This window comes from Streptomyces sp. NBRC 110035, assembly GCF_000829695.1.
Lineage (GTDB): Bacteria > Actinomycetota > Actinomycetes > Streptomycetales > Streptomycetaceae > Streptomyces.
In genome coordinates, this window is record NZ_BBNN01000015.1 from 114164 (window position 1) to 171834 (window position 57671).

The window sequence follows — 57671 nt, forward strand, 5'->3', positions numbered from 1 at the left end:
GAGTACTCGCACCGGGCCGGCATCGTCCACCGCGACATCAAGCCCGCGAACGTCATGCTGACGCGCAACGGCCAGGTCAAGGTCATGGACTTCGGCATCGCCCGCGCCATGGGCGACTCCGGCATGACGATGACACAGACCTCGGCGGTCATCGGCACCGCGCAGTACCTCTCGCCGGAGCAGGCCAAGGGCGAACAGGTCGACGCCCGCTCCGACCTGTACTCCACCGGCTGTCTGCTGTACGAACTCCTCACCGTCCGACCGCCGTTCGTCGGCGACTCCCCGGTCGCGGTCGCCTACCAGCACGTCCGGGAGGAACCGCAGGCACCGAGCGTCTTCGACCCCGAGGTCACGCCCGAGATAGACGCGATCACGCTGAAGGCGCTCGTCAAGGACCCCGACTACCGCTACCAGTCGGCCGACGAGATGCGCGCCGACATCGAGGCCTACCTCGACGGCCAGCCCGTCGCCGCCGCCGCCACGATGGGCGCGGCCGGCTACGGCGGCTACCCCGACGACCAGGCGACGACGGCCCTGCGCTCGGACTCCGGCGCCGCCACGTCGATGCTGCCCCCCATGAACCCGGACGACGGCGGCTACGGCTACGACGACCGCCCCGGCCGGCGCCGCCAGCAGAAGAAGAACAACAACAACACCTCGACGATCCTGCTGGTCGCGGCGGGCGCCCTGGTCCTGATCGGCGCCATCCTCATCGGCCGCTGGGCCTTCTCCGGCAACGGAGGCGTGGGCAACGACAACGTCGCGGTCCCGAACTTCGTCGGCACGACCAAGGCAGCCGCGGAGAAAAAGGCCACCAACACGGACCTGGTCCTGGCGTTCACCTCGAAGCCCTGCGAGGACCAGGCCAAGGGCAACATCTGCGAGCAGGACATCGATCCGGGCACCGACGTCAAGAAGGAGTCCACCGTCAACCTCGTGGTGTCCACCGGGGCGCCCAAGGTGGCGGTGCCGAGCGTCGTCGGCGACAACGTCGACGACGCCACGGCCGAGCTGGAGGGCGACAAGTACGCCTTCGTCGTCGAGACGAAGGAGAAGGAGTCCACGGAGACAGCCGGCACCGTCCTCGAGCAGGACCCGGCTCTCGGCGAGGAGGTCGAGAAGGGCACCACCGTCACCCTCACCGTCGCCAAGGCGGTGGCCAGGTCGACGGTCCCGGACGTCTTCAACAAGACGTGCGACGAGGCCAAGGCGCAGATGACCGCCAACGACCTGGTCGGCAACTGCACCGAGCAGGAGGTCGACGACGCGAACCAGGTCGGCAAGGTCATCTCGACCACGCCGGGTCCCAACCAGCAGGTCGACAAGAACTCCCAGGTGCAGATCGTCGTCGGCAAGGCCAAGGCGAACGAGAAGGTCGCCGTCCCGAACGTCAACGGCCAGACGCTGAAGGACGCCCAGAAGATGCTCCAGGAGGCCGGGCTGGCGGTCGGCGAGATCAAGGGTTCGCAGGACCCCAACTCCCGCGTCATCGGGGCCGACCCGGGCCAGGGCAACCAGGTCGACAAGGGCACGGCGGTCAGCCTCTTCACCCTGGACCAGGGCGGCAACAACGGGGGCGACGGCGGCGGCGGCTTCTTCGGCGGCCTCACCGGCGGCAACGAGGACGACTGACCCACCTCCGGCACCCAGGACACGACGGAGCCCCGGCGCCCTCTTCGGAGGAAGCCGGGGCTTCTTCATGGACCCGGCCCGAACGCGCGCCCTCATTTCGCTCGGGCCTTCGTCTGCCGCCGCTGGTCGAACGAACGGGTGGGGCGGGGCATCCGGGTTCTGCTCCGGCCGACGCTCGGGGCGATGCCCCGGCAGGTGTTCGCACAGCATGTCGCCGACCTGCTGCGGCGCGACGGCTGCACCGGCGTCGTCGTACGGCAGGCCCGCAGCGAGAGGAACACCGGCATCACCGGCCGCACTGCGGCCGGGCGGACCGTGAACCGGCGGACCGCGGCCGTCCCGTGCAGGAACCGGTCCGACCGCTGGACGGTGCCCGGTGCCGACCCGCAGAAGTTCGCCGGCGCGGCGCGGGCCGTCAACCGCGTGGACCTCGCGCTCTCCGTCGCCACCTGCGACTTCAGCCACGAATCGCAGGCGATCGCCGCCCTGACCGGAGGCGTCACGGTCAATCGGGGAGAAGTCGGGGCCTGGACCGCCGGGGTGCGTCTCAAGGCGCTGCGACAGGGGATGGTCCGCGAAGGCCCGAAGCCGCAAGAGAAAGGTGCGGCTTCGGGCCTTCGCCCTGTGGGGCGACAGAGACACTCGAAGTAACGCTCTCGCCTCAGCGTCGCCTCAGCGCAGTTCCTCCGGCGGCGTCCGGTCCTCGTCCACCTTCTCCGTGCGGACCAGTTCGCCCCAGACGACGTAGCGGTACCTGCTGGTGTACACCGGTGTGCAGGTCGTCAGGGTGATGTAGTGGCCGGCCTTCTTGCGGCCGGACTCCTCGGGCACCTCGGAGAGGACGTCCACGTTGTACTTCGAGGTCTCGGGAAGGATCGCGTAGGTCTTGTAGACGTACCAGGTGTCCTTCGTCTCGAAGACGATCGGGTCGCCGTCCTTGATCTTGTGGATGTCGTGGAACGTGGCCCCGTGGCCGTCCCGGTGCGCGGCCAGCGAGAAGTTGCCCTTCTTGCCGGACGTCGGCAGGGTCGCCTTCACGGGGTCGGTGTAGTAGCCGGCGACGCCGTCGTTGAGCACCTTCATCGTGGTGCCCTTCTCGATCAGGATGTCGTCGCCGCCCATCGCGGGCACGTGCAGGAAGCCGATGCCGTTCTTGCTGTCGTAGGAGGCGGGCCCGCCACCGGCGCCGTCGCCGCCGGGCCCCCGGGCCCAGTTGTCGCGCACCTTGTCGGCCTGCTTGCCCGCCTCGCGGTCGGCGAGCACGTTCGTCCACCACAGCGAGTAGACGACGAACAGACCGAGCACCAGACCCGCGGTGATGAGGAGTTCCCCGAGGGCGCTGACCAGTATCGCGCCCGGTCCCATACGGCGGCGGGCCGGGGACGGCGGTGACGCGGGCCTGGCGCTGTGCTCTTCGGTGTCGTCGGCGGTCGCTGCCACGTTTCCTCTGCCCTTAACTGACGAGCGCATCCGGCTTGCCCTTGCTGCGCGGCCGTTCCTCGTCCATCTTGCCCCAGACGATCATGCGGTACTTGCTGGTGAACTCCGGCGTGCAGGTGGTCAGCGTGATGTAGCGGCCCGGCTCGGTGAAGCCCGACTCCTTCGGCACCGGTTCGAGGACGCTCACGTTGCTCGGCGGCGTCACCGGCAGGATCGACGCCATCTTGTAGACGAAGTACGTGTCCTGCGTCTCCACGACGATCGGGTCGCCCGGCTCCAGCCGGTTGATGTACCGGAACGGTTCCCCGTGCGTGTTGCGGTGCCCCGCGACCCCGAAGTTGCCCTCCTTGTCGTCGGGCATCGCCGTCTTCAGGACGCCCTCCGCGTAGTGGCCCACCATGCCCCGGTCGAGCACCTTCTTGCTGTCGATGCCCTCGGCGATCGGCACCACCACGTCCAGCCGCGGGATGTGCAGCAACGCGAAACCCTGCCCCGGCTCGAACGCGCCCGGCTTGCGCTCACCGTTGGCCCAGTCGCTCTGGAGGTCACTGGCCTCCTGGCCGGCCTGTGCCTGTGCGCGCACGTTCGTCCACCACAACTGGTAGGTGACGAACAGCAGCATCAGCACACCGCAGGTGATGAACACCTCGCCGATCCCCCGACTCGCGATGACGGCGGGACTGGCCTTCCGCTCCCGGGCCCGCCGCCGCGCCTCCACCCGCGAGAGCGGCACCTGGGGCCCGCTGCGGCCCTGCGGGGCATCGCGGGCCTCGGCAGGAGTGTTCGTCCCACCACGGCGGCCTTGACGCCTCCTGGCGGCCTTCCTGCGCTCCGCCCGGCCCCCGGCACCCGCCGGGGACTCCCTGTGCTGCGGCGGCGGATCAGGGATCCGCAGCGCCATCGTCTCCTCGTCCACGGGCGGCAGGTACGCACCCTCGTCGACGGGCGGCAGATACGCGGTGCTGTCCTCGGACCCGGCCGCACCACCGCCGACCGAACCCGGACCGGCCGAACCCGCGCCGCCGTAGGAGTAGGCGCCCTGCTGGGTGGTGTCGTACCAGTCGCCGCCCCCGAGCGTGCCGGGTGCCCCGTACGGCTGCTGTTGCCCGTACGAGGTCCCCTGCCCGCCGCCGGTGCCGTACGCGGAGCCCTCCGTGAAGGACTCCCCGTTCCCGGCACCGGACTCGCGCTCGGGGCGCAGCGCGGTCACGCCGACGACCTGCCCACCACCGGGGCGAGCCCCGCCGATCTCGCCACCGCTCCTTCGTCCCCGCACTCCACCAGCCAGTTGGCCAGCATCCGGTGCCCGTGTTCGGTGAGCACCGACTCGGGGTGGAACTGCACCCCCTCGACACGCAGTGCACGGTGGCGCAGACCCATCACGATGCCGTCCGGCGTCCGGGCCGTCACTTCCAGCTCCTCCGGCACGGTGTCCGGCTCGGCGGCCAACGAGTGGTAGCGCGTCGCCGTGAACGGGGACGGAAGACCCGCGAACACGCCCTTGCCCCCGTGCTCGACCCGCGAGGTCTTCCCATGCAGCAACTCGGGCGCACGGTCCACGACACCGCCGTAGGCCACCTGCATGGACTGCATGCCGAGGCAGACACCGAAAACGGGCACCCCGGTCGACGCGCAGTGCCGCACCATGTCCACGCAGACCCCCGCCTGCTCGGGAGTGCCGGGCCCCGGGGACAGCAGCACACCGTCGAAACCGTCCTGCGCATGCGCCGTCGACACCTCGTCGTTGCGCAGCACCTCACACTCGGCACCCAGTTGGTACAGGTACTGGACCAGGTTGAAGACGAAGCTGTCGTAGTTGTCGACCACGAGAATGCGCGCGCTCACTGGTTGTCCACCGTCACATCGTTGAAGGGCAGCAGCGGCTCGGCCCAGGGGAAGACGTACTGGAAGAGGACATAGACCACAGCGATGATCAGCACGAGTGAGATGAGTGCCCGCACCCATCCGTTCCCCGGCAGATGCCGCCAGATCCAGCTGTACATGCCGTCCCTTCCGTCGCACCACGGCACCAGACCCACGCCGTACGTCACCAGACTAACGGCGCAACGCCTCCGGTTTCCCGGCCTCCGCAGGCTGCGTGGAGTCCGGATACGCCCGGACGATCAGCCGGTGACCACGCCCCGTTCCGGTGCGCGCGTCGTCGGCGTCAGACCGCGGCCAGGACGCGTGTACCCGGAAGTACGTGGCACAGGGCCGATCACCTCGATGTCCGTCGGCACCGTTTCGCACGGCCCCCGGTCGACCCGGTACGTGAACCAGGTCGTCCCCTCGGTCAGCACCACCGCCGTCACCCCGCCCGAACCGGGAAAGCCCTTGAACGGGTCGCCATGGGTGCGTCGGTGGCCGACGACGGCGAAGTCGCCCTCCCGGCCCAGCCGCGCGGTGTTCACGTGGTGCCCGAGCCCTTTCCTCAGGGGCCCGGTCTCCATGCCTTCGAGCACGGGCTTGTTCCACGTGAAACCACGACGCGGGGGCACATGATCGCGCAAGGCTTTCCCGCGACGTACGGCTTCGGCCCCGGATCCGGAGGGCCCGCAGGTGCAGCGCCGACACCGGGACCCCCGGCGGGTACGGACAAGGACGTGGCGGCCGGCGCGGCAAGGGCGACAGCAGGGTGCTCCCGCTCGCCCGCCGGTCCTCGAGGAGAGCGATCCGGCCGGCCACGACCTGGTCGGCCCCGGCCCAGAACCCGCCCCGCGGGCTCTACTCCACGGGCTTCGCGTAGTGCAGGTCCACTGTGCCCGAGTATCCGGGCAGAGTCACCGGCCCGTCGTCCTCGACCTTCCAGCCGAGCCCGTAGACGTTGACGTACACCATGTAGTTCTGGATCGACGGAGAGGCCGCGAGCGCGTTCTTCAGCTTCTCCGGGTCACCGACCGCCGTGATCTTGTACGGCGGCGAGTAGACACGGCCCTGGAGGATCAGGGTGTTGCCCACACAGCGCACCGCGCTGGTGGAGATCAGCCGCTGGTCCATGACCTTGATGCCCTCGGCACCGCCCTGCCACATCGCGTTCACCACGGCCTGGAGGTCCTGCTGGTGGATGACCAGGTAGTCGGGCTCCGGCTCGGGGTACCCGGGAAGCCTGGCGGTGGCGTCCGGCGGAGCGTCGTCGAGCGTGACCGTGACGGCCTCGCCCTCGAGTTCCTGCGTCCCCGCGCGGCGCTCCAGGCCGGCGAGTTCGTCGTCCTCCGCCGCGCTCCTTCCCGCGTCGCGCTCGGCGAGGGACTCGACGTCCCCGCGCAGAACCCCGTTGGACTCCTCCAGCTCACCGTTCTTGTGGCTGCGCTCGTGAATGAGGTCGGACAGCTTCAGCAGCGAATCGTCCGTGCGGATGTTGGTCCCCTTCGCCGTGTTGAAGCTGGTGAAGAAGAGCAGACCCGCGAGGGCGAAGACACCCGCGGTGAGGATCCGGACAGGCCGGAAGCGCCGTCGGAGGGCAGGGCTGGATTCCCTCCCGGGGAAGTCGGCAGAATTGCTCAACGTACCCTTATCTCCTTCGGCGCCGCGGAAGCACTACGCTAACGGACGCCCGGGGGAGCGCTCGGAGTCCCCTTCCAACCGCCCCGAGCCCGACCAAGTTCCCTGCGCGGCCACGCAGCGCATCGACAGGAGAGACCCTCGTGCCGAAGTCACGTATCCGCAAGAAGGCCGACTACACGCCGCCGGCGGCGGCGAAGCAGACAACCGCTCTCAAGTTGACCAGCCGTGCCTGGGTCGCGCCGGTGATGCTGACCCTGTTCCTGATCGGCCTGGCCTGGATCGTCGTTTTCTACGTCACCGACGGCAAGCTGCCCATCGATGCCCTGGGCAACTGGAACATCGTGGTGGGCTTCGGCTTCATCGCCGCCGGATTCGGCGTCTCCACGCAGTGGAAGTAACGCCCGGCAGCGCTCGTCGCCCACGGGACCAGCAGGCCCTGCTCCGAGCTGCCCGACAGCTCGGAGCAGGGCCGTCGCCAGCTCCGGGCAGGGCTGTCCACCGGGTTATCCACAGGCGTTTCCACAGCGTGGGGAAAAGAAACCCCGATCTGTGGATAACCCCTCGAACGTTGACGCCGGTACGACAGAAGCACCGGTAACCGAATGCTCGTTCGCGCGCCTCTGACCTGGGGAAACAAAGGTCAGTGACATCGGGCACAGATGTTCCCACACGGTGTGCACAAGATCCGCCACATGCTGTGGACAACCCTCACTCAGGCGAGCTGGGCCGTCCTCACCAGAGTCACCAGCGCGACCGCGGCGAGAACCAGTGCACAGGTCCCGTACTGGATCAGCGCCCGCCGCTCGCGCGGAGCATGGACCATGGCGTACCCGATCACGACACCGGCGACGAGCCCTCCGATATGAGCCTGCCAGGCGATGTTGCTCCAGCCGAAGGTGAAGATCAAGTTGATCACCAGCAGTGCGATGATCGGCCGCATGTCGTAGTTGAGCCGGCGCACCAGGACCGCGGTTGCGCCGAACAGCCCGAAGATGGCGCCGGAGGCACCGAGCGAGGCCGTGGACCCCGAGGCCAGCAGGTAGGTCAGCGCACTGCCCGCCAGACCCGAGATCAGGTAGAGCACGAGATAGCGGGCTCGGCCCAGGGCCTGCTCGAGCGGGCCGCCGAGCCACCACAGACTGAGCATGTTGAAGGCGATGTGCCAGATCGCCTCGTGGGTGAACATCGAGGTGACCAGGCGGTACCACTCGCCCTCGGCGACGCCCTCGGCGGGAGGGAACGGCGTCGGGGGCCAGACCCCGATCAGCACGAGATGGCCGAGCAGCGACGACCAGACGTGCACCGCGACGAACACCGCGGCATTGATCCCGAGAAGGATCTTGGTGACCAGCCGGGGGTCCGCGGCGATGGCGCCTCCGGCGATCGTGCGGGGCATGGAGGCCGTGGGCGCGTGGCCGGTCCCCGAGCCGCCGCGGACACATTCGGGGCACTGGAACCCGACCGAGGCGCTGATCATGCACTCGGGGCAGATCGGGCGCTCGCAGCGGGTGCAGCGGATGCCGGTCTCACGGTCCGGGTGGCGATAGCAGGCGAGGACGCCGTGGGCGTCCTGCGGGCTGCCGGCAGCCTGGTCGTCCATGGGATCCCCTAGATCGTGTGGAAAAAAGCCCCGCCCCGCCCATCCTTACGGATGAGCGGGGCGTTTGGTTCCCTCTGGGAGGCTTGCGCACTCCTCGGGGACAGGGCCGTCCTCAGCCCTCGCGGATCTCGACCGACTCGATGACGACGTCATTGAGCGGACGGTCGGTGCGCGGGTTGGTCTGCGCGGCCGCGATGGTGTCGATCACCTTCTGGCTCGCGGCGTCGGTGACCTCGCCGAAGATGGTGTGCTTGCGGTTCAGCCACGCCGTCGGAGAGACGGTGATGAAGAACTGCGAGCCGTTGGTGCCCGGGCCCGCGTTGGCCATCGCCAGCAGGTAGGGCTTGTCGAAGCGCAGGTCCGGGTGGAACTCGTCCTCGAACTGGTAGCCGGGACCGCCGGTGCCGTTGCCCAGCGGGTCCCCGCCCTGAATCATGAAGCCACTGATCACCCGGTGGAAGACCGTGCCGTCGTAGAGCTTGGCCGTGGACTTCGCCCCGGTCTCCGGGTGCGTCCACTCCCGCTCGCCCTTGGCGAGCTCGACGAAGTTCCTGACGGTGATCGGCGCCTGGTTCGCGAAGAGCCGGACCTCGATGTCGCCGTTGTTGGTCTTCAGGGTGGCGTAGAGCTGGTCAGCCACGGTGTGCCTTCCGTTGTCTTTCCGTAACGCCCTGATCCTCGCATGGACGGGGCGCGCAGTCGCCCGACGTCCGTTCACAGGAGGGACAACAGAGCCGAACGGCTTGCGGAAAACGGGTGAGTGCCGCCGCGACGGGGGCACTCGGCAACGATCCGTGGCATGGTCGACGACCGGCCGGAGTTCCCCGTCTTCATCCGCTACTGCACTCGGTCAACGCCAGCGGAACCCGTATGCCCGCCCGCACATGCCCAGTGGCGAAGCGGGAGGCATGATCCGTAAAAGGGTGGACAGTCGAAAAACGTACGCCACCGAGGAGGAGGAACCGTGACCCGCATCGAAAGCGTGCGCGCTGCGACTGATTCGGCGAAGGACAGCGTGCTGCACGCCGCGGACGTGGTGGCGCCCTACGCCGACACGGCCAAGGTGAAGGCCGCGCAGTACGCGCAGGAGGCACGCGTACGGCTGGCCCCCAAGGTGTCGCAGGCCGCAGGGCATGCCCTCGTCCAGTACGGCGCCCATGTCCAGCCGTATGTGGAGCAGGCCCGTACTCATGTGCCGCCGAAGGTCGACCTGGCCGCCCATGAGGCCGCCGCCCGGACCCGCAAGGCCGCCCAGCAGGCGGCGGAGTACTCCCGGCCGAGGCTCGAGCAGGCCAGGGCCGCCGCCGGTCCGGCGAAGGACGAGGCGGCGGCGCGCAGCGCGGCGGTGCTGGCCGCCCTGCGCGGTCAGGTCTCGGCCCAGCAGATCCAGAAGCTGGTCCGTAAGCAGCAGCGGCGCGCGAAGGCCGGCCGTGCCGCGAAGGTGGTCTTTGTTCTGGGCGCCGTCGCAGGTGGCGCCTTCGCCGCCTGGAAGTGGTGGGACAAGCAGGCCAACCCGGACTGGCTGGTGGAGCCGCCGCCCGCGACCGATGTCCAGGAGTCCGGCACGCTGACGTCGGTGGACGGCAGCCGCGGGTCCACACTCGACCCCGAGGTCCGGGCGAAGGAGGCCGAGGAGGCCGCCAAGCGCGACGAGCACCCCTAGGCCTGTCTGCGCGGCGGCACCATCGGTCTGCGGTATCGACAACCTGCGGCGTCAGCAGCCCGGTGGGGCAGAAGACTTCAGCCTCTTCTGCCCCACCGGGCTGTTTCACGTGAAACAGCCCGGGGCGGGACCGGAGAACGGGAGCCGGACACGAGCGTCGGAAGGCGGATGCCGGACGGTGGGTGCCGGACGGTGGGTGCCGGTAAGCAAAAACCCCTCCCTCCGCGTTTCCGCAGGTGGGAGGGGTTTCCTTGTGGAGCCTAGGGGAGTCGAACCCCTGACATCTGCCATGCAAAGACAGCGCTCTACCAACTGAGCTAAGGCCCCGCGAACAAAGCGTCCACCAGGAAGAGGGACCTCCGGGCGGGCGTCGGACACCAGAGTACCGGGTCACCCGGGGGGTTCCGCAAAAAGGATTGGGGTCCCCGTGACCGACCACTCTCCGTAAGATGCTCGGCGTGGTTCGCTGGAGCGAAGCACGGTTCTTGGGGAAGCGATGGGGAGACGCAATGGACGCCGCACAGCAGGAAGCCACCGCAAGAGCGCGGGAACTGCAGCGGAACTGGTACGGGGAGCCACTGGGGACGCTCTTCCGTAAGCTCATCGACGATCTTGGCCTCAACCAGGCTCGTCTCGCGGGGGTGCTGGGACTGTCCGCTCCGATGCTGTCGCAGCTGATGAGCGGTCAGCGGGCAAAGATCGGCAACCCCGCGGTGGTCCAGCGGGTGCAGCTGCTGCAGGACTTGGCGGGACAGGTCGCGGACGGAAGCGTCAGCGCGGCCGAGGCCGCCGAACGCATGGAGGAGATCAAGAAGTCGCAGGGCGGCTCGGTACTCAGCAACACCACGCAGACGACGAGCGGTTCGGGGGCGCCCACGGTCAAGCGGGTGGTACGCGAGATCCAGTCGCTGCTGCGGTCGGTGGCGGCCGCCGGTGACATCATCGACGCCGCCGACACCCTCGCCCCGACCCACCCCGAGCTGGCAGAGTTCCTCCGGGTCTACGGCGCGGGCCGGACCTCCGACGCGGTCACGCACTACCAGGCCCACCAGAGCTGATGTCCTCGGCCGCCGGAGGGGGTCCGGCGGCCGAGGGCACGGGAGCGCCGGGGGAGTCGAACCGCTCATCACGGGGGAGGCAGTCGGGGGAGAGATCGGTGTGAGGCAGAAGGGGTAGGACAGGACCGGGCACGGCACCGCTGGGGGAGGAGCGACGCACAGCCATGGGTGAGGTCTTTGCCGGCCGGTACGAACTGGTCGACCCGATCGGGCGCGGAGGTGTCGGTGCCGTCTGGCGTGCCTGGGACCACCGTCGTCGTCGCTACGCGGCCGCCAAGGTCCTGCTGCAGAGCGACGCCCACTCCCTGCTCCGTTTCGTGCGCGAGCAGGCTCTGCGGATCGACCACCCCCATGTGCTCGCCCCGACCAGCTGGGCCGCCGACGACGACCAGGTCCTGTTCACCATGGACCTGGTCGCCGGCGGTTCGCTGGTCCACCTCATCGGCGACTACGGTCCCCTGCCGCCGGTGTTCGTCAGCACCCTGCTCGACCAGCTCCTGGCGGGACTCACCGCGGTGCACACGGAAGGCGTCGTGCACCGTGACATCAAGCCCGCCAACATCCTCCTGGAGGCGACCGGTACGGGCACGCCACGGCTGCGGCTGTCCGACTTCGGCATCGCCATGCGGCTCGGAGAGCCCCGCCTGACCGAGACCGACCTGGTGGTGGGCACGCCCGGCTATCTGGCGCCGGAGCAGATCATGGGCTCCGAACCGGACTTCCCTGCGGACCTGTTCGCCGTGGGTCTGGTCGCGCTGTACCTGCTGGAGGGCGCCAAACCGGACGCCAAGGCCCTCATCCAGCACTTCGCCGAACACGGGACGCCCGGGGCGCCCCAGAACATCCCCGAGCCGCTGTGGCAGGTCGTGGCCACACTGCTGCAGCCGGACCCGCAGGCGCGGTTCCGTACGGCCACCGGGGCGCGGAAGGCCCTGGCGGCGGCCAGGGAACTGCTCGCGGAACCCGGGCCCGACGACGAAGTGATCGAGATCTTCGACCAACTCGGTCCCCTTCCCTCGGGTTTCGGCCCCGCCGGGCCGCTGAAGGCGGCGTCGGGCGTGCGCTCGGGCCGGGGCCGTCCCGGAGCGGAGGGGCACCCTCCACAGGACGAGGAAACGGGCCGACCGGGGGACGCCGGAGCAGCCGGGACCGGACCGGCAGACGTCGGGTCGGCGGACGCCGGACAGGCAGGTTCGATGCTCCGGCCCTTCGGCGGAGACGACAGCCTCCCGGCGTCACCGGATTCGTCCTCCATGGACAGCGGCGCCGCCCCCACCGATCCACGCCAGGGTGCTTCCCCGGCACCACGTTCCACCCCCCGCACCCCCCACGCACCCCGGACGCCTGCCTCCGGCTCCAGCGCCGTCTCCCCTCCGGAACCGTCCGCCCCGCCGCAGTCACCCTCCCTGTCGGACACCGGCAGTTTCCACCTCCCACCGCCGCAGGCCACGGTCACGCCGACCCCCGCCCCCGCTCCGTCCCACCACGCACACACGCCACGACCACCGGTGCCACCGCCACCGGCGCAGGCACCGTTACCGGCGCAGTCTCAGGCGCCCGGGCAGCTCCAGCCGCCGTACCACGCGCAGCCCCAGGTCGCCCACGTCGGCCGGCTCGGCCCCATGTCCCACGCCTCCCCTCACGACCCCACTCGCCCGCTGCGTTCCCTCCGACCCCAGCCGTCGGCGCGCCCCCGCCCCGCGTCGCACCGGGCCGATCCCTCCACGGCCGAATGCACCGCCGGAGTCACCGAGGCTCCGTCTCCGGGCAGGGCAGGCCCACGGCACGGAGCGGGCAGCCGACGCCGGCGCCGTCCCGGCCCGCCCGCACGGGTAGCCGTCCCTCTCCTGTTCCTGGCCCTGGCCTGCTACGTCGTGGGGTTCTGGGCGCTCACCAGAATCTGATCCCTCACGGCCGCCCCCGGAAACCGCCCTGCCAGGAACTGCCTTTCCCATGCGGGGAGACCGCCCTCCGCCGAGCCACCACCGTCCACACACCGAGGCCCACCAGTAGTGCGCTGCCGGTGCCGATACCGCCCACCGCGAGCGCCGTCATCGCGGTGCCGTCCCCCGGTCCCGGGCCCGCCGCCTGCCCGTCCGCCGCTGCCTCGCGGTCCTCCTCGCCCACCGCGAAAACGTCCGCCGGCACGGGCTCCCCCGCGTACCCGGGCCCGTCCTGTGCCGCACCGCTCACGCGTACCCGCAGCGTCAGCGGGACGGGCGCGTCGCCGAAGTCGTCCGCGACCTTCTCCGCGAAGTGCGCGACGAGGTAGTACGAGCCGGCGAAGCGCATCGCCGCGACCTGGCCGGTGGGGGCATGGCGATTGGCGTACGCGACGGGGGGCAGCGGGGCAAGGCTGTCCGACTTCTGCCTGCCGTCGTATCCGACGCCCATGTCCGCGACATGCCCGCGTACGGGGTTGTAGAGGTCCAGGTCCAGGGCCGCGGGAACGAATCCGGTACCGTCCGAACTCGAACTGCCCAGTTCGGCGGTGGCGTTGAACTGCCGGCCCCAGCCGACCGGAACCTTGTAAAAAAGCGTTTGTCCGGGCCGGATGTCGTCCCGCCAGACTCCTTCTCCGAGTGGGGTGGCCTCGGCGAAACCGGCGCCGCCGGCGCGCCGTCGGGCCTCTCCGGCGACGGGCTCGGGCGAGGCGGAGTTCCACGCGTCCGGCGGGGCCGTCGCCCCGGCCTGCGCCGACCGCGGTTCCGACACGGTGGTGAGCTCCAACGCCCAGGCGTCGGGGGAGGCGCCCTTCCCGTCCGGATCCGCGCGTTCGACGGCCACGTAGTACGTGCCGGCGTCCTTGCAGAGGGACCGCCTGGGGGAGATCTCGCGCGCGGCCCACGCGGCGACCGGGTGCGGACTGGCCGCGGCGCCGAAGGTCGCCGTGTCCACATCACAGGAGCGGCCGTCACCGTCCTGTACGGACACTTCGACTCCGTCGACGACGGCGGCGGTGCCGCCCCCCGGCGGGACGGCGGTGGCGGAGACGTAGACGCTCGAGGTGTCGTCGAGTTCCAGACGGTAGTGGACCGGACCGCTCGCCGGGAGGGTGCTCCGGTAGGTGCGGCCTGCCTCCAGTTGTACGGCGTCCGCGGTGCTCAGGGCTCCTTCGACCCGCGGCGCGCCCTCGTCGAAGGCATACGTTCCAGGAGTCCCGGCGGCGACCGCCTCCTGCCCTGCGGGCAGGCCCGGCATCCCCGTCAGCAGCACCACCGCGAGCGTCGCCACTCCGGCGCGTCCGGCGGTCGAGGCCCGGCTGCTTCGTGCCGCCCGTGCACGCCGCCCCCACGCAGTACACCGCCGTGCCCTCACGCGCCACTCCTCGTCGTCGCCGGATGTCGCACCGTGACCATCCTGCCCCGCGGGCAAGGGGCGTCGGCAAGGCCCCCAGCGCACAAAACCCCGACCGCGAGCGCGGCCGGGGTCTGTTCAGCGTCGTATGTCGGTACTCACGAACCCGTGGGCACGGAGTCAGTCGCCTCCGTCCACAGATCCTGCTCGGCGCGATCCGCCTGGATCTGGCGGTACACGAGGAGCCCGCCGATGGCGGCCAGTGCGACCAGGAGAAGCTTCTTCACCGCGCGACCTCGTCTTTCTTGACGTAGGGGACCTCTGGCGCCCGACTATACACACCGGCCGAGACCGATCGGTGACCTGCTTCGGCCCGCCAACTGCCCTTCCTTACTGCGCAGTAGAAGCGGGGAAGACCGGCCGGGCCGGAGGGTGACCGCCTCCGCACGGTCGGTGATTTTCGCCGCCTCCCTCCGCGATCTTCCGCTTTTCGCCCCTCTTGCGCCTATCCGGGTGGTGTTCATCTGAACATCGACGCGCCACGGGCACAGGTCCACCACTTCGGGCTCTGCATACACATCATGAGGAAAGTACGCAAATCGCCCGACCCGAAAGTGAGAGGCCAATGGCCCGGAACAAGGTCATGAAGCTGTGGACCGCCCTCGTCACCGCCTTCCTCGCGCTGTGCACGGCGCTCGGACTCGTCACCACGACCGCCTCGGCGGCCGTACCCCGGAGCGAGACGACGCGCAACAGCGAGAACGCCCCGGACGTGACGGCGCCGACGGCGTCCACCCGGCCCTGGTCCCATGCTGCGGCCCTGCCTCCCACGATGAAACAGCGCATCCGCGCGGAGGCCCACGGCGCGTCCCCCGGCTGCCGCAGCCGCCGTCTCACGAACCCGGCCCCGGCCCTTGACCCGACCGCCCCCACGAACTGCTCCGACGACGACACCACGTCCCCCGCAGAACCCCCCAGGGGCCATCTCCCGCTCCAGCGCTGAGCCCTGGAGCCTGGAGCCCCACCACACTCCTCCCGTGCCGTTCCGGCTCCCCGAAGTACCGGCGAACTCGCGTACAAACCCCGACGGCACGCGAAGGACCGCCCGGCCGCTCGAACCCGAGCAGCCGGGCCCTCCTCATGCCCTCACACTCACACCCACCGGATTCATCAGGGCCGAAAGTCCCAGCACACTCCCCAGCACACTCCCTGGCTCACGGCTCACGGCTCACGGCTCACGGCTCACGGCTCACGGCTCACGGCTCACGGCTCACGGCTCACGGCTCACGGCTCACGGCTCACGGCTCACGGCAACGTACGGCAGGAAGCAAGGCGTCCAAGCCGCGCCCCAGGGCAGAACAGGCCGGTGGAAACGAACCCGGGCGGAACAGAACCACCGCGACGCCCTCACGGCCGCACCACCGGCCGAGGCCGGCCCCGCATGCCCACACCCACTGCTGAACACACCCCTCCAGCCGCACCGCACACGGCACCGGACACCGCAGCCCCGGACACAGCACCCCTCGGGGACGCAGAAGACCCCCGGCCGTATCGACCGGGGGTCTCGCAATAATGTGTGGGGCTAACAGGATTTGAACCTGTGGCCTCATCCTTATCAGGGATGCGCTCTAACCAACTGAGCTATAGCCCCGCCGCGCTCTGCGGTGTATGTCCCGCGCGCTGACTCCTGAAGATTAGCGCACGACCGGGGCAGTCCCAAAATCGATTACCGGGAGGGCGTCGGAGCAGGCCGGGAAGGCGCCGGGCGCCGCTCTCACTCGTCCTCGGCCAGCGTCAGTTCGACGCCGCCGACGAAACCCGCGGAGAGGTTGTAGATGAACGCGCCGAGGGTCGCCAGGGCCGTCGCCAGGACGACGTCGATGACCGCGATGACCGTCGTGAACAGCAGCACGTTGGGCAGCGACAGGAACGACTGGAGGTCGAAGCCGTTCGACTCGTTGGAGCCGGTCGCCTCGGAGATGGTGCCGCCGACGGTGGAGAAGACGCCCATCGCGTCCATGACCATCCACAGCACCGCGGACGCGACGATCGTGCAGATGCCCAGGGCGATGGAGAGCAGGAAGCTGACCTTCATCACCGACCAGGGGTCGGCCTTGGCCACCCGCAGGCGCGCCTTGCGCACGCGCGGTGTGGTGCGCGCCCCGGTGCGCGGGCGGCGTACCGCGCCGGTCTGGCCCTCTGCCGTGCCCGCCTGCGCCGGGTAGGCCTGCGGCGGGTGGTACGGCTCCGCCTGCTGCTGCCGCCGTTCCCCCGGCAGCAGCGGTGAGGCCGCCTGAGCAGCGGCGCCCTGTCCGGGCGTGCTCTGCTGCCGGCCTCGGGTGTCCGTCACAGTCCCCCCCTGGGATCCATGTCTGTCGGACGAAGGCGAGTCCTTGCCGGGCGACTTGATCGCTTTCAGGTTGGTCGTGTGCGGATCCGTCGCCCGCGCTGCAGAGCCACGGTCACCGCCGTCCGTGCCCGTACTGGTACCGGTCGGTCCGGCGCCCGTGGCTCCGCTCACGCTGACTCACTCCTCGTGCTACTCGGCCGAGGGCGCCTCACCCTCGACCGTGCCGGTGGTCACGGCACCTTCATCGGTCTCGTCCACGGCCACGTCGCCGTCGACTTCCTCCGCCTCGCGTCCCGCCTCGGCGTTACGGGCGATGCCGACCACGGCATCGCGCTTGCCCAGATTGATCAGTTGGACGCCCATGGTGTCACGGCCCGTCTCCCTGACCCCGCTGACTCGCGTACGGATCACACCGCCCGACAGCGTGATGGCGAGGATCTCGTCGGTCTCCTCGACCACCAGCGCACCGACGAGAGTTCCACGATCCTCGACGATCTTGGCGGCCTTGATGCCGAGGCCGCCGCGACCCTGGACGCGGTACTCGTCGACAGCGGTCCGCTTCGCGTACCCGCCGTCTGTGGCAGTGAACACGAACGTACCGGGTCGAACAACATTCATCGAGAGCAGTTCGTCCCCTTCGCGGAAACTCATGCCCTTTACACCCGAAGTCGCACGGCCCATGGGCCGCAAAGTTTCGTCGGTCGCGGTGAAGCGGATCGACTGCGCCTTCTTGCTGATCAGTAGTAGATCATCATCCGACGAGACAAGTTCGGCCCCGATCAGTTCATCGTCGGAACCGTCCTCCTGCTCCCGCAGGTTGATCGCGATCACACCGCCCGAGCGCGGCGAATCATAGTCCTTCAGCGGCGTCTTCTTCACCAGGCCCGCCTTCGTGGCAAGGACCAGGTAGGGCACCGCCTCGTAGTCGCGGATCGCGAGGATCTGGGCGATCGCCTCGTCCGGCTGGAAGGCCAGCAGGTTCGCCACGTGCTGACCGCGCGCGTCCCGGCCGGCGTCGGGCAGTTCGTACGCCTTCGCCCGGTAGACCCGGCCCTTGTTGGTGAAGAACAGCAGCCAGTGGTGCGTGGTGGACACGAAGAAGTGGTTGACGATGTCGTCTTCCTTGAGCTTCGCGCCCCGTACGCCCTTGCCGCCCCGCTTCTGGGCCCGGTAGTCGTCGGTCTTGGTGCGCTTGATGTAGCCACCGCGCGTGACCGTGACGACGATGTCCTCCTCGGCGATCAGGTCCTCGATGGACATGTCGCCTTCATAGGGGATCAGCTTCGTCTTGCGGTCGTCACCGTACTTCTCGACCAGTGCGGCCAGTTCCGCGCTGACGATCCCGCGCTGGCGGGCCGGGGAGGCGAGGATCTGGTTGTACTCGTTGATCTTCGCCTGGAGTTCGTCGTGCTCCTGGACGATCTTCTGGCGTTCCAGTGCCGCCAGTCGGCGGAGCTGCATCTCCAGGATCGCGTTGGCCTGGATCTCGTCGATCTGCAGGAGGCCCATCAGGCCCCCGCGCGCGATCTCGGCGGTGTCACTGCGCCGGATCAGCGCGATGACCTCGTCGATGGCGTCCAGGGCCTTCAGCAGGCCCCGCAGGATGTGCGCGCGCTCCTCGGCCTTGCGCAGCCTGAAGCGCGTACGGCGGACGACGACCTCGATCTGGTGGTTCACCCAGTGGCGGATGAACGCGTCCAGGGAGAGCGTGCGGGGCACGCCGTCGACCAGGGCCAGCATGTTGGCGCCGAAGTTCGTCTGCAGGTCGGTGTGCTTGTAGAGGTTGTTCAGGACGACCTTGGCGACCGCGTCCCGCTTGAGCACGATGACCAGGCGCTGGCCGGTGCGGGACGACGTCTCGTCGCGGACGTCCGCGATGCCGCCGACCTTGCCGTCCTTCACCAGGTCGGCGATCTTCTGCGCGAGGTTGTCGGGGTTGGTCTGGTACGGCAGCTCGGTGACCACCAGGCACTGGCGGTTCTGGATCTCCTCGACCGCGACCACCGCGCGCATGGTGATCGAGCCGCGGCCCGTCCGGTACGCCTCTTCGATGCCCTTGCGGCCCACCACCAGGGCGCCGGTCGGGAAGTCGGGGCCCTTGATCCGCTCGATGAGCGCGTCGAGCAGCTCCTCGTTCGACGCCTCGTGGTGCTCCAGGTACCACTGGGCGCCGGCCGCGACCTCACGCAGGTTGTGCGGCGGAATGTTGGTCGCCATACCGACCGCGATGCCGGCCGACCCGTTGATCAGCAGGTTCGGGAAGCGGGCCGGCAGGACGGTCGGCTCCTGGGAGCGGCCGTCGTAGTTGTCCGTGAAGTCGACGGTCTCCTCGTCGATGTCGCGGACCATCTCCATCGACAGCGGCGCCATCTTGCACTCGGTGTACCGCATGGCCGCGGCGGGGTCGTTGCCCGGGGAGCCGAAGTTGCCGTTGGAGTCGACCAGAGGCATCCGCATCGACCACGGCTGCGCGAGGCGGACCAGCGCGTCGTAGATCGAGGAGTCGCCGTGCGGGTGGTAGTTGCCCATGACGTCGCCGACGACGCGCGCGCACTTGTAGAAGCCGCGCTCGGGCCGGTATCCGCCGTCGTACATGGCGTACAGCACACGGCGGTGGACGGGCTTGAGGCCGTCACGGACGTCCGGCAGCGCGCGCGAGACGATGACGGACATCGCGTAGTCGAGGTACGAACGCTGCATCTCCGTCTCGAGCCCGACGGGCTCGACGCGCAGGGCGAGGCCGTCCTCTTCGGGCGTGACGGGAGTGTTCTCGTCGGTCATTGCTGGTGAAGATCCTTCCTGGTGCGGTCAGCTGAGACCGACTCAGATGTCGAGGAAGCGGACGTCCTTGGCGTTGCGCTGGATGAACTGGCGGCGGGCCTCCACGTCCTCGCCCATGAGGACGGAGAACAGGTCGTCGGCCTGCGCGGCGTCGTCCAGGGTGACCTGGCCGAGGACGCGGTGCTCCTGGTCCATCGTGGTGATGCGCAGTTCCTCGGCGTTCATCTCGCCGAGACCCTTGAAGCGCTGGACGGAGTCCTCACGGATACGCTTGCCGGTCTGGCGGCCCAGCTCGATCAGCGCGTCACGCTCGCGGTCGGAGTACGCGTACTCGAAGTCGTCCCGGCCCCACTTGATCTTGTAGAGCGGGGGGCGGGAGAGGAACACGTGCCCGGCCTCGACCAGCGGCCGCATGAAGCGGAACAGGAACGTCAGCAACAGGGTGTTGATGTGCTGGCCGTCGACGTCGGCGTCCGCCATCAAGATGATCTTGTGATAGCGGAGCTTCTCGATGTCGAAGTCCTCGTGCACACCGGTGCCGAACGCGGAGATCATCGCCTGGATCTCCTGGTTCTGCAGGATCCGGTCGATGCGTGCCTTCTCGACGTTGAGGATCTTGCCCCGGATCGGGAGGATCGCCTGGTACTGCGGATTCCGGCCGGACTTGGCCGAACCGCCGGCGGAGTCGCCCTCGACGATGAAGATCTCGCACTTGATGGGGTCGTTCGACTGGCAGTCCGAGAGCTTGCCCGGCAGGGACGCCGACTCCAGCAGGCCCTTGCGACGGGTGAGGTCGCGGGCCTTGCGGGCCGCCACACGCGCGGTGGCCGCCGCGATGCCCTTGCGGATGATGTCCGCGGCCTCGTTGGGGTTGCGGTCCAGCCAGTCCGCCAGGTGCTCGTAGACGACCTTCTGGACGAAGGTCTTCACCTCGGTGTTGCCGAGCTTGGTCTTGGTCTGGCCCTCGAACTGGGGCTCGCTCAGCTTGACCGAGATGATCGCGGTCAGACCCTCGCGGATGTCGTCGCCCGTGAGGTTGTCGTCCTTCTCGCGCAGCAGCCTCTTGTCGCGCGCGTACTTGTTGATGAGCGAGGTGAGCGCCGCACGGAAGCCCTCTTCGTGCGTACCGCCCTCATGGGTGTGGATGATGTTGGCGAAGGAGTAGACGCCCTCGGTGTAGCCGCTGTTCCACTGCATGGCGACCTCGAGGGACAGGAGCTTCTCCTTGTCCTCGGCCTCGAGGTCGATCACGGTGGGGTGCACCACGTCGCCCTTGCGCGAGTTGAGGTACTTCACGAAGTCGACGATGCCGCCCTCGTAGTGGTACGAGACGGTCTTGACCTCGTACTTCTCGTCCTCGCCCGCCTCGTCCGCCCCGGCGGTCGCCTTCGCCGACTCGCGCTCGTCGGTGAGGTTGATCCGCAGACCCTTGTTGAGGAACGCCATCTCCTGGAAACGCCGCGACAGCGTCTCGAAGGAGTACTCGGTGGTCTCGAAGATGTCCGGGTCGGCCCAGAAGGTGACCGTGGTCCCGGTCTCGTCCGTGGCCTCCTGCTGGACCAGCGGGGCCGTGGGGACGCCCATCTTGTAGTCCTGCGTCCAGCGGTGGCCGTCGCGTTTGATCTCCACGGAGACCCTGCTCGACAGGGCGTTCACCACGGAGACACCGACGCCGTGCAGACCGCCGGAGACCGCGTATCCGCCGCCGCCGAACTTGCCGCCCGCGTGCAGCACGGTCAGCACGACCTCGACGGCCGGCTTGTTCTCCGAGGGGACGATGTCCACCGGGATGCCGCGGCCGTTGTCGACGACCCGGACACCGCCGTCGGCCAGGACCGTCACATCGATCGTGTCCGCGTGCCCGGCCAGCGCCTCGTCGACGGAGTTGTCGACAACCTCCTGCACCAAGTGGTGCAGCCCTCGTTCACCGGTCGAGCCGATGTACATGCCGGGTCGCTTGCGGACCGCGTCCAGACCCTCGAGGACGGTGATGGCGCTGGCGTCGTACGAAGCGGTGATCTCGCCGTTGAGGGCGGTCGCCTCGTTCTGCGCGCCGGTGTCGGTGGACGGGATGTTCTCGTTGGGGTTGCCGGAATCGGCCACGAAGCGCCCTTTCTGGCACACCACGAGCCAGGCTCGGCGGCGGGTTGCCGGAGCGGCTGCGGCATGTTGCGTTGATAAGCCTTGATCAGCGTTGCTCAGCTTTTCCCGGGCGGTCCCCACGATCGGGGCGGGATTGCTTCCAGTCTACCGGTAGCGCGGACATCGATGGGGGTTTGCCGGTACCTGAGTCCGCATGTGCCGCCCTCAACCGGTCTCGTCCGACTCCCGATATGCGGATGGGGGCTCCAAGAGGCTCACGAGGGCACCCAGCGCTTCCGACCGTCCACCCTTGGCTACTTACGAGTCAGGTGGCGATCCGGCCCCCCGCCCGGGACGCGACGAAAGAGGTCCCCCGGGGCCGGGCACGCCCCCGGAACCCCTCGGTGTGACGTCGGTCACCATGGCGTGGGAGGCCTGGAAAACAGCCCTGAACGGGCCCCGGTCACCCGTACGTGTCACCCGGGCCGGTGCTCCCGGGGGCGCGCAGCGGGCCGTAACGGCGAGCCGGACCACCCGGTCCGTTGACCTTGATCAGCCTCACCGTGCCGTGGCCCAGGTCCTCGTTCAGCCGGGCGACCAGGGTCGGGGCGAGCAGCCGCAGATTCGTCGCCCACGCGGTGGAGTCGCAGCGCACGACCAGGACCCGCTCGTCCTCGTCGTAACGCTCCGGCTCGCAGTGCTTGGCCACGTCCTCACCGACGATCTCCGGCCAGCGCCCCATCACACCGCCCACCGCAGCCGGGGCCTCCCATCCGCGCTCGGTGAGCAGCCGGTTGATCGCCGCGCCGAGCGCCATGGGATCGCGCCGGTCCCCGCGCGCACCCGAGCGCAGGCCACCGCGCCGTGCCAGCTTCTTCTGCTGCGCCACGTCTCCCCGCGCGCGTGCCGCCTCCTTCGCCGCACGCAACGCCACACGCGCCAGGTCGACACCCGAGGGCTCGGGAGTCGCCTCCTGAGCTCCCGCGGGGGTGCCCTCGGGCCCGTCGGGCTCGCTCATACCCGCTGCACCGCCCCCTCGGCCACCGCGAACCGCGTCCCCGACAGCACATGGGGGACGTCGTCGTCGACGGCCGCGGTCACCAGCACCTGCTCACCGGGCGCGACCAGCTCGGCGAGACGCTCACGACGGCGGGTGTCCAGCTCGGCGAAGACGTCGTCGAGGACCAGCACCGGCTCGTTGCCCTCGGCGCGCAGCAGGTCGTAGGAGGCCAGGCGCAGGGCCAGCGCGTAGGACCAGGACTCGCCGTGGGAGGCATAGCCCTTGGCCGGCAGCCGGCCCAGATTGAGCAGCAGATCGTCGCGGTGCGGGCCGACCAGGGTGACACCCCGTTCGACCTCCTGCTTGCGCGCCTCGGCGAGCGCGGCCGACATCTGCTCGAACAGGTCCTCGCGCGTGTGCGCCTCCCCGGGGGCCGACGGCTTGTACTCCAGCGCGAGGGGACCGCCGCCCGGCGCGAGCTGTTCGTACGCCTTGTCGGCGAGTGGCTGGATCGCGGCGATCAGATCCAGCCGCTGGGCCAGCAGTTCGGCACCCACACGCGCGAGATGCTGGTCCCAGACGTCGAGGGTGGACAGATCCATGGTGCGCCCGCCGTGGCGGCGGGCCAGCGCGGCCGACTTCAGCAGCGTGTTCCGCTGTTTGAGGACACGGTCGTAGTCGGAACGGACACCGGCCATGCGCGGGGAGCGGGCGGTGATCAGCTCGTCCAGGAACCGACGCCGCTCACCGGGATCGCCCTTGACCAGGGCCAGGTCCTCGGGCGCGAACAGGACCGTGCGGACGATCCCCAGCACGTCCCGGGGCCTGACCTGGGAGGACCTGTTGATCCGGGCGCGGTTGGCGCGGCCCGGGTTCAGCTCCAGCTCGACGAGCTGCTGCCGCTCGCCCTGCCGGACCTGGGCCCGGATGATTGCGCGCTCGGCACCCATGCGGACCAGCGGGGCGTCGGAGGAGACACGGTGGCTGCCGAGGGTGGCGAGATAGCCGACCGCCTCGACGAGGTTCGTCTTGCCCTGCCCATTGGGGCCGACGAAGGCCGTGACCCCCGGGTCGAGCGGGACCTCGACCCGGGGATAGGACCGGAAATCGGCCAGCGACAGATGCGTGACATGCATGATCGTTCGCCGACCTCCCCCGGCGTTGTGGACCGTCGTGCGGTCCTGTGGGCCCTCTGGACGGCAGCCCCGGAACGGCCCTGACCGATCAGCCCGTGGCTGCCCCGGCTGCTCCGTGGACTGCTGCTCCGCGGGTTACTTCTTCTCGACCGTGTGGCCGCCGAACTGGTTGCGCAGCGCCGCGATCATCTTCATCTGCGGCGAGTCCTCCTGGCGGGAGGAGAACCGCGCGAACAGTGACGCGGTGATCGCCGGCAGCGGGACCGCGTTGTCGATCGCGGCCTCCACGGTCCAGCGTCCCTCACCGGAGTCCTGCGCGTATCCCCGGAGGTCCTCCAGGTGCTCGTCCTCGTGCAGTGCGTTCACCGCGAGGTCGAGCAGCCAGGAGCGGATGACCGTGCCCTCCTGCCAGGAACGGAAGACCTCCCGGACATCGGTCACCGAGTCGACCTTCTCCAGCAGCTCCCAGCCCTCGGCATAGGCCTGCATCATCGCGTACTCGATGCCGTTGTGAACCATCTTGGCGAAGTGGCCGGCGCCGACCTTGCCGGCGTGCACCGAGCCGAAGTCGCCCTCCGGCTTGAGGGCGTCGAAAACCGGCTGCACCTTGGCGACGTGCTCCTTGTCGCCGCCGTACATCAGCGCGTAGCCGTTCTCCAGGCCCCAGACGCCGCCGGAGACACCGCAGTCGACGAAGCCTATGCCCTTGGCCGCCAGTTCCCCGGCGTGCTTCTCGTCGTCGGTCCAGCGGGAGTTGCCGCCGTCCACGACGACATCGCCGGGCTGCAGCAGCACCGCGAGTTCGTCGATGGTCGACTGGGTGGCCTCGCCTGCCGGGACCATCACCCAGACCACACGCGGGCCCTCGAGCTTGCCCACCAGTTCTTCCAGGCTGTGGACATCGGCGAGGTCCGGGTTGCGGTCGTATCCGAGGACGGTGTGGCCCGCGCGACGAATCCGCTCGCGCATGTTGCCGCCCATCTTGCCGAGGCCGACGAGACCGAGCTCCATCAGTTGTGTTCCTTAGGTTGCGACGTGGCGTGGCGGCACGAGTGTGCCGCGGCACTTACGTACCGCACCGACCCTAAACCCGGGCGCTCACGCACATCTGTGGGCATACGCGCTCAGGCGTACGCCCTTACCTGCGGTTTCACCTGCGTCGGCCGACCAGCCCTCTTCCTGCCGCTCTCCGTCCCTTCCGGGTCCGGTGCGATCCGGTACCCACACGCGCGGTCCGCTGTCCACCGGGCCCGGAAGCACTGTGCACACCTGTGGACCGACGCGGGCGGCCACGGACGGGCGGGCGAGCTCAGCCGCTGAGTCGCACCGGCATGATCAGGTACTTGTAGGCGTCGTCCGCCTCCGCGTCCACCGCAGGCCTGCCGCTGAGCAGGGCGGGCTTGGTGGACGTGGTGAACGACAGCTGTGCCACCGGGGAGTCGATGGCGCTCAGGCCGTCCAGCAGGAACGTGGGATTGAAGGCGATCGAGATGTCGTCGCCCTCCAGCTGCGCGTCGACCCTTTCCACAGCCTGTGCGTCGTCGCTGGAACCGGCCTCCAGGATGAGCACTCCCTGCTCGAAGCTGAGCCGCACCGGGGTGTTGCGCTCGGCGACCAGGGCCACACGCTTGACGGCCTCCACGAAGGGGGCGGTCTCGATGACGGCGACGCTGTTGAACTCGGTCGGGAACAGCGTGCGGTACTTCGGGAGGTCACCCTCCAGCAGCCGCGTGGTCGTGCGTCGGCCCGCGCCTTCGAATCCGATCAGGCCCTCCCCCGCACCCGAGCCGGACAGAGCCAGGATCACCTGGTCGCCACTGGTCAGCGCCTTGGCAGTGTCCAGAAGCGTCTTGGCCGGGACCAGGGCGACGGCCGAGGCCTCCGGGTTCTCCGGCTTCCACAGGAACTCCCGGACCGCGAAGCGGTAGCGGTCGGTGGAGGCCAGCGTCACCGTGTCGCCCTCGATCTCGATGCGGACACCGGTCAGGACGGGCAGGGTGTCGTCGCGGCCTGCCGCGATGGCGACCTGCTGCACGGCGGAAGCGAAGACCTCGCCGGGAACCGTGCCCGTCGCGTTCGGCATCTGCGGCAGGGCCGGGTACTCCTCCACCGGCAGCGTGTGGAGCGTGAACCGAGAGGAGCCGCAGACCACCGTCGCCCGCACACCGTCTGTGGAAATCTCCACCGGCCGGTTCGGCAGGGCGCGGGAGATGTCGGCGAGCAGTCGGCCCGAGACGAGAACCGTGCCCTCCTCCTCGACCTCCGCCTCCACCGAGACCCGCGCGGAGACCTCGTAGTCGAAGCTGGACAGGCTCAGCTGTCCCGCCTCGGCCTTCAGCAGCAGGCCTGCGAGGACCGGCGCCGGCGGACGGGCCGGGAGGCTGCGCGCCGCCCAGGCCACTGCCTCCGCGAGTACGTCGCGTTCCACCCGGATCTTCACCGTAAGCCGCCTCCTGCTGTTGCCGGCGTTCTCGCGCCCTGCTTCGCCTTCGTCATCTGACCCGGTGTCGTCGGCCTCTGGGAGGGGAAGGACACCGGGAACAGTCTGACGCACCGCACTGACAGTAGGCGCCCCTCGGGGTCAAGTCGTGACGAGGGGCAGTCGGCGGCGAAGCGGTGAGTTGTGCACAGGACCCTCTTCGAAACGGATTCCTCACTCTCTCTAGTTGGGAGTAGTAGTAGGGCCTGTGGATACCGTGGATAACCTCGTTTTCCCAGCTCAGAGCCCAGATTTTGTCCACTGCCCCTGTGGGCGGAGCCGGTGGACAACTCGGGGTTTCTGTGGAGAACAGAAAGTTCTGCACACTCCGTGCACAGGTTGGACCGAGTTGTCCCCAGCTCCGTCCCCAGGTTTGCCGGTCTTTCCCACAGGTCCCCTCGGCACCTTGGTGTGACGCCTTTCACTCGACCCGGTGAGGGGGCGCGTCACGTTGCCGAACAGTGGACAGGCGTGTGGAGAAGTGCATGATCGCTGGGGACAAGCAGGCCCAGCCTGTGGATCATCTGTGGACAACTTTGTACACAGGCTGTGGATCATCGTTCTGTCCACAGCCTGTGGGGATCGCTTGTCCACGAATCCACAGCCGGTTGACCTGGCTCGATCGTCCCCCGTTTGGCGGCCCTGTGGACAGGATCGGGACAACTTTGCGGTCCCCAGGATGTGGACGGGAAAAACTTGACGAATCTGTGGAGGAAGGCCGTAACCCGGCGCTGAAATCGAACAGCGGACGGGACCTCGAGGACGGCGCGGCCGACGACGACCTGACAGAGACTCGACGGGAGGACGGGAGGAGACGGCTGAGGGGGAGGATCGGCGGGGCCCGGCTGCGGACGACACGGAAGGGCGTCCCCGGATGTGGTCCGGGGACGCCCTTCCTGCGTCTCTGAATGCCTCGGAGGGGGCCAAGCCGGCCTCTGAGGGGGGAAGCCTCCGACTGCTGTGCACGGGCGTGGGACTCCCTCGTGCCGCGACGGGCACTCGGTGAGTGCCTAGCCGGCCTTGATGCGGTTGGTGAGTTCGGTGACCTGGTTGTAGATGGAGCGCCGCTCCGCCATCAGATTGCGGATCTTCCGGTCCGCGTGCATCACCGTCGTATGGTCACGGCCCCCGAACAGCGCGCCGATCTTCGGCAGCGACAGGTCGGTCAGCTCACGGCACAGGTACATCGCGATCTGCCGCGCGGTCACCAGCGCGCGTCCACGCGAGGTGCCGCAGAGGTCCTCGACCGTGAGCCCGAAGTAGTCGGCGGTCGCGCCCATGATGGCCGTCGAGGTGATCTCCGGCGAGGAGTCGTCCCCGCCGGGCATCAGGTCCTTCAGGACGATCTCGGTCAGCCCGAGGTCCACCGGCTGCCGGTTGAGCGAGGCGAAGGCCGTCACCCGGATCAGCGCGCCCTCCAGCTCACGGATGTTCCGCGAGATCCGGGAGGCGATGAACTCCAGTACCTCCGGCGGGGCGTTGAGCTGCTCCTGCACCGCCTTCTTGCGCAGGATCGCGATCCGCGTCTCCAGCTCCGGCGGCTGGACGTCGGTGATCAGGCCCCATTCGAAACGGTTGCGCAGCCGGTCCTCCAGCGTGACCAGCTGCTTGGGCGGCCGGTCACTGGAGAGCACAATCTGCTTGTTGGCGTTGTGCAGTGTGTTGAAGGTGTGGAAGAACTCCTCCTGCGTCGACTCCTTGTCCGCGAGGAACTGGATGTCGTCGACCAGCAGGATGTCCATTTCCCGGTACCGCTTGCGGAAGCTGTCGCCCTTGCCGTCGCGGATGGAGTTGATGAATTCGTTGGTGAACTCCTCCGAGCTCACGTACCGCACCCGGGTGCCGGGATAGAGGCTGCGTGCGTAGTGTCCGATCGCGTGCAGCAGGTGCGTCTTGCCGAGCCCGGACTCCCCGTAGATGAAGAGAGGGTTGTAGGCCTTCGCGGGTGCCTCGGCCACCGCCACCGCCGCCGCGTGTGCGAAGCGGTTGGAGGCGCCGATGACGAACGTGTCGAAGAGGTACTTCGGGTTCAGCCGGGCGGTCGGTTCACCGGGACCGGTTGCCGGCGCGGGCTGCGCGGCCAGCGGGCCGGGGGCACCACTGGCGGGCAGGTTCGGGCCGACGGGGCCGCCACGATGGACGTGACCGGTGCCGGAGGGAGGCGCAGGCAGCTCGCGACGGACCGCGTCGCGCTGGTCGTAGTCGCCGCGGTTGTAGTCCTTGCGGTCGTACTCCGCGCGTGATGTCTCGTAGTCGGAGCGCTGCTGCTCGTAGGACGGACGCTCCAGCGGCTGCGGGCGGTAGTCCTGCGAGGGAGTGCCACCGTAGCCGTCCTGGGAGCCGTACGTCTCCTGGGACGGTGAGGCGTAAGGATCGCCGTCCGGGAAGCCGAGGCGCTGCTGCTGCCAGCTGTATTCGTCCTGCGCCGGGCGAGGCCAGGAGCCGGGTTCCGGGCGCTGGTACTCCGAGGGGTAGGCCGGGCGGGCGGTGGGGAGCTGGTCGCCCGGTGGTCCGGGACGATGGTCGGCGCGGCGTCGGCCGTAGCCCTCGTAGCTTTCGTAATTGTCGTACTGTTCGCGCTCCTGGCGCTCCTGGCGCTCCTGGCGCTCCTGGCGCTCCTGCCTGTCCGGACGGTCCTGCCGGGCCGGCGGGAGTTCGGTTTCCTCGTAGCGCGGCTGAGGGCGGGGAGCGAGCGGGGCCGGAGGCTCTCCCGCGGAGTCGTCGACGGTGATGGCGATACGGATGGGGCGCCCGCACTCGCGGCTCAGACTCTCGCTGACGACTGGTGCCAGACGGCCCTCGAGGACGCCCTTGGCGAACTCGTTCGGCACGGCGAGCAGGGCGGTGTCGGCGACCAGCGCCAACGGCTGGCAGCGCCGGATCCAGTGTTCGTCCTTTCCCTCCACTCCCTGGCCCCGGCCCTCTCCGAGGAGCTGCTCCAATACGCGTGGCCACACTGCGGCAAGATCGGCAGGTACGTCAGCCACAGGGCACGCTCTCTCACAGGCCCCTCGAACGTGTGGTTCAGGGACGGGTTGGGTTCTCAAAGGGTTGCTGGAGGGACAAAGGAACGAATCGGAGTTCGGCCACGGTAGTCAGGGCGGCCGGTACGGTTCAAGTTGTTGTCCCCAGCCTGTGGACAAGTGTCTCCCGGCGGCGACTGGTTTGACCGGATGGCGCAGCCGCGCGTACCGTGACGAGGTCGAGTTGTCGATGGCTGCTGCCGCCTGCCTCCGATGGGCACAGATCGCGCAAGATGATCGGTCAGCGGTGCACTCGGGCGTAACGCGAGCTACTCGTGGGCGCACGGTGACAGCCAGGACGGCACCCCGCAATCTACGAACTCTTTCTGGAGCCCCCGAGTGAGCAAGCGCACCTTCCAGCCGAACAACCGTCGTCGCGCCAAGACCCACGGCTTCCGGCTGCGTATGCGCACCCGTGCCGGCCGCGCGATCCTCGCGTCCCGCCGTGTCAAGGGTCGCACCCGTCTGTCCGCCTGATCCTGATCAGGTCATGACGTCGTGCTGCCCACCGAGAACCGGCTGAGGCTGCGCGAGGACTTCGCGACCGCGGTACGACGGGGGCGCCGGGCCGGAAGCCGGCACCTCGTCGTACATCTACGCAGCGGTGTCACGGACCCGCATGCGCCTGGGCAGAACGCTGCCCCGACGCGTGCGGGTTTCGTCGTAAGCAAGGCGGTGGGTGGCGCGGTCGTGCGGAACAAGGTGAAGCGCAGGCTTCGCCACCTGATGCGCGATCGAGTCGCCCTGCTGCCCCCCGGTAGCCTGGTAGTCGTACGAGCGCTGCCCGGAGCAGGTGACGCCGACCATGCACAACTGGCCCAAGACCTGGATGCCGCTCTTCAGCGGTTGCTGGGAGGGGGCACGCGATGAAGTACCCGCTGCTGGTTCTGATCAAGCTCTATCAGTGGACGATCAGTCCTCTGCTCGGGCCTGTATGCAAGTACTACCCGTCGTGTTCCCACTACGGCTACACGGCCATCGACCGGCACGGTGCCGTCAAGGGCACAGCACTCACGGCTTGGCGCATCCTGCGGTGCAATCCGTGGTCGCTGGGCGGGGTGGACCATGTCCCGCCGCGCAAGCGCCCGCGGTGGCACGAAATGTTGCGTAACGCCTGGCGTGCACGCAAGGGCGGGCCCGCCTCCGCCGAACCGGCCACCGAAGGACGGACCCCTCCCGTGAGTCCGAGTTCTCCGAGTCCGGCCGCAGAGACCTCGCCCCATGCCCAAGGAGCATGATTAGTGGACACGATTGCCAGCCTCTTCAGCTTCATCACGACACCTGTCTCCTGGGTCATCGTCCAGTTCCACAGCGTGTACGGGGCCCTCTTCGGCCCGGACACCGGATGGGCCTGGGGCCTGTCCATCGTGTCCCTGGTGATTCTGATCCGTATCTGCCTGATCCCGCTCTTCGTGAAGCAGATCAAGGCGACGCGCGCGATGCAGACGCTCCAGCCGGAGATGAAGAAGATCCAGGAGCGCTACAAGAACGACAAGCAGCGCCAGTCCGAAGAGATGATGAAGCTGTACAAGGATGCGGGCACCAACCCGCTCTCCTCGTGCCTTCCCATCCTGGCGCAGTCCCCGTTCTTCTTCGCCCTGTACCACGTGCTCAACAGCATCGCGTCCAACGACACCGTCGGCGTGATCAACGAGCGTCTGCTGGAAAGCGCGCAGAAGGCGCACATTTTCGGTGCCCCGCTCGCGGCGAAGTTCACGGACAACGCGGACAAGGTCGAGGCCCTCAACGCCTCCCTGACCGATGTGCGCATCATCACGGCGCTCATGATCGTGTTGATGTCGCTGTCGCAGTTCTACACGCAGCGCCAGCTGATGACGAAGAACGTCGACACCACGGTGAAGACGCCGTTCATGCAGCAGCAGAAGATGCTGATGTACGTCTTCCCCGTCATCTTCGCCGTCTTCGGTATCAACTTCCCCGTCGGTGTCCTCGTCTACTGGCTGACCACCAACGTGTGGACCATGGGCCAGCAGATGTACGTCATCCACAACAACCCGACGCCGGGTTCCAAGGCACAGGCCGCTTACCTGGAGCGCTTCTCCAAGACCGTCACCCGGCACGGCAAGACCCGCAACCGCCGTGAGCGTGCCATCGTCAAGGCCATCGTCGCCAAGGGCCGGGACCGTAACGAGTACGAGCGCAAGTTCATCAACGGGCTGAACAAGGCAGGTCTCGCGGCCCAGACCGACGGCGCGGTGGTCAAGAGCGACGCCACGGCCGCCGCCCAGGCGGAGGACGGTGCCCCGACCACGGCCCAGGCCGCGAAGCGGCAGCAGCCCAAGCGGCAGAGCAAATCCCAGCGCCAGGGCGGTGCGGCGAAGGCAGCCGGTGAGACCCCCTCGCTGACCAAGGCCGAGGAACCCCAGGACGACGTCAAGCCCGCCGTCCCTGCCAAGAAGGGCAACGCGAAGCCCGGCGGAAGCACCCGCAGCAAGGCCCAGTCCGGACAGCGCAAGGGCCCGCAGCGGCCCAAGTCCCCGTCCAAGAAGTAAGAAGGAGTCCATCCCGTGACGGAAGGCACCACCTCCGCCGCTGCCGAGGGCGTAGATACCCTGACCCGCTTGGAGCAGGAGGGCGAGATCGCAGCGGACTACCTCGAGGGTCTGCTCGACATCGCCGACCTCGACGGTGACATCGACATGGACGTCGAGGCCGACCGTGCCTCTGTCTCGATCATCAGTGACTCGTCCGGCCGTGACCTGCAGAAGCTGGTCGGTCGTGACGGCGAGGTACTCGAAGCGCTCCAGGAACTCACGCGCCTGGCCGTGCACCGTGAGACCGGTGACCGCAGTCGGCTGATGCTTGACATCGCGGAATACCGTGCCAAGAAGCGGGCCGAGCTGTCCGAGCTCGGCGCGAAGGCGGCCGCCGAGGCCAGGAGCAGCGGTGAGCCCGTGAAGCTCGACCCGATGACGCCGTTCGAGCGCAAGGTCGTGCACGACGCGGTCAAGGCCGCCGGCCTGAGCAGTGAGTCCGAGGGTGAGGAGCCGCAGCGCTTCGTTGTCGTGCTTCCCGCCTGAACGGTTCCACGTCCCACCGGCCCCGTCTGTTGCGCAGACGGGGCCGAATTTTGTCAGCCTGATAGTTCTGTGGTGTCGGCCCGTGCGTCGGCACCATACGGAAGGACGGTCCACCGTGACGGAGGCAGCAGAGCTTCCCCCCGCTCCCGAACAGGCTCGTGAAGTGTTTGGCGATCGCTTTGCGGACGCGGTGCGTTACGCGGAGCTGCTTGCCGAGGCGGGCGTGCAGCGTGGTCTGATCGGTCCGCGGGAGGTGCCCCGGCTGTGGGGGCGGCATCTGCTGAACTGCGCGGTGCTCTCGGAGGTCGTCTCCGAGGGCGTGACGGTGTGTGATGTCGGCTCAGGTGCCGGCCTGCCCGGCATTCCTTTGGCTCTGGCCCGGGAGGATCTCAAGATCACGCTCTTGGAGCCGCTGCTACGGCGTACCACCTTCCTGACCGAAGTCGTGGAGCTGCTGGGTCTGGACCATGTGACGGTCGTCCGTGGGCGAGCCGAGGAGGTCATGGGAACGCTGCCTCCGGTGCATGTGGTGACCGCGCGGGCTGTGGCTCCACTCGACCGTCTCGCCACGTGGGGCATCCCCTTGCTGCGACCCTACGGAGAGATGCTCGCACTCAAGGGTGATGCTGCTGAGGAGGAGCTGAAAAGCGCGACCGCTGCTCTGAACAAGCTCGGCGCAGTGGCCACATCGGTCGTGCATGTGGGTGAGGGGGTGGTGGATCCGATGTCCACGGTCGTGCGCGTCGAGGTCGGGGAAAGCCCTGGAGGTGTGCGCTTCGCGGCGAAGCGTGCGAAGGCTGCCCGCACGGGACGTGTGCGGCGCCGACGCGGGTAACGGGTACGCACGCCCTGCGGCAGGACGGCTGACTGTCAGGCATACGCTCTGAGAGGTCAGACGTACTCCACACAAGCTGCCGAACCTCTGCGTGCCGGAGTGTCGAGGCAGCGCGGCCCCGGCTGCTGTGCATCGTGTTTCACGTGAAACGTCGTTCCCTGCTGCACGGCATCATCAGCCGCGGTCGAGCCGCGGCCGAACCCCGCGACCGTAAGCCTCTCGGTTCACTCGGAGAGGGTCCTGTTCCCGAAGAGAGTTCATCCCCCTTGGGGGGGACGGAGTTGTCCACAGAGGTGGTTTTCTCCACAGAACGCAAAGCCTCACTGGTTCACGACCCCGAAGACATGGGAGGCTCTGTTCATTGCGAGTCTGAAGTCGAGGAGAGTGAATCCTTGCGGTCCGACGCCAACATCGCGGGACCGATGACCGATCCGGTCCCCGGTCCCCGTACCGAATCGATGGGGGCGGATGTTTCACGTGAAACACCGCCTCCGATGGACGACACTCCCATCGGCCGTGCTGCCCAGCTGGCGGTGGACGCACTGGGCCGCGCGGGCGAGGGCCTGCCGCGGCCTGAACAGACACGCCTCATGGTGGTCGCCAACCAGAAGGGCGGCGTCGGCAAGACAACGACGACCGTCAACCTTGCCGCGTCACTCGCGCTCCATGGGGCTCGGGTCCTGGTGATCGACCTCGACCCTCAGGGCAACGCATCCACGGCCTTGGGTATCGATCACCACGCCGAGGTTCCCTCCATCTACGACGTGTTGGTCGAGAGCAGGCCACTGGCAGAAGTGGTCCAGCCGGTCCCTGATGTGGAAGGTCTTTTCTGCGCCCCCGCCACGATCGATCTTGCCGGTGCGGAGATCGAGCTGGTGTCCCTGGTGGCACGGGAGAGCCGGCTGCAGCGTGCGATCCAGGCCTACGAGCAGCCTCTGGACTACGTCCTCATCGACTGCCCCCCGTCGCTCGGCCTGCTGACAGTCAATGCGATGGTGGCAGGTCAGGAGGTCCTGATCCCGATTCAGTGCGAGTACTACGCGCTGGAAGGCCTGGGGCAGCTGCTCCGCAATGTCGATCTGGTACGGGGGCACCTCAACCCCTCCCTGCATGTATCGACGATCCTGCTCACCATGTACGACGGCCGGACGCGGCTCGCGTCCCAGGTCGCGGACGAGGTACGCAGTCATTTCGGTGAAGAGGTGCTACGGACGAGCATTCCTCGTTCCGTACGCATCTCGGAGGCGCCGAGTTATGGGCAGACGGTACTGACTTACGATCCTGGATCGAGCGGTGCCCTCTCCTACCTCGAGGCGGCACGAGAGATCGCGTTGAGGGGCGTAGGCGTCAGCTATGACGCATCGAACGCGCACATCGGCGCACAGCAGAACGATCCGAGCATGGTGGAGGGCGTCCAGTGAGTGAGCGACGGAGAGGGCTGGGTCGTGGTCTCGGCGCGCTGATCCCTGCTGCCCCGACAGAGAAGTTGGCCCCCCCGGCCATAGCGGGAGGCGCTGCTTCCGTGCCTCCCGCCGGCTCGCCGGTGGTGTCGAACGAGCGCGGGGTAGCCGCTGCGAAACTGGCCGAGCTGCCCTCTGTTCCACGTGAAACAGAGGAGCCTTCGCCCCAGGGCGCAGCGGAGACTCCCATGCCTCCCCTGGGTGCACACTTCGCTGAGATTCCCCTCGATTCCATCAAGCCGAACCCGCGTCAGCCTCGTGCGGTCTTCGACGAGGACGCGCTGGCCGAGCTCGTCACGTCCATCAAGGAGGTCGGCCTCCTTCAGCCCGTGGTCGTACGGCAGGTCGGGCCGACGCACTACGAGCTCATCATGGGTGAGCGCCGTTGGAGGGCCTGCCGCCTGGCGGGGCTCGAGGTCATTCCGGCGATCGTCCGGGCCACGGAGGACGAGAAACTCCTTCTGGACGCCCTTCTGGAGAACCTGCACCGGGCCCAGTTGAACCCGCTGGAAGAGGCAGCCGCCTACGACCAGTTGCTCAAGGACTTCAACTGCACCCACGACCAGCTGGCGGACCGTATCGGTCGCTCCCGCCCGCAGGTGTCCAACACCCTGCGTCTGCTGAAGCTCTCGCCGAGGGTCCAGAGCAGGGTGGCTGCCGGAGTCCTCTCCGCGGGACATGCGCGGGCCCTGCTGTCCGTCGAGGACTCCGAGGAACAGGACAGGCTGGCCCATCGGATCGTCGCCGAAGGGCTCTCGGTACGGGCTGTGGAGGAGATCGTCACCCTGATGGGGTCAGGCCCGCAGAAGGCGCCGCGCTCCAAGGGGCCGAGGGCGGGCACCCTGGTGGCACCGGCGCTGTCAGATCTGGCCACGCGTCTCTCGGATCGCTTCGAGACGCGGGTGAAGGTCGACCTGGGGCAGAAGAAGGGAAAGATCACCGTCGAGTTCGCCTCCATGGAGGATCTCGAGCGCATCCTCGGCACGCTTGCTCCCGATGAGGGGCCGGTTCTGCAGAAGAGCCTCGTGGGCGACGACGCCGCAGAGGGCGATTCCTGAGACATCGGCTCGGTCAGCCGAACAGCCGACCAGGGGCGGATCATGTCCGGTATGTGGCGGATCATGATCCGCCCTTTGCTTTTTGTCGGTATCGACGGAATCGCTTCATGGATACGATGCATTCACATACGGGGTGATTCACCGGCCGTACCTCTGAACCTCTGAGCGCAAGGCAGGGGCCATGCGAATGATGAGTCGCACTGGACTGGTGAGAACAGGGCTGGCGGTTGCCGTCTTCGGTGGGTTCGTCGGCAGCCTGCTCAAAGAGCGGCACGCTCTGAGAACCGTCCGCGAGGCAGCAGGCGAAGGAAGCGAGGCACAGGCTTCATGGGGCGTCGGCTCGTACCGCTCACGCTGGACAACCTTCAGGACCTTCCGCAGACCTGTCGCTCGTGTGTCTTCTGGGAGCTCGACCCCGTCAGTGGTGAGGCAGCGGTAAAGGCGGGCACGCCGGCGGTCGAGAAGGAGTCGTGGATCTCCGCTGTCCTGCTGGACTGGGGATCGTGCGGAAGAGTCGTCTATGTGGATGACATCCCCGCGGGTTTCGTTCTCTATGCCCCGCCCGCCTATGTGCCGCGCGCCATGGCCTTTCCCACGAGCCCTGTGTCACCCGATGCGGTGCAGTTGATGACCGCGTTCATCGTGCCGGGCCATCAGGGCCAAGGGCTGGGGAGGGTGATGGTGCAGACGGTGGCGAAGGACTTGTTGCGTCGTGGGTTCAAAGCGATCGAAGCCTTCGGCGACGCGCGTTGGAAGACGCCGGCCTGTGTGCTGCCCGCTGACCATCTCCTGGCAGTGGGATTCAAGACGGTCCGTCAGCACCCCACGTATCCCCGACTCAGGCTGGAACTGCGGACGACGCTCTCATGGAAGGACGACGTCGAGATGGCATTGGACCGCCTGCTTGGAGCTGTCCAGAAGGAACCGGCATTGCGCCCCCTCTGACGAGGGCCGGTAATGCCAAGGGGCCGACCCACTGGGTCGGCCCCTTGGCGTTTCACGTGAAACATGCGCCGCCGGCGAAGCGGTCGGCGGTCATTCGGCGATGAAGTCCTCGAGGTCGCGGACGATCGCGGCCTTCGGCTTGGCACCGACGATGGTCTTGGCGACCTCGCCACCCTGGTAGACGTTCAGGGTCGGAATGGACATGACGCCGTACTTGGCGGCCGTACCCGGGTTCTCGTCGATGTTCAGCTTGACGACCTCGATCTTGTCCCCGTACTCCGCGGCAATCGCCTCAAGAGAAGGAGCGATCTGGCGGCAAGGACCGCACCAGGCGGCCCAGAAGTCCACCAGGACAGGCTTGTCGTTCTTGAGGACGTCCTCATCGAAGGAATCGTCCGTCACGTTCTTCAGGGTGCCGGCCACGGCGGGCTCCTTAACTGGTTGATGCGTGGGGCGGGTGGGGGTCAGACAGCGGTCTTCTCGGGCTCGGCCTGCTTCTCGTCGGAGAGAGCTGCCAGGAACCTCTCGGCGTCGAGGGCGGCGGCACAGCCCGTACCGGCCGCGGTGATCGCCTGGCGGTAGGTGTGGTCAACCACATCACCGGCGCCGAACACGCCGGTGAGGTTCGTACGCGTCGACGGCGCCTCGACCTTCAGGTAACCCTCGTCGTCCAGTTCCAGCTGACTCTTGAAGAGCTCCGTGCGAGGGTCGTGCCCGATGGCGATGAACAGACCGGTCACCGCCAGATCCGAAAGTTCACCGGTCTTGACGTTCCTCAGCTTCAGACCCGAGAGCTTCTGGTCGCCCTGGACCTCAGCGACCTCGCTGTCCCAGACGAACGAGATCTTCGGGTCGGCGATGGCGCGCTCCTGCATCGCCTTCGAGGCCCGCAGGGTGTCGCGGCGGTGGATGATCGTGACGGACTTGGCGAACCGGGAGAGGAAGGTGGCCTCCTCCATCGCGGTGTCACCGCCACCGATGACGGCGATGTCCTGGTCCTTGAAGAAGAAGCCGTCACATGTGGCACACCAGGAGACACCACGGCCGGAGAGGGCATCCTCGTTGGGCAGGCCGAGCTTGCGGTGCTGCGAGCCGGTGGTGACGATGACAGCCTTCGCCTTGTGGACCGTGCCCGCGGTGTCCGTGACCGTCTTGATCTCGCCGGTCAGGTCGACGGAGACCACGTCGTCCGGAATGAGCTCGGCACCAAAGCGCTCTGCCTGGGCGCGCATGTTGTCCATGAGCTCGGGGCCCATGATGCCGTCCTGGAAACCTGGGAAGTTTTCGACATCGGTCGTGTTCATCAGCGCGCCACCGGCGGTGACGGCGCCCTCGAACACCAGAGGCTTCAGCGACGCACGGGCGGTGTAGAGCGCCGCGGTATAGCCGGCCGGCCCCGAACCAATGATGATCACGTTACGGACGTCGCTCACGGCTTGATTCCTCGTCTCTGGTCTGTGTCATCCGACCGGTGGGAGTCTCTGTCTGAACTCTCACCTCACCCAACGGATCCTATGGGGCGCGCATTCCCGCTGGGCCCGAGTACACGGAGGCGGTCCGCGGGCGGGCTCGGGAGGCGCACAGGGTAGGGAATACCACACAGGGTGTGGGTGAAGCGTCGGCCGTCAGGCGCGTGTGTAGGAGTGCTTCAGCAGAACCTTCGCCGCAGAGGCGGAAGAGGGATGGGAGACACAGGAAGCATCGACGATGTATGCGGTCACCCGGGTGTCGTCGGAGGGATCGGGAAGTACCACCAGCAGGACCTCTCGCCCCTCGTAGATGCCTTCCTCCGTGGCGAGGGCGGCGTCATCGTGGCCGATCCCTTTGCGGATGCATTCCGGAACCGCGGACTTGAGCACCCTGGGGCCGGTGGCCGAACCGGGCGCCGACTCGAGACCGAAGGTCTGCGGGCTGCTGGAGGAGCCGGTTTTCATCTGGCCCTGTGTGAGAAGGTCGGAGACCCGCTTCTCCAGCTTTCCCTCGGAGAAAGTATCCGTGGAGGTCGTCTGCTGACCGTCCCCCGGATCCTCGTTCTGGGAGGACAGGAATACCGTGCCGAGCCCCAGGGCCGCCACGGTGAACACTGTTCCCAGCACAGCGGCCCGACGGCGTCCACGGTGCATGCGGCCCTTGCGGCCCGGACCGGTGGTGGACGGCCGAGGGCGCCCAGCGGGGCGGTCCACCGATGCCGCTGTTTCACGTGAAACATGCGCGCGATCTGCATCGGACAGGGCAGGGGAAGCGTCGACCGGTTCTGTGCCGACCGGGTCGGTGATGCCCTGCGGATCCGGCACTGTGGCGTGGAGCAGAGCCTCCGCGGCGAGCGCGGCATCGATACGGCTCGCCATCTCGTCCGGCATACGCGGTGGACCCGGCATTGTGCCGAGCAGTCCTCGGATCTCCTCCAGCGAGGCGCGGACGCCCGCGCAGAGCTCACACTCGCCCAGGTGTCGACGCACAGCGGTGTCCCGGGCGGGCGACAGAAGCCCTTCGGTGAGGTCGGAGATCTCCTCGACGCCTGGGTGCTCCGTCATGTCTGTCGTCGAGGTCACGCTCGCCCACCTCCGCCCTTCACTGCCGCTGGGTCACTCGGTCCTGTATCCGGCGGATCCGCTCGACGTGGTCCCGCTGTGGGTGGGACGGATGCCCCCTGCGTCCGGTTCCGCTCCTCACCCCGCTTCCTGCCGTCACCGCTGCCGTCCGGTCGCAGATGATGCAGAAGAGGCAGGAGTCTGGCTCTGCCCCGGGCGCAGCGGCTCTTCACCGTGCCGGTGGGCACGTCAAGGATGCGGGCGGCCTCGGCCACCGGGTAGCCCTGCATGTCCACGAGGACGAGCGCCGCCCGCTGATCGGGCGGAAGCGTCCCCATCGCTTCGATGAGCTGGCGGTGCAGATCGTTCCGTTCCGCGGGAGCCGAAGCGGGCTCATGGGGCTCCAGCAGCTGCTCCAGGCGCTCCGTGTCGTCGACGGGGGAGGTCTTCCGGGATGTCGCCTTGCGCGCACGGTCCAGGCAGGCGTTCACCGTGATCCGGTGCAGCCACGTCGTGACGGCCGACTGGCCCCGGAAGGTGTGGGCGGCCCGGTAGGCGGAGACAAGGGCGTCCTGAACCGCGTCAGCGGCCTCCTCACGGTCCCCCAGGGTCCGCAGGGCGACCGCCCAGAGCCGGTCCCGGTGCCGGCGGACGAGCTCACCGAAGGCGTCCGGGTCGCCTTCCACGTGACGGGCGAGGAGGTCCTGATCGTTCATGTCGTGGTGCGCGGTGCCATCCGGCATCGGGACCCCTCCCCTCGCTCGGCGAGACGTCAGCCGGTGAACTTCAGGTCGGTGATGGCCTGCTTGTAGCCGGCGCTGCTGTAGCCGTCGGCGGGCGCGTTCGGTACCGCCGTGATCCACAGCAGCACGTACCGCGACGTCACGGCTTCCGACGCCTTCACGTCCAGGGATTCGCTACTGGTCGTGCCGGTCGCGATCTCCTTCATGCCGTCGACTCCGGTCGACGGGGTCAGCGAATCCGTCGCATAGAGATGCACCGTTGTGTGGTCACCGGTGTAGCGGAGGCCTATCGAAGCCGACGAGATCTTCTTGGCCGAGCCGAGGTCGTAGACGATGCCCACGCCGGGTTTGTACGGGGCGAGCGTCGGGCCCTCGTTGTACTTCTTGGTCCGCCAGTAGGTCTCGCTGTCGTTGTCGTACGTCTTGGCGACGTCCCCCGGGGCCTGGGCTCCGCCCGTCGCAACGTACTCCTGAGCGCCCTGGATCGTGAGCGGCTCGGCCGGCTTGGGCTTGTCGCCGCTCTTGTCGTCCTCGTCCGTCGTCTGGGTCTTGTTGGTGTCGCCCGCGTTGCCATTCTGGTCGATGAGAGCGTCGGCGAGCTGCCAACTGCCCAGACCGAGCGCGGCGATCAGCAGTGCCGACACAGCCCACTTCAGGGCCTTGCCCGTACGGCTTTGCAGCGGCGGCGGCGGGACGGGCGCCGGCTGCTGTGTGACACGCGCACCCGGACGGGATGCCGGACGACCGTAGGAGCCCTGCTGGTAGGTCGTGCGCTGGTAGTCCGGTGGAGTGGTGAACGCGGGCTCCGGCGGACGGATGCGGGGCATCTCGCCGATCGCCTTCACCAGTTCCTCCGGTGAGGTGCAGGGGGACTCGTGGCGGGACGCGGTGGCCCCGTCGTTGGCCAGGGCGCGCATGGCGAGCTCGGACAGGCCCCGGTGGACGCCGGCCCGTACCTGGTCGGGCGGGATCAGACCGATGTCCTTCGGCAGCCCGGACAGACCATAGGCGTCACTCTCGTACGGCCAGCGCTGAGTGAGCGCTGCGTACAGCAGGGCGCCGACGGACTCGGTGTCCGTGCGCTGTGGGGTGTCGGAGTCGATGCCGCGCAGCGCCGCGTTCACCGCGAGGCCCCGGATACGCCATTGGCCGGTCGAGGTGCGCAGTACCGCGTTGGGGTTCAGGCGCAGATGGGAGAGCCCCTCGCGGTGGGCCGCGGCCATGGCGGAGGAGATCTGACTGGTCATCTGGTAGGCGTCGTACGCCTCCAGCGGTCCGGCCGCCAGGAGGGCGGTCAACTCGGTGGCATCGGGAAGCCACTCGTGGACGACGTAAACGACGTCGTCCTCCTCCACCGCGTCCAGGACCTGAACGAAGCGGGGGTCGCCCAGCAGGGCGGAGGAACGGGCCGCGGCCAGGACGGAGCGGGCACGCGAGTGGTGTGCGGGCAGGATGTGCACGCCGACGGCACGGCGGAGCTTCTCGTCCACGGCACGCCAACTGCTGAATCCGTCCAGACGGGTGACGCACTCTTCGAGGCGGTAGCGTCTGGCGAGCTTGTGACCGCTGTGCAGTTCGAGCGGCGGTGTCTTCCCGGAACCGTCGGTCCCGGTGTTCTCCTGTGCCGCGTCGCTGTTCGTGTCCTGCTCCCGGTTCTTGGCCACCCCGTCGGCCGTGGACTGGTCCGCCTGCGCGGTCAGCGACTGGTCGCCGCTGTTGTCTGCCACGTCGACGGCAGCTGTGCTCCGTTCCGCCACCGTCGTTCCCTGCCTCCCCATCCATGTGCGCGTCGGGCGACGGCCCGTGCGCGCCGTCCGACGCCGAAACCAATTGTGCCCACAGTCCGCCGCTATGCACGACACACAAGGGCTGACGATGGTTGTGCGCCTACCCGCGCCTTACCGTCCCAGGCGTCCGCGGACCATACCGACCAGCGAGTTGACCTCCACGATGCGCATCCGGCGCGCGGCGACGAAGAAGACGCCGAGCAGCAGGGCTCCACCGGCCACCAGCGCGGTGAAGGAACCGACGACGCCCTGACCGAGGGTGTGTCCGATCCCGTAGCAGATCGCGCCGGCGAGCAGTGCGGCCGGAACCGAGGCGATGCACAACCGGGCGTACGTCCGCAGGACCCGGGCGCCGTCCAGGTCCCCGCCCAGCTTCGTGCGCAGCCGTCGCCAGGCGATACCGACGCCGGTCGCGTAGGCCACGCCGTACGAGGCGGCCATGCCGACCACAGCCCAGCGGGCCGGGAGGACGAAGAAGCAGACCGCCGAGGCGACCGCGTTGACCGCGGCAACGATGACCGTGTTGTAGAAGGGGGTTCGGGTGTCCTCGTAGGCGTAGAAGGCACGCAGGACGACGTACTGGACGGAGTAGGGAATCAGGCCGAGGCCGAAGGCCATCAGCATGTAGCCCATGTTGGTCGCTTCGCTGATACCCGAGGAGCCGAAGATCAGGGTGCACATCGGGATGCCGAGCGCGATGAAGCCGAAGGCGATCGGCACGATCGCGACGGCCGTGGTGCGCAGGCCCTGGGAGATGTCGTCCCGGACGGCGCCGCCGTCGTCCTCTGCCGCCGAGCGGGAGATACGGGGCAGCAGGGCGGCCATCAGGGAGACGGTGATGATGGCCTGCGGCAGGCCCCAGATCAGCTGGGCGTTGGCATAGGCGGCGAAACCGGTGCCCTGGACATCGGAGTCCAGACCGGCAGCGGTGGACAGCTGGGTCACGACCAGCGCGCCCGCCTGGTTGGCGAGCACGAACAGGATGGTCCACTTGGCGAGCATCGCCGCCTTGCCCAGCCCGTGACCCTTCCAGTCGAAGCGCAGACGGATGCGGAATCCCGTCTCGCGCAGGTACGGGATCATGGCCAGAGCCTGGACGACGAGACCGAGCAGGACACCGACGCCGAGGAGACGCTGGCCCTCCGGCGGGATACTCGTGACGGTCATCCGTGAGTCGGCTGCGGTGCCGTAGACGTAGATGAACGTACCGAGGGTCACGATGATGACGATGTTGTTGAGGACCGGAGTCCACATCATCGCGCCGAACCGGCCGCGCGCGTTGAGGATCTGCCCCATCACCACGTGCACGCCCATGAAGAAGATCGAGGGCAGGAAGTAGCGGGTGAAGGTGACGGCGACCTCGTTGGCCGAAGAATCGGAGGCGACCGGGTTCGACAGCGCCCTTACGAGGAGCGGTGCGGCGAGCCACGCGACGGCGGTCAGTGCGGCCAGGGCCGCCATCACGAGGGTGAGCAGCCGGTTGGCGTACGCGACGCCACCGTCGGCGTCGTCCTTCATGGCACGGACGAGCTGCGGCACGAAGACGGAGTTGAGGCCACCGCCGACGGTGAGGATGTAGATCATGGTCGGCAACTGGTACGCGACCTGGAACGAGTCGCCGAGCAGGCCCAGGCCGAGAGCCGAGACGATCAGTGCGGACCGGATGAAGCCCGTGAGGCGGGAGACCATCGTGCCCGCCGCCATCACGGCGCTGGACTTCAGCAGCCCTCCGGCCCGGCCGCCCTTCTTCGGGGGAGCCGCGGGAGCCGGTTCCGGCACGGGAGCCTCGGCGACCGAAGGAGGCGTGGCGCCCGCGTAGTGACCGGGGGCCGCAGAGGCCGGTCCGGGCACGGAAGCGGACTCGTAGGACTGCCCGCCGGTCACCGGCTGGTGGCCGGGGTGCCCGCTGCCCTGCTGCCCGGAAAGTTCCCCGTCGTGCGGTCCGGCGTGCCCGCCGCCCTGCTGCTGATCGCGGAAGAGGTGGGCGAAGGCGTCCGGCTCGTGGCGCTGGTCCCCGGCTTGACCGACCAGGTCGTCCACGCCCACGAACTGCGTCGTGCGCGGGTCGTCCCCGTACGGGAGGTGCTGGGTGGGACCGCCCGGCTCCGGAGCCGGCGCCTGGGCCCAGATCCGTGGGTCGGGCGCGTACAGCGACCGGGGCGGCTGCCCGTACAACGGCTGCTGAGGAGGGTATGTGCCCGGCGGTGGCGGAGGGTGTGCCGCGCGGTCGTACAGGGCCTCGGAGACCGGGTCCTGGGCGGCGATGTCCTGCGCCCGGTAGGGGTCCTGGTCGTAGGCGTCCTGGAGGTACGTGTCGGCGGGCGGCTGCGGCGCCGGGTCGTGACCGGGCGGCGGACTCCCCTGGGGGTCCGACTCGGGATGGCCCGAGTTACCCGCGGCATGGCCGCGGTCACCGTCGTACGGCGCGTTCATGGTTACCCCACCTCATCGTCCCGGGCCCACCGGCCACGACATCCTCAACGGTCCACTCTCTCACCCGTGCCGGACGGGTCTGCGGTTTCCGGTTCGGTGTCCGGTACCGGGTCACTCGGCTGCTGTGGGCCGTCCGTTCCGGAGCCGGCTTCCGGCTTCTTCGTCTCAGGGCCGTTCTCCGGCTTCTCGGCAGGACGTTCCGCGGGGGCGTCCGGGTTCTGCGGGTCGTCGTTGCCCTCGTCCTCCGTGCGGTCCTGCTCCCGGACCTCCTGGGCCTCGCGGGCCGCGGCACGCTTGCGCTGCGTGTACATCCGGAAACCGGCGAGGACGAGCAGCAGCACACCGCCGCCGATGACCAGCATCACCGTGGCGGTGATCTCGGTGACCTTGACGTCGAAGGTGACCGGCTCGCCGTACTTCTGGCCGTCCTGCGTGTACAGCTGGGCGATCACCGTCGCGCGGCCGTTGGCGTTGGCGGACGTGGTGAACTTCACTGACTGGCTGTGTCCGCCGGAGACGGCGACCGGCTGTTCCTCGTAGGCGTCCCCGCCGATCTCGAGGCGGGTCGGGTTGGTCGAGGTGAGCCGTAGCGTCAGGTTCTCGACACCCTGCACCAGGTTGTTCTGGACGGTTACGGGGATCGTGGCGCTGCGGCCGGAGAGCTTCGTCTCCGATTTTTCGATCAGCTTCACCTGGTCGAGGAGCCCGTCGAGGTACGCCTCGACACCGCTGCGGTAGGTGGCCGCCTCGGAGATCCGGCCGCGCCAGGAGACGGACATCCCGCGGTTCAGGGCCCGGCCGAACGGGGTCACGACCCGGGACGGGTCCGAGAGGATCACCTTGAACTTGTCGAGCTTGTCCTGCGTCCTCGCGATCTGCTCGAACGCGGACCGTGGCAGTTCCTGCTTGCGCAGCGAGGAGGGGTACGAGGAGGCCGCGGGGACCTCGGTGGTGGCGGCAGGGTCCGGCTCGGCCTTCGCGGCAGCGGTGAGGTCCTCGGGCTCCGACCAGTTCCCGTCCTGGACGGCCTTCAGGGCTTCGGCCATTGTCTGGGCCTGGCTGGCCGTGGGAGTGCGCTGGGGAGCGACGACGACGCCGCGCTGCCGGCTGGTCTGGAGGCTCAGCGTCAGGCTCTGGGCCAGGAACCGCTGGACGGCGAGCGTGGACGTGGAGGCCTTGGTCATGTCGCCCTGGAACACGGTGGACAGCCGGGAGTCCGCTACGACCGCCGTGGTGCCGCCGCCGATGGGGCGGGCGGCCGAGGGCGTGTACGACAGGTCCCCGGTCTCCCGGAAGCTGTCGCTGCGGGCGATCACCTTGTCGGCGCCGGCGGAGGTGGCGACCTTGACGATGGAGGGGTCCACCGCGCCGTTGACGGGCCAGGCGAAGTCCGTAGCCGGTTTCACGTGGAGGATCGGCTCCACCGTGTTGACGACGACGTCCGTGGCCTCCTTGAGATGACTCAGGGAGCCGGTGACCGAGGTGCCGTTGTGGGCGAGGGAGGCCAGATCCGGATCGCCGAAGGGCAGTGCGACGACCTCTTTGCCCTTCACCGCGCTCTGTACGTCGGCGAGCCACCGCTTGGCGGTGTCCTGATGACCGCCGGGCGTGGTGGTGTCACCCTCGCCCTGGACCTCGTAGCTCTCGGTCATGGCGTCGACGGACGCCAGCAGATCCGGATCGATCACCCAGGTGACGTCGAGGTTCTTGCCCAGCGCCACCATCCGGTCCAGACGGCCGCCCGGGGAGATTTCCTTGGCCAGGTCGTCGTCACGGAGGACCGGGGTCTGCTGCTCGTTGGATCCTGTCTCCGCCGTCGTGTGGACCGTGGAGATCAGAGGCCACAGGAACGTCGTGCTCGTCTTCGCGTCGGCTTCGTCGGGCTGCCACGGCAGGAGCGTCCGCCGGACGCCGAGGGTCTGTTCCCAGGGCTGCGCGGCGGTCTGCCCGGAGAGGGCCACGGCCACCTGGTAGACGCCGTTCTTCCCGAGGTTCAGCTCATCCACTGGAACGGAGACGCTGAAGCGTTGCGAGACACCGGGAGTGAGCTCGGTGTACTTCTGGGCGTACTTGTCGTCGATCTCCGGGCCGATGGCGCCCTGAATGTCGTCGCTGTCCCGGGCGACGCTGTCGATCCCGGAACGTGTGTTCAGCAGAGGGCCCACCCGCAGACCGACGTGGGCGTCGGTGACCGCTTGCTTGCCCTTGTTGGTCACCGTGCCGGACACCGTGACGGTGTCGCCCTCGCCGGGGAGGCTGGGCGTGAGCGAGTTCACGGAGACGGCGACCGAGCCCGCGTCGGTGGCGGACCGCGCGGCACTCCCCGTGGAGGCGGCCGCAGGCGCCACGGCGGGCATGTGAAGCAGACCTGCCAGCAGGGGCACTCCGGCGAACAGGGTGCCGGTGCGCCGCAGCCAGCGGCGGGCAGGTGAGGGACTCATCCCCTGGAAGTCTGCCGCCTCGGCCACGCGCTCGCCCGTCCCTATCGTCGTCAGTGGTCGTCGGATGTGCGTCCACGCATGGTAACGATGCCTCGTGTGGCTGAGTGCCGCGGACCGGTCCGCAAGATCGGGCCGGCCGTCGCGCTGTCCCGTATGTGGCCGTATAGGGGGAGCGCTTGCCGCGAGCGGACGTCGGCCCTCTGCGAGGACTGTGGGAGTCGACGGGGCAGATCAATGGATGAGCCTTCGGCCGCCCGGGCCACGTACCCTTTTCTGTTGTGCCGAATGCCAACGAACAAACCAGTGCCCTGAGCCAGGTGCAGGACCGAGCGGTGAACGAGCTGCTGCGAGTCGCCCCGGTCGCCGACGACCTCGCCCGCCGCTTCCAGGAGGCCGGGTTCTCACTCGCTCTGGTCGGCGGCTCGGTCCGGGACGCGCTGCTCGGCCGGCTCGGGAACGACCTGGACTTCACCACCGACGCCCGCCCGCAGGACGTTCTGAAGATCATCCGTCCGTGGGCGGACGCGGTCTGGGAGGTGGGCATCGCCTTCGGCACGGTCGGAGCTCAGAAGGAGGCCCGTGTCGGAGACGCTGACCGAAGCTTCCAGATCGAGGTGACGACCTACCGCTCGGAGGCGTACGACCGCACGTCACGCAAGCCCGAGGTGGCGTACGGAGACTCCATCGAGGAGGACCTCGTCCGCCGTGACTTCACCGTGAACGCGATGGCCGTCGGCCTGCCCGAGAAGGAGTTCATCGATCCGTACGGCGGTCTGGACGATCTCGCTGCAGGGGTGCTGCGTACACCGGGCACCCCCGAGGCGTCCTTCTCGGACGATCCACTGCGGATGATGCGAGCCGCACGTTTTTCCGCTCAGCTCGATTTCGAGGTGGCTCCCGAAGTGGTCACGGCTTTGCGGGAGATGGCCGGACGCATCGAGATCGTCTCCGCCGAACGGGTGCGGGACGAGCTGAACAAGCTGGTTCTGTCCGCTTACCCCCGCAAGGGACTGACCCTGCTCGTCGACACAGGGCTTGCCGATCATGTACTGCCCGAGCTGCCGGCCCTGCGCCTGGAGAGCGATGAGCACCACCGGCACAAGGACGTCTATGAGCACACGCTGATCGTTCTGGAACAGGCGATGGCCCTGGAGGAGGAAGGCCCCGACCTGACTCTCCGCCTGGCGGCGCTGCTGCACGACATCGGGAAGCCGCGTACACGCCGTTTCGAGAACGACGGCCGGGTCTCGTTCCACCACCACGAGGTGGTGGGGGCGAAGATGACGAAGAAGCGTCTGACAGCCCTCAAGTACTCCAACGAGCTGGTCAAGGACATCTCGCGTCTGGTGGAACTCCACCTGCGGTTCCACGGTTACGGAATGGGAGAGTGGACGGACTCCGCCGTCCGCCGTTATGTCCGCGACGCGGGGCCGCTCCTGAGCCGGCTCCACAAGCTGACCCGCTCGGACTGCACGACGCGCAACCGTCGCCGGGCAGCGGCCCTCGCGCGCGCGTACGACGGTCTGGAGGAGCGGATCGCCCAGCTCCAGGAACAGGAGGAGCTCGACGCCATCCGTCCGGACCTCGACGGAAATCAGATCATGGAGATCCTCGGAGTCAATCCTGGGCCGGCTGTCGGCCAGGCGTACAAGCACCTGCTGGAACTGCGGCTGGAGAACGGCCCGATGGAGCACGACGCGGCGGTGGCGGCCCTCAAGGGGTGGTGGGCCGGACAGCGAGGCTGAGAGTGCGGAACGGGGTCATGTTTCACGTGAAACATGACCCCGTTCGAGGTGCACGGAGGGGCGGTGTTTCACGTGAAACACCGCCCCTCCGTGTGCCGCCTTACTTCTTGTAGTCCTTCAGGCAGAGCAGGAAGTCCTTGCCGTCACCGCTCTGGGTGTACACGTACTGGAAGTCCTTGGCCTGGGCTTCGCACTTGCTGGAAGCCAGGGTGTCGGAGAGGAACGAACCGTCGATCTTGGCGAGCACCTCGTACTGGGCGTCCGAGGAGCCGCAGTCGACGACCTCGAGGTCGGGATTGTTGTCACTGGTGCTGCCGCGGTGCATGCAGTCGCCGACTGTCGCGGTGTTGGCGTCGTCCCGGCTGGCGATGAAACCGCCGATGGCCACAGCGGCGACCACCGCGACGATGACGATGTTCTTGATCGTCTTGAAGCCGATCTTGCGGCGCGGCTGCTCCGGCGGAACGGGGGCGCCCTGCGGGGGGAATCCAGGCTGGCCGGCCTGCTGGGGAAAGCCCGGCTGGCCCTGGGCATAGGGGTTCTGGCCCTGAGGCTGCTGCTGGCCCTGAGCGAACGGGTTGCCCTGAGGCGGCGGAGTGGTCACTTGGAGGTCCCCCTGGAACACAAGAACATGGCGCGAATGGCGCGTTGATAAGACGCATGTAAGGTACCGGGCACCACTGACAACGCCACAGGTCAGGAAGCCCTGTGGCATTGATGTGACACTTACTGGCGCTCAAAACGGCTGATAGCTACAGCTACTCCCCCGTAGATAACAGCGATTGTTGCCACCAGGGGGACTGATCGGCCGTCCGGTGGCAGCATCAGGGCGGCCACCGCGGCGGCACCGACGAAGGCCACGTTGAACAGGACGTCGTAAAGGGAGAAGATCCGGCCACGGAAGGCGTCGTCGACGGAGGACTGGACGATGGTGTCGGTGGCGATCTTCGCGCCCTGGGTGGTCAGGCCCAGAACGAATGCCCCGAGCAGCAGGGGGCCACTGGCGAAGGGCAGACCGAGCGCGGGCTCCAGGACTGCGGCGGCCGCCGAACACAGCATGATCCAGCGGCCCGGCCCGAACCGCCCCGCGGCCCAGGGGGTCGCGACGGCCGCGACGAAGAAACCGGCGCCGGACACACCCAACGCCAGCCCCAGCAGGGCGAGTCCCTCCTCCGTGGTGTCGGTCAGGGCATACCGGCACAGCATCAGCAGCATGACGAGCATGGCGCCGTAGCAGAACCTCATCAGAGACATCGCGGCGAGCGCCCAGGCGGCCTCCCTGCGCGAGGGCGCCGCCAGATGACGCAGACCTGCCAGCAGATCGCGAGCGGTTCCGGTGAGCGCTGCGGCCAGCCGTGGCTGCACCAGGGCCCGTTCGGGACCCAGCAGTTCCTTCGCCATGCGCAGCGATGCCAGAGCCGCGCACAGGTACAGCGCCGCACCCACGAGCACCACGGCCGCGTCCGAGTCGGAGACGACCAGGCGTACGAGGAAGGCGAGTCCACCGCCCGCGGTCGCGGCGAGCGTTCCAGCCGTCGGGGAGAAGGAATTGGCGATGACCAGCCGCTCGGAGTCCACCACGCGTGGCAGCGCGGCGGAGAGGCCGGCGAGGACGAAGCGGTTGACGGCGGTTACGCACAGGGCGGAGGCGAAGAGCAGCCAGTCCGGGACCTGGCCGAGAATCAGGGCAGCGGTCACCGAGGCCATCAGTGCGCGCAGCAGGTTGCCGTACAGGAAGACCTGGCGGCGGCGCCAGCGGTCGAGCAGTGCGCCGGCGAAGGGGCCGACCAGGGAGTAGGGAAGCAGCAGGACCGCCATCGCGGAGGCGATCGCCGCGGCCGACGTCTGCTTCTCCGGTGAGAAGACCACATAGGAGGCAAGTGCGACCTGGAAGACGCCGTCGGCGCCCTGGGAGAGCAGCCGGACGGCGAGCAGGCGTCTGAAGCCCTGGAAACGCAGCAGGACGCGCAGGTCACGGACGACGGCCATGGGGCACAGCCTCACATACGGGGAGGGTCCCCGGGACATGTGCCCCAGGGACCCTCGATCACCCGCAAGGGAGGCAAGGTCCTCACCCGAAGGAGGTGGGTCCTAGCGTTCGGCCTCGCCCTGGATGAACTTCTCGACGTTCAGACGGGCCTCGTCGTCGAAGTACTGCACCGGAGGGGACTTCATGAAGTACGAGGAGGCCGACAGGATCGGGCCGCCGATACCGCGATCCTTGGCGATCTTCGCGGCGCGCAGGGCGTCGATGATGACACCGGCGGAGTTCGGGGAGTCCCAGACCTCGAGCTTGTACTCCAGGCTCAGCGGAACGTCACCGAACGCGCGGCCCTCGAGGCGCACGTAGGCCCACTTGCGGTCGTCCAGCCACGGGACGTAGTCGGACGGGCCGATGTGGACGTTCCTCTCGCCGAGGTCCCGGTCGGGGATCTGGGAGGTGACGGCCTGCGTCTTGGAGATCTTCTTGGACTCCAGGCGCTCCCGCTCGAGCATGTTCTTGAAGTCCATGTTGCCGCCGACGTTCAGCTGCATGGTGCGGTCCAGGACGACACCGCGGTCCTCGAACAGTTTCGCCATGACGCGGTGCGTGATGGTGGCGCCGACCTGGGACTTGATGTCGTCACCGACGATCGGCACACCGGCCTCGGTGAACTTGTCCGCCCACTCCTTGGTGCCGGCGATGAACACCGGGAGGGCATTGACGAAGGCGACCTTGGCGTCGATGGCACACTGGGCGTAGAACTTCGCCGCGTCCTCGGAACCGACGGGCAGGTAGCAGACCAGGACGTCGACCTGCTTGTCCTTGAGGACCTGGACGACGTCGACCGGCCCCTCGGCCGACTCCTCGATGGTGGCCTGGTAGTACTTCCCGAGGCCGTCGAGGGTGTGGCCGCGCTGGACTGTCACCCCGGTGCTGGGGACGTCGCAGATCTTGATGGTGTTGTTCTCGGAGGCGCCGATGGCGTCAGCGAGGTCGAGGCCGACCTTCTTGGCGTCCACGTCGAAAGCGGCGACGAACTCGACGTCGCTGACGTGGTAGTCGCCGAACTGGACGTGCATCAGGCCCGGCACCTTGGACGCCGCGTCGGCGTCCTTGTAGTACTCGACGCCCTGCACCAGCGACGCGGCGCAGTTGCCCACGCCGACGACGGCTACGCGAACGGAACCCATTCCGGTTGCTCCCTGTGTGTATGAGTGAGGCCCCGAACGGGACTCACGTGGCGGTGTCGTCGGGCGAACCGGTCCGGGGGGTGTCCCCGGACCGGGGCAGGTCGCCCGACGCTCCAGATGTGGTCTCCTGTCGAGGAGGCGCCCCTGAGGCAGGACCCTTCAGGTCCCGCCCGGCCCGCTCGCTCTCGATGAGCTCGTTCAGCCAGCGCACTTCCCGTTCCACGGACTCCATTCCGTGGCGCTGGAGCTCGAGCGTGTAGTCGTCCAGGCGCTCCCGGGTCCGGGCCAGTGAGGCGCGCATTTTCTCCAGGCGCTCCTCCAGCCGGCCGCGGCGGCCTTCCAGTACGCGCATGCGTACGTCGCGTGACGTCTGTCCGAAGAAGGCGAACCGCGCGGCGAAGGTCTCGTCCTCGTACGCGTCAGGGCCCGTCTGGGAGAGCAGCTGTTCGAAATGCTCCTTGCCGTCGGCCGTCAATCTGTAGACGATCTTGGCGCGGCGGCCCGTGAGCGGAGCGGCGAGGGCGTCCTCGGTGGTGTTCCCCGGCTCCTCGATCAACCAGCCGTTGGCGACCAGCGTCTTGAGGCAGGGGTAGAGCGTCCCGTAGCTGAAGGCACGGAACACACCCAGTGACGTGTTGAGTCGTTTGCGCAGCTCGTAGCCGTGCATCGGAGACTCGCGGAGCAGGCCGAGTACGGCGAACTCGAGGATCCCGGAACGCCGGCTCATCGTCGCCTCCTCTCTGCCGCGGTCGTGCGATCACGGTCGTGTGTGGCGCATCGCCACTTTTATGCCGAGCTGATGTATCGACTCGATACATCATGACGATAGAACGGCGTTCCGACCGGGACAAGGGGGGGTGTGGTGAACGGGATCACATCATCGATTCAATGCGAGCAAGTTGCCTGATTTGAGCTGAACTTCTGTGCTCGGCGGGTTTTGGCGGTGCGTAGTCTGTGCGCCATGCGCAACACCGGGAACCAAGTGGCGCCCGGGGGCGTCCCTGTCCCTGGTGCAGTACGGGATGAATGCGGAACTCACCGCATCCGTACTTCGGGGGGACCGGAAACCAGCTGCCGTTTCCAGGCGCGCGAGATGCGCCTGCCCGAGGAGTAGTCGTTCGATGAGCGAGCACCGTCGCAAACCGCCGCAGCCGCAGGGAGGCGGACGTGCCGCGGCCCGACGCGGCCAGTCCGGCTCGTCCTCCGGCCGTCGCGCGGCACCGCGAGGCGCCACCGGGTCTCCGTCCGATTCCTATGGGTCGGACTCGGGTGGTGAGGGCCACACCTATGGAAGCCGCGCCGAAGCACGACGCGCGACACAGAGAGGCGGGGGCCGCCGGGCAGGTTCCACCGGCTCCGGCCCCGGCCGGGGCCGTGCTGCGCCTCCCGGCAGGAAGCGGATCGTCGACTATCCACGCCACGACAAGTACGGCTGGCGTCGCTGGATGCCGTCCTGGAAGCTCGTCACCGGGCTGTGCATCGCGTTCTTCGGCAGCATGGTGGCCGCCGCGGGGATCGGGTACGCGCTGGTGAGCGTGCCCGTCGTCGCTGAGACTGCCACGGCGCAGAACAACGTCTACTACTGGTCCGACGGCAAGCAGATGGTCGCCACGGGGGGTGAGCGCAACCGTCAGATCGTCAATCTCGAGCAGATCCCCAAGGCGATGCAGGACGCGGTCATCTCCCAGGAGAACAAGACCTTCTACGAAGACAGCGGCATCGACCCCCGGGGTATCGCCCGCGCCGTGTTCAACATGGCCAAGGGCGGCGACACGCAGGGCGGATCCACGATCACCCAGCAGTACGTCAAGAACGCCATGCTGGACGACCAGTCGCAGACGGTCTCCCGCAAGTTCAAGGAAATCTTCGTCTCGATCAAGGTGGGCGCCACCGAGGACAAGAACGACATCCTCGAGGGCTATCTGAACTCGGCCTACTACGGACGAGGGGCCTACGGGATCCAGGCCGCCGCCCGCGCGTACTTCGACAAGGACGCACTCGAGCTCAACGAGGGCGAGTGCGCCTTCCTGTCGGCGGTCCTCAAGGGCGCCACCTACTACGACCCGGCGGGCTCGACCTCCATCGACCCGGTCGGCGCCACTCCCGAGGCGAACAAGAAGCGTGCCCTGACCCAGATGCAGGACACACTGGACAAGATGGTCGAGTACGACCGTCTGGATCCCGCGACCAGGGCCAAGTACACCAAGCTGCCCAAGGTGCAGAACCCCCGGTCGAACACCGCGCTGAGCGGGCAGATCGGTTACCTCGTGGACCTCGCCAAGGCGTACATCGTCAACAACAGCGAGGAAACCGGAGTCACCGCCAACCAACTGGAACAGGGCGGCTACTCGATCCACACGACCTTCGACAGGAAGAAGGTCGAGGAACTCGAGAAGGCGGTCCAGAAGGTCTACAAGAAGAACATCAAGCCCGAGGAGCGCCCGGAGGACACCCACGTCCAGTTCGGCGGGGCTTCGGTGAACCCGGCGACCGGTGCGATCGAGGCCATCTACGGCGGTACCGACGCGACCAAGCACTTCACCAACAACGCCGACTCGACCGGTGCACAGGTGGGGTCGACGTTCAAGCCGTACGTGCTGGCGGCCGCCATGAAGTGGGGTGTCCGGGACCCCGACGGGGATCCCGTGCAGGCCCAGGACGAGCGTACGAAGGTGTCCGAGAAGAGCCTGTACAGCGGCAAGAACAAGCTCAAGATCAAGGAGTACGACGGTTCGGTCTGGCAGAACGAGAAGGGCGAGCAGTGGGAGCAGGTCAACGACGGTGACGAGTCACGCGGCACTCCACCCGATTACAAGATCGATCTCCGTGAGGCGATGCAGTTCTCGGTGAACTCCGCGTTCGTTCAGCTCGGCGTGGACGTCGGCCTCGACAAGGTGAAGGACTCCGCGGTGGACTCCGGGCTTCTGGAGAGCAGCCTCGCCGGAACGAACTACCCGTCCTTCTCCCTCGGTACCTCCAGCCCCAGCGCGATCCGCATGGCGGGTTCGTACGCCACCTTCGCGGCCAGTGGCGAGCAGCGCGACCCGTTCTCCGTCAAGAAGGTGACGAGCAAGGACGGCACGGTCTACACGCACAAGACCCAGACCGAACAGGCGTTCACCGCTCTGGTCGCCGACAACGTCACGGACGTCCTGAAGACCGTCGTCGAGGAAGGAACCGGCACCAACGCCCAGCTCGAGGGCCGCGAGGTGGCCGGCAAGACCGGTACCACGGACGGCAACAAGTCCGCCTGGTTCGTCGGCTACACCCCTCAGCTCTCCACCGCGATCAGCATGTTCCGGTACCCCGATGACGAGACCATCAAGAACCGCGAGTTCCTGGAGATGTACGGAACAGGTGACCAGGACTCGATCCACGGTGCCTCGTTCCCGTCCGAGATCTGGGCGGACTACATGGAGGACGCGCTGAAGGGCCAGAAGCCGGAGCCCTTCCCGACGCCGGAGCCCATCGGCGAGATCGTCAACGACACTCCGTCGCCGACCGCCACTCCCTCCCCCACCGAGACCGAGGAGGAGGAGACTCCGTCGGCCTCTCCGACCACTTCGGAGCCGGAGCCTGAGCCCAGCAGCCCCAGTCCGACCGAGACCGATACCTGTGGACCCTTCGACTTCAACTGTGAGGAAGAGGGAGACGACACAGGCGGTACCGGGGCGGGTGGCGCGGACGCCGGTGGGACGGACGGCGGGGTGACCAGTTCGCCGTCGGCCTCTGAGTCGGAGGAGGAAGGGGACAGTCGAGGCAACGGCAACGGTAACGGCAGTCTCTTCGGAGGCCCGGCCGGGTAGCCGCCCTTTCGTCCTACTTGGGTGTTCCACGTGAAACACGGGCCGCCGTACCCCTCGGGTACGGCGGCCCTCGGCATTGGCTCCGGCGCGTACGGCAGGATGTGCGGCATGCCCAGTGGAGGATCGATGCGAGCGAGCGCCCACGAGCCGGACCTGGTGGAACCGACCCGGGAGGACGCGGTCGCCAAGGCCGGCAGCGAGCTGATCGGCGGTCCGCTCGGGCGGCGTGCCCTGCTGGGAGTGTCCTGGTGGACCCCGGTCCGGGTGATCGTGCTCGTGGCGATCGGTATGTTCACCCTCGGCCTGGTCCAGAAGGCGCCCTGCTACAACGGCGCGTGGTTCTTCGGCGCCGGCTCCCAGTACACCCACGCGTGCTACTCGGACATCCCGCACCTCTACCAGGGGCGGGGCTTCGCCGACGGCCTCGTACCGTACTTCGACCAGATCCCCGGCGACATGCAGTACCTGGAGTACCCGGTGCTGACCGGTGTGTTCATGGAGGTCGCGTCCTGGCTCACACCCGGCAGCGGGAGCATCCAGGACCAGGAGCAGTGGTACTGGATGGTCAACGCCGGGATGCTCATGGTGTGCGCGGCGATCATCGCCGTCTGTGTGACCCGCACGCATGCCCGGCGACCCTGGGACGGTCTGCTGATTGCTCTGGCGCCTGCCTTCGCCCTGACCGCGACGATCAACTGGGACCTGCTGGCGGTTGCGCTGACGGCCGCCGCGATGCTCATGTGGTCGCGTAGCCGGCCTCTCGCCTTCGGAGTCCTCCTGGGACTGGCTACGGCCGCCAAGCTCTATCCCGTGCTCCTCCTGGGGCCCCTGCTGGTTCTGTGCTGGCGTGCGGGACGCTGGCGGGAGTTCGCGAGGGCCCTGGGCGGTGCCGTCGTCGCCTGGGCCGTGGTGAACGGGCCGGTGATGTTCTTCGCCTTTGACGGCTGGTCGAAGTTCTACACCTTCAGCCAGGAGCGGGGCGTCGACTTCGGGTCCTTCTGGCTGATCATCGCCCAGAACTCGTCCGACCCGCTCAGCACCGAGACCGTCAACACCCTTGCCACACTGCTGATGCTGCTGTGCTGCGTGGGTGTCGCGGCGCTGACCCTGACGGGCCCCCGCCGGCCACGCTTCGCACAGCTCGCCTTCCTGATCGTCGCGGCGTTCATCCTCACCAACAAGGTCTACTCGCCCCAGTACGTCCTGTGGCTGGTGCCCCTGGCCGTCCTGGCCCGGCCGAAGTGGCGGGACTTCCTGATCTGGCAGGCCTGCGAGGTGGCCTACTTCCTCGGCATCTGGATGTACCTCGCTTACACGACCAGTGGAGACGCCCACAAGGGACTGCCCGCCGACGGCTACCACTGGACCATCGGCCTGCATCTGCTCGGGACGCTCTATCTGTGCGTCATGATCGTGCGTGACATCCTGATGCCGGAGCGGGACCCGGTGCGCCGGTCCGGTGACGACGATCCCTCGGGCGGGGTGCTGGACGGAGCGGAGGACGTTTTCGTACTCGGTCCCGCCGCTCGGCCCGCTCGGGACACCGTGCACTTCGACGGCCCGCAGGCCGAGTGGGGCAAGGCCGACGCCACAAGTGGTTCACTCTGAGCGAACGACCGGCGGTCAGCCGGCCCGGCGACCGGTCCGGTGGCAGGTCCCCCCCCCTGAATGCTGTTGAGCAACAAGAGGAAGGGCCGTGCGCGGGGGTCACCGTGCACGGCCCTTCTCGTTGTCCTGGCGGCTGTGCAGGAGTTGCCTCAGTCTTCCCTGTCTGCCACGTCTTCGGCGTGCCTCGTGCCGCTCAGCGGTCGAGGGCCCGGTCGAACTGCGTGGTGGTGTGCCGCAGGTGGGCCACCAGCTCCTCGCCGACCTGCGGCTCCGGTGCCTCCGCGGGGACGAACAGGATCGACACCTGCATGTGCGGCGGTTCGGCGAACCAGCGCTGCTTCCCGGCCCAGACGAAGGGAGAGAGGTTCCTGTTCACCGTGGCCAGCCCGGCACGGGCAACGCCCTTGGCACGCGGCATGACGCCGTGCAGAGCCTTGGGGGCCTCCAGGCCCACCCCGTGCGACGTACCGCCCGCCACGACCACCAGGAAACCGTCGGAGGCGGCCTTCTGCTGCCGGTAGCCGAACCTCTCACCCTTGGCTATGCGCGTGACGTCCAGGACGGCACCGCGGTACTCGGTGGCCTCGTGGTCCCCCAACCACAACCGCGTGCCGATCCGGGCGCGGAACCGTGTCTGCGGGAACTGCTGCTGCAGCCGGGCGAGTTCCTCGGCCTTGAGGTGGCTGACGAACATGGTGTGCAGCGGGAGGCGGGCTGCCCGCAGTCGGTCCATCCAGCCGATGACCTCCTCGACGGCGTCCGAGCCGTCGGTGCGGTCCAGGGGCAGGTGGATCGCGAAACCCTCGAGCCGGACGTTCTCTATGGCGGAGTGCAGCTGCGGAAGATCCTGCTCGCTGACGCCGTGCCGCTTCATCGAGGACATCACCTCGATGACCACCCGGGCGCCGACCAGGCCGTACACGCCGTCGATCGATGAAACCGAGCGGATGACCCGGTCGGGCAGGGGGACGGGCTCCTCGCCGCGCCGGTACGGCGTCAGCACGAGCAGGTCGCCGCCG

The 57671-nt window shown here is 68.2% G+C and carries 48 protein-coding genes, 2 tRNA genes and 1 pseudogene (2 of these 51 running past the window's edge); 19 read left to right on the forward strand and 32 right to left on the reverse strand.

Annotation, left to right across the window (positions count from 1 at the left end; all coding sequences use genetic code 11):
* On the forward strand, positions 1–1632 hold the 3' portion of the coding sequence (gene pknB / locus TU30_RS00605; protein ID WP_042163138.1) for a Stk1 family PASTA domain-containing Ser/Thr kinase. Its footprint begins 378 nt before the window's first position; the window shows 1632 of its 2010 coding nt (coding positions 379–2010); the start codon falls outside the window, past its left edge; its stop codon occupies positions 1630–1632.
* A gap of 183 nt (positions 1633–1815) precedes the next feature.
* Complete coding sequence (locus tag TU30_RS00610; RefSeq protein WP_199816807.1) at positions 1816–2283, forward strand: restriction endonuclease; 468 nt, start codon at positions 1816–1818, stop codon at positions 2281–2283.
* A gap of 21 nt (positions 2284–2304) precedes the next feature.
* Here the strand turns inward: TU30_RS00610 and TU30_RS00615 are convergent, their stop codons facing one another.
* From TU30_RS00615 to TU30_RS00640, 6 genes and pseudogenes are all read right to left on the reverse strand, one after another.
* On the reverse strand, positions 2305–3072 hold the full coding sequence (locus TU30_RS00615; protein ID WP_042163140.1) for a class E sortase: 768 nt from the start codon (positions 3070–3072) through the stop codon (positions 2305–2307).
* 13 nt (positions 3073–3085) lie between these two features.
* Positions 3086–4282, reverse strand: coding sequence for a class E sortase (locus TU30_RS00620; protein ID WP_042163143.1), 1197 nt, complete (start codon positions 4280–4282; stop codon positions 3086–3088).
* Positions 4279–4917, reverse strand: coding sequence for an aminodeoxychorismate/anthranilate synthase component II (locus tag TU30_RS00625; RefSeq protein WP_042163146.1), 639 nt, complete (start codon positions 4915–4917; stop codon positions 4279–4281). Before TU30_RS00625 ends, TU30_RS00620 begins: the two co-directional genes overlap by 4 nt.
* Positions 4914–5075: a hypothetical protein gene (locus tag TU30_RS00630; RefSeq protein WP_176726179.1), complete on the reverse strand. Its 162-nt coding sequence runs from the start codon at positions 5073–5075 to the stop codon at positions 4914–4916. The genes TU30_RS00625 and TU30_RS00630 overlap by 4 nt, the downstream gene beginning before the upstream one ends.
* Before the next feature lie 52 nt (positions 5076–5127).
* Positions 5128–5757, reverse strand: a pseudogene (locus TU30_RS00635) (sortase domain-bontaining protein).
* A 39-nt stretch (positions 5758–5796) separates the two neighbouring features.
* A complete protein-coding gene (locus tag TU30_RS00640; protein ID WP_042163150.1) occupies positions 5797–6576 on the reverse strand; it encodes a DUF881 domain-containing protein in 780 nt (259 codons plus the stop codon).
* A gap of 140 nt (positions 6577–6716) precedes the next feature.
* Here TU30_RS00640 and crgA point away from each other — a divergent pair, with 140 nt between their 5' ends.
* Complete coding sequence (gene crgA / locus TU30_RS00645) at positions 6717–6974, forward strand: cell division protein CrgA (protein WP_042163152.1); 258 nt, start codon at positions 6717–6719, stop codon at positions 6972–6974.
* A 314-nt stretch (positions 6975–7288) separates the two neighbouring features.
* Here the strand turns inward: crgA and TU30_RS00650 are convergent, their stop codons facing one another.
* Positions 7289–8176, reverse strand: coding sequence for a rhomboid family intramembrane serine protease (locus tag TU30_RS00650; protein ID WP_042163154.1), 888 nt, complete (start codon positions 8174–8176; stop codon positions 7289–7291).
* A gap of 112 nt (positions 8177–8288) precedes the next feature.
* Positions 8289–8816: a peptidylprolyl isomerase gene (locus tag TU30_RS00655; RefSeq protein WP_042163156.1), complete on the reverse strand. Its 528-nt coding sequence runs from the start codon at positions 8814–8816 to the stop codon at positions 8289–8291.
* 324 nt (positions 8817–9140) lie between these two features.
* Between TU30_RS00655 and TU30_RS00660 the strand changes: the two genes are divergently transcribed.
* Positions 9141–9839 carry a DUF5324 family protein gene (locus TU30_RS00660; protein ID WP_042163157.1) on the forward strand — a complete coding sequence of 233 codons (699 nt, stop codon included), beginning with the start codon at positions 9141–9143 and terminating at the stop codon, positions 9837–9839.
* Positions 9840–10093: 254 nt separating this feature from the next.
* Here TU30_RS00660 and TU30_RS00665 read toward each other — a convergent pair.
* Positions 10094–10166: transfer RNA gene (locus tag TU30_RS00665), tRNA-Ala, on the reverse strand.
* 182 nt (positions 10167–10348) lie between these two features.
* On the opposite strand from TU30_RS00665, the gene TU30_RS00670 reads away from it, so the two are divergent.
* Entirely contained in the window at positions 10349–10897 is a 549-nt protein-coding gene (locus TU30_RS00670) for a DNA-binding protein (protein ID WP_042163158.1), read from the forward strand.
* Positions 10898–11061: 164 nt separating this feature from the next.
* Positions 11062–12801 (forward strand): serine/threonine-protein kinase, encoded by a 1740-nt coding sequence (locus tag TU30_RS00675; RefSeq protein ID WP_042163160.1) that lies wholly within the window; start codon positions 11062–11064, stop codon positions 12799–12801.
* 4 nt (positions 12802–12805) lie between these two features.
* On the opposite strand, the gene TU30_RS00680 is transcribed toward TU30_RS00675, so the two are convergent.
* Positions 12806–14131, reverse strand: coding sequence for a hypothetical protein (locus tag TU30_RS00680; RefSeq protein WP_370626538.1), 1326 nt, complete (start codon positions 14129–14131; stop codon positions 12806–12808).
* A 221-nt stretch (positions 14132–14352) separates the two neighbouring features.
* On the reverse strand, positions 14353–14481 hold the full coding sequence (locus TU30_RS33320) for a DLW-39 family protein (protein WP_003999697.1): 129 nt from the start codon (positions 14479–14481) through the stop codon (positions 14353–14355).
* 338 nt (positions 14482–14819) lie between these two features.
* Here TU30_RS33320 and TU30_RS00685 point away from each other — a divergent pair, with 338 nt between their 5' ends.
* Positions 14820–15197 carry a DUF6344 domain-containing protein gene (locus TU30_RS00685; RefSeq protein ID WP_042163164.1) on the forward strand — a complete coding sequence of 126 codons (378 nt, stop codon included), beginning with the start codon at positions 14820–14822 and terminating at the stop codon, positions 15195–15197.
* A gap of 574 nt (positions 15198–15771) precedes the next feature.
* Here TU30_RS00685 and TU30_RS00690 read toward each other — a convergent pair.
* The 9 genes from TU30_RS00690 to dnaA form a co-directional block, all read right to left on the reverse strand.
* Positions 15772–15845, reverse strand: a tRNA-Ile gene (locus tag TU30_RS00690).
* 123 nt (positions 15846–15968) lie between these two features.
* The gene (locus TU30_RS00695) at positions 15969–16715 is read right to left on the reverse strand and encodes a DUF3566 domain-containing protein (protein WP_078878013.1); all 747 of its coding nucleotides are present in this window, start codon (positions 16713–16715) and stop codon (positions 15969–15971) included.
* A gap of 18 nt (positions 16716–16733) precedes the next feature.
* Positions 16734–19325: a DNA gyrase subunit A gene (gyrA, locus tag TU30_RS00700; protein ID WP_042163168.1), complete on the reverse strand. Its 2592-nt coding sequence runs from the start codon at positions 19323–19325 to the stop codon at positions 16734–16736.
* Between the two features lie 42 nt (positions 19326–19367).
* On the reverse strand, positions 19368–21428 hold the full coding sequence (gene gyrB / locus TU30_RS00705; RefSeq protein ID WP_176726178.1) for a DNA topoisomerase (ATP-hydrolyzing) subunit B: 2061 nt from the start codon (positions 21426–21428) through the stop codon (positions 19368–19370).
* 442 nt (positions 21429–21870) lie between these two features.
* Entirely contained in the window at positions 21871–22425 is a 555-nt protein-coding gene (locus TU30_RS00710; RefSeq protein ID WP_042163171.1) for a DUF721 domain-containing protein, read from the reverse strand.
* Entirely contained in the window at positions 22422–23543 is a 1122-nt protein-coding gene (recF, locus tag TU30_RS00715) for a DNA replication/repair protein RecF (protein WP_042163172.1), read from the reverse strand. Before recF ends, TU30_RS00710 begins: the two co-directional genes overlap by 4 nt.
* A gap of 135 nt (positions 23544–23678) precedes the next feature.
* Positions 23679–24554 carry a phosphogluconate dehydrogenase (NAD(+)-dependent, decarboxylating) gene (gene gnd / locus TU30_RS00720; protein ID WP_042163174.1) on the reverse strand — a complete coding sequence of 292 codons (876 nt, stop codon included), beginning with the start codon at positions 24552–24554 and terminating at the stop codon, positions 23679–23681.
* A gap of 298 nt (positions 24555–24852) precedes the next feature.
* Positions 24853–25983, reverse strand: a complete 1131-nt coding sequence (gene dnaN / locus TU30_RS00725; protein WP_042163176.1) for a DNA polymerase III subunit beta — start codon at positions 25981–25983, stop codon at positions 24853–24855.
* 1049 nt (positions 25984–27032) lie between these two features.
* Positions 27033–29009: a chromosomal replication initiator protein DnaA gene (gene dnaA, locus TU30_RS00730; RefSeq protein WP_078878015.1), complete on the reverse strand. Its 1977-nt coding sequence runs from the start codon at positions 29007–29009 to the stop codon at positions 27033–27035.
* 375 nt (positions 29010–29384) lie between these two features.
* Here dnaA and rpmH point away from each other — a divergent pair, with 375 nt between their 5' ends.
* The 9 genes from rpmH to TU30_RS00770 all read left to right on the forward strand — a co-directional run bounded on the left by rpmH (position 29385) and on the right by TU30_RS00770 (position 36384).
* Positions 29385–29522, forward strand: a complete 138-nt coding sequence (gene rpmH / locus TU30_RS00735; protein ID WP_042163181.1) for a 50S ribosomal protein L34 — start codon at positions 29385–29387, stop codon at positions 29520–29522.
* Positions 29523–29543: 21 nt separating this feature from the next.
* Positions 29544–29915 (forward strand): ribonuclease P protein component, encoded by a 372-nt coding sequence (gene rnpA, locus TU30_RS33335; RefSeq protein ID WP_078878016.1) that lies wholly within the window; start codon positions 29544–29546, stop codon positions 29913–29915.
* Positions 29912–30283, forward strand: a complete 372-nt coding sequence (yidD, locus tag TU30_RS33340; protein WP_078878017.1) for a membrane protein insertion efficiency factor YidD — start codon at positions 29912–29914, stop codon at positions 30281–30283. The genes rnpA and yidD overlap by 4 nt, the downstream gene beginning before the upstream one ends.
* A gap of 3 nt (positions 30284–30286) precedes the next feature.
* Positions 30287–31558 (forward strand): membrane protein insertase YidC, encoded by a 1272-nt coding sequence (yidC, locus tag TU30_RS00745; RefSeq protein ID WP_042163185.1) that lies wholly within the window; start codon positions 30287–30289, stop codon positions 31556–31558.
* A 15-nt stretch (positions 31559–31573) separates the two neighbouring features.
* Positions 31574–32086, forward strand: coding sequence for a R3H domain-containing nucleic acid-binding protein (locus TU30_RS00750; protein WP_042163187.1), 513 nt, complete (start codon positions 31574–31576; stop codon positions 32084–32086).
* Positions 32087–32201: 115 nt separating this feature from the next.
* Positions 32202–32921 (forward strand): 16S rRNA (guanine(527)-N(7))-methyltransferase RsmG, encoded by a 720-nt coding sequence (gene rsmG / locus TU30_RS00755; RefSeq protein ID WP_042163189.1) that lies wholly within the window; start codon positions 32202–32204, stop codon positions 32919–32921.
* 344 nt (positions 32922–33265) lie between these two features.
* Positions 33266–34342, forward strand: coding sequence for a ParA family protein (locus tag TU30_RS00760; protein WP_078878018.1), 1077 nt, complete (start codon positions 33266–33268; stop codon positions 34340–34342).
* The gene (locus TU30_RS00765) at positions 34339–35439 is read left to right on the forward strand and encodes a ParB/RepB/Spo0J family partition protein (RefSeq protein WP_042163193.1); all 1101 of its coding nucleotides are present in this window, start codon (positions 34339–34341) and stop codon (positions 35437–35439) included. Before TU30_RS00760 ends, TU30_RS00765 begins: the two co-directional genes overlap by 4 nt.
* Positions 35440–35766: 327 nt before the next feature.
* Positions 35767–36384 carry a GNAT family N-acetyltransferase gene (locus TU30_RS00770; RefSeq protein WP_042163194.1) on the forward strand — a complete coding sequence of 206 codons (618 nt, stop codon included), beginning with the start codon at positions 35767–35769 and terminating at the stop codon, positions 36382–36384.
* A 90-nt stretch (positions 36385–36474) separates the two neighbouring features.
* On the opposite strand, the gene trxA is transcribed toward TU30_RS00770, so the two are convergent.
* The 7 genes from trxA to TU30_RS00805 all read right to left on the reverse strand — a co-directional run bounded on the left by trxA (position 36475) and on the right by TU30_RS00805 (position 46346).
* Positions 36475–36807, reverse strand: coding sequence for a thioredoxin (gene trxA, locus TU30_RS00775; RefSeq protein ID WP_042163195.1), 333 nt, complete (start codon positions 36805–36807; stop codon positions 36475–36477).
* A 41-nt stretch (positions 36808–36848) separates the two neighbouring features.
* Positions 36849–37817 carry a thioredoxin-disulfide reductase gene (trxB, locus tag TU30_RS00780; RefSeq protein WP_042163197.1) on the reverse strand — a complete coding sequence of 323 codons (969 nt, stop codon included), beginning with the start codon at positions 37815–37817 and terminating at the stop codon, positions 36849–36851.
* 192 nt (positions 37818–38009) lie between these two features.
* Positions 38010–38936, reverse strand: coding sequence for an anti-sigma factor (locus TU30_RS00785; protein WP_042163199.1), 927 nt, complete (start codon positions 38934–38936; stop codon positions 38010–38012).
* Positions 38933–39658 (reverse strand): RNA polymerase sigma factor SigM, encoded by a 726-nt coding sequence (gene sigM, locus TU30_RS00790; RefSeq protein WP_042163201.1) that lies wholly within the window; start codon positions 39656–39658, stop codon positions 38933–38935. The genes TU30_RS00785 and sigM overlap by 4 nt, the downstream gene beginning before the upstream one ends.
* A 29-nt stretch (positions 39659–39687) precedes the next feature.
* Positions 39688–41415 (reverse strand): protein kinase family protein, encoded by a 1728-nt coding sequence (locus TU30_RS00795; RefSeq protein WP_042163203.1) that lies wholly within the window; start codon positions 41413–41415, stop codon positions 39688–39690.
* A 141-nt stretch (positions 41416–41556) separates the two neighbouring features.
* Positions 41557–43878 carry a murein biosynthesis integral membrane protein MurJ gene (murJ, locus tag TU30_RS00800; RefSeq protein ID WP_042163205.1) on the reverse strand — a complete coding sequence of 774 codons (2322 nt, stop codon included), beginning with the start codon at positions 43876–43878 and terminating at the stop codon, positions 41557–41559.
* Positions 43879–43922: 44 nt separating this feature from the next.
* The gene (locus TU30_RS00805) at positions 43923–46346 is read right to left on the reverse strand and encodes a DUF6049 family protein (protein ID WP_042163206.1); all 2424 of its coding nucleotides are present in this window, start codon (positions 46344–46346) and stop codon (positions 43923–43925) included.
* Between the two features lie 251 nt (positions 46347–46597).
* On the opposite strand from TU30_RS00805, the gene TU30_RS00810 reads away from it, so the two are divergent.
* Entirely contained in the window at positions 46598–48064 is a 1467-nt protein-coding gene (locus tag TU30_RS00810; protein WP_042163208.1) for a CCA tRNA nucleotidyltransferase, read from the forward strand.
* A 100-nt stretch (positions 48065–48164) separates the two neighbouring features.
* Here the strand turns inward: TU30_RS00810 and TU30_RS00815 are convergent, their stop codons facing one another.
* From TU30_RS00815 to TU30_RS00830, 4 genes are all read right to left on the reverse strand, one after another.
* Positions 48165–48668, reverse strand: coding sequence for a hypothetical protein (locus tag TU30_RS00815; protein ID WP_042163209.1), 504 nt, complete (start codon positions 48666–48668; stop codon positions 48165–48167).
* Between the two features lie 122 nt (positions 48669–48790).
* Positions 48791–50053 (reverse strand): MFS transporter, encoded by a 1263-nt coding sequence (locus tag TU30_RS00820; RefSeq protein ID WP_042163211.1) that lies wholly within the window; start codon positions 50051–50053, stop codon positions 48791–48793.
* A 102-nt stretch (positions 50054–50155) separates the two neighbouring features.
* On the reverse strand, positions 50156–51238 hold the full coding sequence (locus tag TU30_RS00825; protein ID WP_042163213.1) for an inositol-3-phosphate synthase: 1083 nt from the start codon (positions 51236–51238) through the stop codon (positions 50156–50158).
* A gap of 43 nt (positions 51239–51281) precedes the next feature.
* Positions 51282–51965: a PadR family transcriptional regulator gene (locus TU30_RS00830; protein ID WP_042163215.1), complete on the reverse strand. Its 684-nt coding sequence runs from the start codon at positions 51963–51965 to the stop codon at positions 51282–51284.
* A 394-nt stretch (positions 51966–52359) separates the two neighbouring features.
* Between TU30_RS00830 and TU30_RS00835 the strand changes: the two genes are divergently transcribed.
* Positions 52360–55044, forward strand: a complete 2685-nt coding sequence (locus tag TU30_RS00835; protein ID WP_199816808.1) for a transglycosylase domain-containing protein — start codon at positions 52360–52362, stop codon at positions 55042–55044.
* A gap of 99 nt (positions 55045–55143) precedes the next feature.
* Positions 55144–56652, forward strand: a complete 1509-nt coding sequence (locus TU30_RS00840) for a glycosyltransferase family 87 protein (protein ID WP_042163845.1) — start codon at positions 55144–55146, stop codon at positions 56650–56652.
* Positions 56653–56845: 193 nt separating this feature from the next.
* Here TU30_RS00840 and TU30_RS00845 read toward each other — a convergent pair whose 3' ends face one another.
* Positions 56846–57671, reverse strand: the 3' portion of a protein-coding gene (locus tag TU30_RS00845; protein WP_042163217.1) for an alanine racemase. 206 nt of this gene lie beyond the right edge of the window; 826 of the gene's 1032 nt are visible here — the last part of the coding sequence; the start codon falls outside the window, past its right edge; the stop codon is at positions 56846–56848.

Coding starts and splice junctions, on each gene's coding strand:
- sigM (WP_042163201.1), bottom strand. CDS start 39,658: ATGCCGGATGGCACCGCGCACCACGACATGAACGATCAGGACCTCCTC.
- TU30_RS00830 (WP_042163215.1), bottom strand. CDS start 51,965: ATGAGCCGGCGTTCCGGGATCCTCGAGTTCGCCGTACTCGGCCTGCTC.
- TU30_RS00770 (WP_042163194.1), top strand. CDS start 35,767: ATGGGGCGTCGGCTCGTACCGCTCACGCTGGACAACCTTCAGGACCTT.
- TU30_RS00610 (WP_199816807.1), top strand. CDS start 1,816: ATGCCCCGGCAGGTGTTCGCACAGCATGTCGCCGACCTGCTGCGGCGC.
- TU30_RS00820 (WP_042163211.1), bottom strand. CDS start 50,053: ATGGCCGTCGTCCGTGACCTGCGCGTCCTGCTGCGTTTCCAGGGCTTC.
- recF (WP_042163172.1), bottom strand. CDS start 23,543: ATGCATGTCACGCATCTGTCGCTGGCCGATTTCCGGTCCTATCCCCGG.
- TU30_RS00835 (WP_199816808.1), top strand. CDS start 52,360: ATGAGCGAGCACCGTCGCAAACCGCCGCAGCCGCAGGGAGGCGGACGT.
- TU30_RS00650 (WP_042163154.1), bottom strand. CDS start 8,176: ATGGACGACCAGGCTGCCGGCAGCCCGCAGGACGCCCACGGCGTCCTC.
- TU30_RS00760 (WP_078878018.1), top strand. CDS start 33,266: ATGGGAGGCTCTGTTCATTGCGAGTCTGAAGTCGAGGAGAGTGAATCC.
- TU30_RS00675 (WP_042163160.1), top strand. CDS start 11,062: ATGGGTGAGGTCTTTGCCGGCCGGTACGAACTGGTCGACCCGATCGGG.
- TU30_RS00685 (WP_042163164.1), top strand. CDS start 14,820: ATGGCCCGGAACAAGGTCATGAAGCTGTGGACCGCCCTCGTCACCGCC.
- TU30_RS00670 (WP_042163158.1), top strand. CDS start 10,349: ATGGACGCCGCACAGCAGGAAGCCACCGCAAGAGCGCGGGAACTGCAG.
- murJ (WP_042163205.1), bottom strand. CDS start 43,878: ATGAACGCGCCGTACGACGGTGACCGCGGCCATGCCGCGGGTAACTCG.
- TU30_RS00710 (WP_042163171.1), bottom strand. CDS start 22,425: ATGAGCGAGCCCGACGGGCCCGAGGGCACCCCCGCGGGAGCTCAGGAG.
- TU30_RS00630 (WP_176726179.1), bottom strand. CDS start 5,075: ATGTACAGCTGGATCTGGCGGCATCTGCCGGGGAACGGATGGGTGCGG.
- gyrA (WP_042163168.1), bottom strand. CDS start 19,325: ATGACCGACGAGAACACTCCCGTCACGCCCGAAGAGGACGGCCTCGCC.
- gnd (WP_042163174.1), bottom strand. CDS start 24,554: ATGGAGCTCGGTCTCGTCGGCCTCGGCAAGATGGGCGGCAACATGCGC.
- TU30_RS00825 (WP_042163213.1), bottom strand. CDS start 51,238: ATGGGTTCCGTTCGCGTAGCCGTCGTCGGCGTGGGCAACTGCGCCGCG.
- yidD (WP_078878017.1), top strand. CDS start 29,912: ATGAAGTACCCGCTGCTGGTTCTGATCAAGCTCTATCAGTGGACGATC.
- TU30_RS00840 (WP_042163845.1), top strand. CDS start 55,144: ATGTGCGGCATGCCCAGTGGAGGATCGATGCGAGCGAGCGCCCACGAG.